We start from the raw sequence: 47,148 nt of genomic DNA on the forward strand, positions 1-47,148 counted from the left end.
GGCTCATGTCGCTCGGATAGGTCTTTTGGCGCATCCGCATAGTCTGCACTGATCAGGAAAGATCGTGAACAGGTTCTTAGACAAGACCCGTGAGGATGAAGCCCTTTCAGAGATCTCTGGAATGCGTGCCCTGCACGATCGCATCAGACACCAGGATCCGGAGATGTCAGATCGTCGGCTTGAGGGAGAGCTGCTCCAACGCTCTACAACCCGTTGCGTGGATAGAGATGCAAGCCCACCGCAGTTCGCCAATGGCATGACATATGAAGAGCTAACAACGCGTCCGTTCGCACGCAATGACGCACTGACCAAAACCGTGGAGCAGTGCTTTTACGACAGCAGAGGGACGCTAGGGCCGTATGGCGATTCAGACTATCGCAACTACTACGGTGTCAGCGCAATCAGCCACATTGCAAAGAACTACGAGCACCTTGCTCATGATCGGCAGCCTCCGGAGGTTCGCGTCGACCTGAAGTCGCTCGGCCTGGAACCGAAACAGCTAGAGCGCAATGGATTAGATCTAGGGTCGGCATCAACCTTCAACCTTGTCGATCTGGGCAAGGACGGCTATGGCATGGTCCAGCTCAAGGAAACCGGTGCACGCGGCAACAGCACGCCGAACCTTGCGACGCCCGCTGCACCGGCGCTCTCACTGACACCTGCAGACGCAGGCCATCCAGACCACGCGATGCATCAACAGATTCGCAGCAAAGTTGAACAACTGGATACCGCCAACGGCCGCACCTTCGATGCAACCAGTGAGCGGATGACGGCTAGCCTGCTGACGTTGGCCAAGGACAATGGCCTGACTCACGTAGATCACGTGTTACTCAGCGACAAAACCAGAGACTTGCCAGCAGCCCAGAACCTGTTCGTGGTGCAGGGCGAACTACATAACCCGGCCATGCTGCGTGCACACATGCCAACATCGGAAGCGGCTCAGCGGCCGGTGCAGGAGAGCTTCGCTCAGCTCGAGACGGTCAACCAGCGTTTGGCGCAGGAACAGTCGTTGGAACAGCAACGTTTACAAGAGCAGCAACAGCGCGGGCCAGTGCCGATGCTGTAGGTAGGCAAGCGCATAGGCCATTTCCTTGAACGTAAACCTTCTTAGTCATTGGGCACGATAAAAATCTGTTTTAATTCAAGGGGTGATTGTTAGAGCCAAATGATTGAACTGATCCCGCTACTTAGATTGAAAATCAGTAACGATAAACTTTTGCAAAATCAGCAGGAAAACCCTGCAGTCCGCGAGAAGTAAATGATTTAAAAAGTTTTTCAAGGCTTTCAAGATCACCGCCCCCAAAATTACACTTGTAATTCCTTCCCGGTTTAAAAATATGCCGGAGTTTCCACGGAATAAGATAGGGGTTGCCACCAAAGTAAATGTAGTCACTGCTGACCAAAACGTGATCTGCTGAAGTATCTCTGCGGAGATTTGCCTGGTTTAGGACGCCACTTTCCAGGCTGTGATGGGAATCCTCCTGCACCCAAGAATTACCTTCCCTATGATAAATATTATCACCGACGGCATGCTTCAAACTGCCAAAGAAATCGGGTTTTTTATTCAAAAATCTGGTATCTTTCCAATAATCGTCGAAACCCATTTTCTCATTTACTCTCATCGCAAATATAAGGTGATCTGGAAGTCGATTTGCGACCCCGATTCCAAATATTAAATCTCCCACCGCAGCACTCTTTCTGACGCCTGGCTTACAGGTAGCCAAAGTGCAGAATCCTCCGAATGGATTTGGCGCAAACCCATAATCTCTTTTTACCTTATATACGAATGCTCTCATTGACATTTGATCCTCCCTATTCTCCTAATCGCTTTACCTTCCCACACCTTTTCAACTAACGCTTTTAATATCTCAGGACTATTTATCCCAACAAGTGAATCTGCAATTGAGTCAAGGTCCTTACCAATTTCTTCCCCGACCTTGACTGCTACAACCCTTTTCCCAGCAATTGCCGCGTATTGCCCCAATCCGCCGAACATGTTGAGATCATTATCAGGAATCAAAAACATGACAACTTCAGCACCATCGATGCACTTTTTCACTCCTGGATCTGAGAAGTCTTCCAACTTTATGACTAAGGCGACTGCCTGAGTGATTTCGTGCATGCAAACTTGGTGTTGTTCCACCTCCAACTGAGCATGCAAATCATCCGCGCGGCCTTTCATTTCACCAGTAAAAATCAAGCAAGCCTTCATTTTTATCCCTTGATTTAATTAAAATAATTCTGACTGCGAAGATCTACATTTAGTACCATATTCGATTTCCATAGTTCTTCGAAATTCGTTCTGCCCGCCATAGCTAGGATGTCTTACGCACACCATTTCTATGTCGTATTTTCGAAAAACTCTAGCCGCATCATTTCCTAGGGAAAATACTTTTTTAAAATTAAAAATCCCGAGTAGGCGCTCAAGAATCCAGGCGCATTCTTTATATTCATCGCGGGTGTGACACCTATTGCCCATAGGATCTGCTGAATCAAATGGATGAAATGGAAAAATATTCCATAGGAAAGGGGCCTCGTCCAATCGAGAAATCACTCTCCAAATTTCAGCAGCTGTTCTTTCTACAACGAGATTAGTGCGTGTTGCCTTAGACAAATTAAGAGAAGGAAACACTTGCGCCAAGGCTGATAAGTGGGGCTCATCTGTTAGTGGTATGCCGGTTCTGCGTCCGCCTCTATATCCAAGGTCCCGACCAACCCAAAGGCACTCCGGATTTTTTTCAAAAGCGGAAACCAAGTAATTCTTAAGGTTTTCTCTGCGCAGTAACGCAGACTTACTATCATCGTGTACAGGACAAGAATCACGGTATGGATTAAATACGCGAGGCATTTCAAAGCTAGAAACACTATCGACAAAATTATTTATTTCGATTAATTTTGCCGCGCTTTGCGGGCTGAGATTTTTTTTCATGGTCAGTCTATTTAAGTGGCCTAGCAATTATACTCCTTTCGTTAAGATTGCACTCCACATACCCACCGCCCCAGTCGGTTAGTTTCCTGAAGACCTTCCATCCTTCTGAAATTACATTACTCCACTCGGCTGCTGAAACATCTTTAATATCCAGCCGCCGTGAAATAAGCATCAATGTCTGGGTGAATTCATAATCAACTCTAGATGCACTTTTCATCTGGTCGTGGTCCATACCATACTCAAATATCAATGCAGCTAACGCTTCTTCAATGACTATTGCTCTTCCACCGTCTTCGTTTTCATCAAGCACTACATTACTCTTGCGCTTAATTTTCATTAGCTTTCTAAGAACTGGAGACCAACCGAGCATAGCGACAAAGGTCAAGTGAAACGCGTCGTGAAATCTGTATCCATCTGGAACGTGTGCATTATCCGTTAACGGATCGCCAAGATGGCTTCCATCCTTCATCATAACTGCTTTTATTTTTCCGTCATATTCGACTTGTTTTACCTCAATTGTAAATGCCCGAGGAAACCTTTCAGCCTCATCATTTGACTCGTCTCTAGCAATGTCGCGCCGAACTGGCTCACCCCAGAATCCCTTAGTTTTCTTTAAGTTTTGATCAGCAATTTCAGCAAGCTTGAGATCAAACTTATTTGCCAAGATGGCTACATACCAAAGCAAGTCTCCCAGCTCTTCCGCGAGGTGCTGCTTATGGAGTTCGTATCCGGCCCCGTCACGTAAATGTTTTTTATAAGTAGTGGCTAAGGTCCCTAATTCTCCTGCTATCCCAAGAAGTGCTACAACGACATCTTTTCTAGGCTCATTATCGTAGTTGGCGCCAGTTTTATCGGTTTCACTGGCAGCCGCTTGGAATTCATTTAGGTCCACACTCGCTCCTTTAATAATTTAGTTGTGATGCACCAACGATCCATAGATCTCGCGCACGACGCTGTTGCCTACCTGCTGGCGTTTCCATTGCTTGGACTGCACCAGCGCGCGGCGCTCATCTTTGCGCTGGATCAGGTCGATGCCGCCGTCTGCTCCACCCGGGCCGGCTTTTGGCACAACGCAGCCTTGGCTGCGGAAGGCTTCGCCCGCTAGCAGTTTTAACTGGCACCAGCCGTTAGTGGCTAAGCTCGTTATTATTGTGTAGGTGTCCAGCAGCTTTCGGTGCTGATAGTTGTCGATGAACGAAACGAACGCGGCCGAGCAACACATCGCGAACCTTATACAGACGAGGGGTGCGAGCGCTGCGCTGATGCCTTGATTGAAACCTTGTGTGACTGAACTGCTTTGCTGCGACATTAGCTATGCCCCGCCGCCATGAATGGCGAAAAAATCACCACCCCCATAGCGAGCCCAAGCGGCCATAGTAATGACCGCACAGCGGTGAACCCGGTCTTCCCCGTCTGCTTTCGATGCATGAAACCCCCGTTCCAGTCTGGACACTACCGCTGTGTAGCAGTTTTGTCAGTGGGGTACCCGACATTTTGTCTCAGCGGTGTCATCCGCTGTGATTGCACGCATCAAATTGCATGGTGAGAGGCGCCCGCCTCAGTGCGAACGCCTCCATCGAGTTACTGCAGCGTTCGCTTATTTCTTCTTGTCCTTTTTATCCGGTGCTTGACTTAAAGCGGACGCGGCCGCTGTTTTTGAATCCTTGCCGGTGCTACCACTTTTCAAGACCTTGCTTGCGGCCTTGGCCGCTTTGGGGCCGGTTTTCTCGTTGGTCGCCATGCGTGTGACCTCCTCGCCACCCCAGTGGTGGCGAGGCGAAATTATGACGATTATGGTGGCCGTACAAGTCTGGTCGCAGCGCGCGAAGCGGCAGATACTGCAAGACCGCCGATGCGTTATCTGGGCTAGTTATCTGGCGATGTACGCGCTGCTGTGTGCCTGATGTTTCAGTGTCGTCGTGCAGCTGTACTGCGCCAAGCCATCACTGCTGCGACGGTTCGGCCAGCGGCTGCCGTGCCTCGCCCCAAGTGAGCATTGCATCCAGTGCGGGGCACAGCGCCTGGCCCCATGGCGTGAGGCGGTAATCCACCTGCGGCGGTACCTGTGGGTAGACGGTGCGTAGCACCAAGCCATCGCGTTCTAGCTGGCGTAGTTGTTGGGCCAGCATCTTTTGCGAGATGGCGGGAATCAGCCGTTCCAAGTCCGAGTAGCGCTGCACTTTGCCGTCGAACAGGTGGAACAGCAGTAGCAGTTTCCAGCGACCTTCGATGAGTTTGAGCAGGGCTTCGACATCGCATGCGGCGGTGTCTGGGGTGTGCGGCTTTCCCATGGGTGCGTGACTTACCTTTGCGTGCGTTCTTGCGGCAGGTGATGCCGCTGCCGATCATGGCATACCCCTTTACACCGGACATCGCTGCCATGTCGCTTGCCCTGCCTCACGCCATTGCCTGCTTCTTTGCCGCCAGCAACGCCGGCGATGCCACCGAGCTGTTGCCGCACCTTGCCATTGATGCGGTGGTGCACGATGAGCGACGCGAGCACCGTGGCGCTGCGGCCATTTCGGCGTGGCTGGCACAGACGCAGGCCACCACGCCGTATTGCGCGGTGCCGCTTGGCGTGCACACCCAGGGCGAGCAAGTGCGTGTCACTGCACAGGTGTCAGGCGATTTCCCGCAGAGCCCGTTGCAGCTGGAGCATGTGTTCCAGTTGGTGGACGGCAAGATTGCGGCGTTGCAGATTCATTGACTAGGCATGCCGGCGTGTTGCGCCGTTAGCACGTGCCAGGTGCTCTGCTGCCACAGCAGTCGGTACTACGTTTCGCCATGACGAGCGCTGCCGCAACGCGATCGATGCGCTGTCGCGTGCGTACTCACCGGCAGCGGCGATCACCGTTTACCACGTCTTCCCACTTTTGGAGCCAGCCAGCTGATGCATGCCCTTATCGTTGTTGCCCATCCCGAGCAGCGCTCGCACACACAGGCGGTGGCCGCGCAGATTGGCGAAGCGCTGCTGGCCTCAGGCGAGGCGCATACATTTGAAGTGGCCGACCTGGCGCAGGAAGGCTTCGACCCGCGCTTTACGCCGGCCGATGTTGCGCTGTTTTCGGGGCAGGCCGGAGCGCCGCCCGATGTGGCGGCCGAGCAGGCGCGGCTGGATCGCGCAGATGCGTTGGTGCTGGTGTTCCCGATTTACTGGTGGTCGTTTCCAGCGCTGCTCAAGGGCTGGATCGACCGCGTATTTACGCTGGGCTGGGCGTTCGATGAAGACGCTAACGGCAAGATCGTCAAGAAGCTGGGGCGTCTTGGCGTGCATGTGGTGGCGATCGGCGGTGCGGACGAGCGCACCTATGCGCGGCATGGCTACTTCGGCGCGATGAAGACTCAGATCAATCACGGCATCTTCGATTTTTGCGGTGCGCCGGTGCGCACCACGGAGTTGCTGACAGTGCCGGACCCTGCATTCCCGCAATCGCACTTTGCCACCGCGCGAGCGGTGGGTGAGCGGGTGTTTGCTGAGAGCGTGTAGCGAACGCTGCAGAGCGGCGTGCTGCGATCCTGCAGCCGTGGGTCAATAGCCGATGTGTCTGCCACCGCAGCAGATTATTCCAACGGCCGTGGCGACGGTTGCCGGTTCTTGGCGTAAGTCTGGTACAGCCCTGCGGCGCGCTCGTCTGCGACGACGTTTTCGATGCTGCTCAGCCCCTTCGCGGCGATGGCCGACGACGCCTTGCCATCGCCCAACAGGTAGGCCAGGCGCAGATACGCCGCGCTATCCACCAGGTTCTTGTGCTCGGTGTCGCTGGCGTAGACCTCGGCCAGGCCGTAATAGGCGTACAGGTTTCCGGTGGCTGCGGCCTTGCTCAAGATCGCCAGGCCTGGGTAGAAGCGGCCGCTCACTGCGGTCTTGGTGCCATAGAGCACCGTTGCGGCTTTGTTGCCCGCTTGCGATTCAGCCTTTAGCTGGGCCAGGTCCAGGCGGTCCAGTCGCGCGCGTTCGGCGTGCGAGGGGTAGCCGTGGGTCAGCAGCCACTGCGCTTCTGCCTGCGAGTTGGCCACCAACGGGTGGCTGATTGGGCACGCGTGTGCACCGCGCTCGCACAGGTACTGCGCTGTGTCGGCGCCGGTTGCAGCTGGATGGGAAACCGCTGCTGGTGTTGGGTTGTTTGATGCGGCAGTGCGGTTGGCCGTGGCTGCGTCGTGTCCGGGCGCACTGGCGGTTGATGCGGTATCGGCTTGGGTGTGTTGCTGTGCGCGTGCGCAGCCGGCCAAGGCCACTGCAATGATTGCGGCGAACAACATGCTGGTGGGTTTCATCTCACTCTCCTTGTGGATGCGGTGACGACGGCAGTTGCCCGTCATCGCCGCCATTGCGCATTGCTGACGAATGCGCACCTTGGCGTGCAGCGATTGCGTGGTCAAGACCGATGCAGCCACGCTGCCTGCGATCAGGCCGGTGCGCCACCGTCGCCATTGATCGCCCATTGCGCGGCAAACGCGCGTTGATACGCCGGCCGGCTTTCGCCACGGGCGACGTAGGCCTGCAGGTTGGGGAAGGCGTCCAGCAGGCCGGTGAGTTTGATGCGGATCAGCACGGAGATCATCAGCAGGTCGCCGGCGCTGAAGTCGCCTTCCAGCCAGGTGCTGTCGCGCAGATGGGCGCTCAGATGCTGCAGGCGGCGGTTGATGCGTTTTTGCAGCAGCGGCAAGCGCTCTGCCATCCACGGTTTGTCGGCTTCCAGCAGCAGGGCGTTGCCCAGTTCCAGCATCGGCGGCTCGACGGTGTTGAGCGCGGCAAACATCCAGGCGATGGCACGGGCACGGGCGTTGTCGTCGTGCGACAGCAAGCCAGCATGGTGCTGGGCGATGTGCAGCACGATGGCGCCGGTTTCGAACAAGGCCAAGCCATCCTGCTCGAAGGTGGGGATCTGGCCGAACGGGTGGATGGCCAGGTGCGCCGGTTCCTTGATCGCACGGAACGGCAGCAGGCGCACCGCGTAGGGTTGGCCCACTTCTTCCAACGCCCAACGCACACGGGTGTCGCGCACCAGCCCCTTGCCGCCGTCGGGCGAGCGCTCGAACGCGGTGATGGTGATCGTCATGGTCGAAAGACTCCGTGTGGCCGGCGGCTGAGGGCCTAGCGTACGCCGGAGAGACGCGCGGCCGCTGCGGGCAGTGACTCGCCTCGATGACGCGTGGATCGGTTGTCTGTCTCGCCTGCGCTGGCGCCGCACAGGTCGCGGCAAGCGCCGCATCCCTACGCATTGGTATGGCCGTGGCAGGTGCCCTCGGCCTGGCGGCGGCAGCAAGTGCCCGACCAGCCAACGCCCGCTGACAGCGCCGACCGCAGGCACGGCCCGCCCGAATCGTTTTTGCACTGCACAACGGTCGCGCCCGGTTGCCCGGTTGGCGGGGTGTTTTTAGGCGTAAAGCGCCTGCGCCTTTGCGTAATCAGGCCGATTGAGACGTTTTGCCATCCTCGTCTCACTTACCCGTTATACCGTGCTCAACATCACACACTTGTGTGACGGAACGCACATTTATAGCCGGAAAGGAGAGTCGTCATGATCGATCAGGGACTGGGTTTGCAGACGCAGCCTATGGGGACGCGAGGTGCTGCAGGGCATGCATGGGCCGGGTTTTTCCGCAGCGTGGCAACACCATTTGGCAATGCCCCGCCGGGTCGCCTGCCACCCGCGCCCCGGCCAGACAGCCTCACCCTCAAGCGCCTGTTGCGTAAAAGCGCGCGCCGCCTGGTGCGGACGCTGCCCTGGCGGCATCAGGACCGGCTGTATTTCTTGAACACGTTCGGGCGGCTGCCCAATCTGTACCACCCCACCTGCTTCAACGAAAAAGTGCTGTACCGCAAATGCGTGCACGGCGATTACCCGCTGTATCAGCGCCTGGCCGACAAGGTGGCAGTGCGGCCGTATGTGGCGGCGCGGATCGGCCAGGCGCATCTGATTCCGATGCTGCTGGACAGCGCCAACCCCGACGATCTGCTGCGCCTGCCGCGCTGGGAGCAGACGGTGATCAAGGCCAATCACGGCGCGAGCATGGTGGAAGTGGTGCGCGATGAGCCGGACGCGGCGCAGCGGCAGCGCATCGTGGCGCGCTGCAAGGACTGGCTGCGCACCGACTTCTCCGACATGGAGCGCGAGATCCATTACCACAACATCCCGCCGCGCATTCTGGTGGAGCAGTACATCGGCGACACGCAGCAGGTGCCGGTGGATTACAAGTTCCATATGTTCCGGCAGCCGGATGGCCGGTTTCAGTACGTGCTGCAGGTGATCTACGGCCGCTTCGACACACCCAAGCTGTCGATGACCTTCTTTGTCGACAACCTGCACACGCCGTTCCACCGCATCCGCGACGACGGCCGCTCGCCGCCATGCGCACCGGCGCTGCTGGAGCAGGCGCTGGAATTGAGCAAGGTGCTGGCGAGCGACTTCGATTACGTGCGCGTGGATTGGTATATCCAGCAGGGGCAGGTGTATTTCGGCGAACTCACCTTCACTCCCGGCGCCGGCATGGTCACCGGCCTGGACCGCGGGCTGGACCGGATGATGGGCGATATGTGGGTGCAACGGCGCGCACCGGTGGAAGCGCGATTGCCGGCATATGGCATGGGTATGCGGGTGCCGGTGCGGTGAGGCATGACCGCAGGCGCAGCACCGATGCGATGACGATGCAGCGCACCAGCGATGCCTGCAGCGTTTCGGTGCGCCATGCACAAGCGTTGCTGGTGGCGGTTAGTGATGTGCTGATGTGCACGTTGCGGCAGTACGCGCGGAACGCACGCGATGCCGAGGATTCGATCGATCACGCGATCGCCGCCGCGCTGTATCCGCAATACGGGGCACCGCAGGCGTGCCTACCCGGTCGGCTGGGCCACGCCTGCATGTTTGGCAAACTCGCCAGCGGCCCAGTCCAGAAACACACGCACCCGTGGCGACAGTTGGCGGGCGCGGGAATACAGCAGTGACACCGGGTTGGACGGTGGCGGTGTATCGCGCAGGATTTCCACCAGCGTGCCCTGTTGCAGGTCGTGGGCCACATGGAAGCGCGGCACCTGTGCAATCCCCAGGCCCAGGCGGATGCCGGCCAGATAACTCTCTGTGCCGGTGACGGTGAACAGGCTGGGCGGCGCAAACGTGCGCAGTCCTTGCGCGGTCTGAAACTCTAGCGGGGTGATCACGCCGGTGGTGATGGAGCGCAGGCCAACCATGCGGTGCGCGTGCAGCGCATCGAGCTGCGTAGGCATGCCGAAACGCTGCAGGTACTCCGGCGTGGCACAGGTCAGGCGTTCGAGCACGGCAACGCGACGCGCGACCAGTTCGCTATCGCGCAGCGGGCCGTAGCGCAGCACGCAGTCGATGCCTTCCTCCACCAAATCCACCCAGCGGTCGCTCTCGCTCATCGCCAGCTGGATCTGTGGGTATTGCGCAAAGAACGCCGGCATCCCGGGCAGCAAAAAGTGACGCGCCAGCGTGCCCTGCACCTCCACCCGCAGCAGCCCTTTGGGTGCCACTCCGCGGAAACCGCCTTCGGCATCGTCGACGTCGTCGAGAATGCGCACGCAGCGTTGATGGAAGAGCTCGCCATCGAGCGTTGGCCGCACCACCCGCGTGGTGCGTTGTAACAAGCGCACGCCCAGACGCGCTTCCATCTCGGCGATGACCTTGGTGGCGGTGGAGCGCGGAATGTCCATGTCGTTGGCGGCCGCGGTGAAGCTGCGCCGCTCCACGATGCGCACAAACAAGCGCATGGCAGCGAACCGATCCATTGCACCCTCTGCCCACTGTTCGGGCGCTGGAAACAGTGCTGTGCATTCTAGTGTGATTATCGCCGTGTCATTGCGTTGGATAGTTTCGCAACGCCGCAGCCCGCGGCTTTGACGGAAAACTTCCCATGACGCAGCAACACAAGGTCGCGTTGGTTACCGGTGCCTCACGCGGTATTGGCGCCGCCATTGCCCAGCGCCTGGCCGGCGATGGTTTCACGGTGGTAATCAACTATGCCGGCCACGCCGCCGATGCCGAACAACTGGCGCACAGCATCGAGGCGGCCGGCGGCCATGCCATCACCGCGCAGGCCGATGTCAGCGACGCGGCCGCGGTGGCGGGCTTATTCGATTCGGCCGAGTCCGCTTTTGGCGGTGTGGATGTGCTGGTCAACAACGCCGGCATCATGCAGCTGGCCACGCTGTCAGACAGCGATGACGCGTTGTTCGACAAGCACATCGCGATCAATTTGAAAGGCACTTTCAACACGCTACGCCAGGCCGCACGGCGGCTGCGCGATGGCGGCCGCATCATCAACCTATCCACCAGCGTGGTGGGGCTGAAGCTGGAAACCTACGGCGTGTATGCAGCCACCAAGGCGGCGGTAGAAACGCTGACAGCGATCTTGTCCAAGGAATTGCGCGGCCGCGCGATCACCGTCAACGCGGTGGCGCCGGGGCCCACAGCCACGGCGCTGTTCCTGGACGGCAAACCACCGGAGCTGATCGAACGCTTGTCCAAGGCCAACCCGCTGGAACGCCTTGGCAGTCCGGAAGATATCGCTGCGGCGGTGGCGTTTTTGGCTGGCCCCGATGGCGGCTGGATCAACGGGCAGGTGCTGCGCGCCAACGGCGGCATGGTCTGACCCGCTATGGCGCTCCGCATTGCGCACGCTGCTGGCTTTCCCATCAAGGAGCAATGACATGAGCAAACGCATTCTGGTCACTGGCGCGTCCAGTGGATTCGGACGACTGACTGCCGAAGCGCTGGCGGCCGCCGGCCACACCGTCTACGCCTCCATGCGCGATATCGCCGGCCGCAATGCCGGTGTTGCGCAGGAGATCACCGACTTGGCAGGTACGCGACAGCTGGCCTTGCATGCCGTCGAGCTGGACGTGCAATCGCAAGCGTCGGCCGACGCGGCGGTGGCTTCCATCGTGGCCAACGCAGGCGGGTTGGACGTGGTGGTGCACAATGCCGGGCACATGGTGTTCGGCCCGGCCGAAGCGTTCACTGCCGAGCAGCTGGCGCAGGTCTACGACATCAATGTGCTGGGGACGCAGCGAGTGAACCGCGCGGCGTTGCCGCAGTTGCGAGCACAGCAGCAAGGCCTGCTGGTGTGGGTGTCCAGCAGCAGCTCGGCAGGCGGCACGCCGCCGTATCTGGCGCCCTACTTCGCGGCGAAGGCGGCGATGGATGCGCTGGCGGTGCAGTACGCGCGCGAGCTGGCGCGCTGGGGCATCGAGACCTCGATCATCGTGCCCGGTGCCTTCACCAAGGGCACCAATCACTTTGCCCGTGCCGGTGCCCCGGAGGATGCCGCACGCGCAGCTGCGTACGAGGCAGGCCCGTATGCAGGGTTTGGCGAACAGGTGCAACAGGCGTTTGCGCGGATCGTGCCGGAGGATGCAGACGTGGCCGAGGTGGCTCAGGCCATCGTGCGTGTGGTGGATACGTCATTCGGCAAGCGCCCCTTCCGCGTGCATATCGACCCGGCCGGTGATGGCGCCGATGTGGGCTTTGGCGTACTCGATCGCCTGCGTGCAGAGATGCTGCACCGTGTGGGATTGGGCGATCTGTTGGCACCGCGCGTGGTGAGGTGATGGGATGCGGCAGGGGTTGGGAGCGCCTGCCGGCTGTGCGGTTGCGCTGACTGCGCAGATGCAACCGCGCGCGGCAGTGTTGCTGTTTGGGTGCCTGCGTGGTGGTGCTCGCACCACGCCGGCACCCTTGCTGCAGCGCTGCAGTGAGCTGGCGCTTGCGCGGACTGGCGTTTGGCCGTGCAGGCCTGACGTTGGATCGCGCCCGGGTGCGCTCCAATGCGCCAATCCAGACCTGGTGTGTTTCCTCAACGCTTACAAGGACGTCGCTGTTGTTGATCGGTTCGTTGCGCATCCTCTGGCCCGTGGCCCTGGTTGGCCTGATGGCTTCCTGCAGCGAACCCTTGCACTGGTCCCTGCGCCCTCTGATTGGAAGCCGACGTCGTAAGGCGATCGACAGATCCATGACATGTCGCTGCTATCGAGCAGGCAGGCAGACGCGACTGGTCGACGACAACGACAACGACAACGACAACGACAGCACGCTACACCCCACCCAACGGCCGCAGGCACAGCCAGATCGCATACCAATGCGACAACGCCCCGCCCAGCACGTGGGCGTGCCAGATGGCGCGGTTGTAGACCAGGGATTTGCGCACGTAGAACGTCACGCCCACGGTATAGAACGCGCCGCCGGCAACGATGAGCCAGAGCACGGCGCTGTCCAGGCCGGCGATCATCTGGTCGACCACCACGATTCCGGCCCAGCCCAGCAGCAGGTAGATCGCCACCCAGAAGCCCTTGGCGATGCCGGGCAGGCAGAGCTTGGCGAACACCCCGAACAAGGCCACGCTCCAGACCGTCAGGATCATCGCCCAGCGCCAGCTGCCATCGAGCGCGACCAGAAAGAACGGCGTGTACGAGCCGGCAATCATCACGAAGATGCCGGCGTGGTCGAACTTGCGCAGCATCGGTTGGCGCAGCGGCGGGGCGAAGTTGTACGCCGCCGAGCAGGCGAACATGGTCAGCAGGCCCAGCGCATACACGCAGGTGGCCAGCAACATGGTCTGGTTGGCGTGGGCGCGCCACACCATCCAGATGCCGCCGACGACGGACAGGAACAGGCCGGCGGCATGCACGATCACATCGGCACGGCGGGCAGCAGGGGTTTTGTAGTGCGGAGCGATGGCGCGGGGGGGCACGGGCACGGCGGGTCTTCGAGGGGGAGGGCGCCCAGCAGCGTGCAGCGTCGGCGTGACGCGGTGGGGGCAACAGGATACCCGCTTGCTGAATCCGCTCAGTGAGGCAGGCTGGGCGGTTGCGCGCTGGTTTGACGGACACACGCTTCTCTGCCCGGACGACCACGACGATGGACTTGATCAGGACGTGGAATCTCCCCATAGCCCTGTCGCGTTGACTGCTGGGCTATCTAAAGAACCTTTCCACAACGCGCCCGCTTATTAAGGCATCCTTTAATAGCCCGCACTGGTAGTAAAGGATCCTTGCATGACACGTGTCACCGGCACATATGCCGTCATCAAGACGCATGACGAGACCGTACGGGCATTCGTTCCGGCTCCGCTCCCACCAGCTGCCCCTGTGCTGGATTCGGCTGCGTATCTGGAGCGTAATCGCCTTGCAGAGGTCGCACTGGCACGGCTGACGGGGATGGCGGGCCTGGTGGCGTCGAGCGAGTGGTTGATCTACAGCGCTGTTCGGCAAGAAGCGCTGTTGACTTCGCAACTTGAAGGCACGCAGGCCACCCTGACCGATGTCTTCGACGATGAGGCGGGGCTGGCGGTGACCAATGCAGACGATGTGGAAGAGGTCACCAACTATCTGCAGGCGTTCAAGTTCGTCCGCGAGCAGTTGCATGCGCCAACAGGACTGCCAATCTCGCTGCGCTTGCTGACCGAGGCCCACAGGATTCTATTGGCCGGCGTGCGTGGCGCCCACAAACTGCCGGGCAGCATGCGCACCAGTCAGAATTGGATCGGCGGGACCCGGCCTGGGAATGCCGCATTCGTGCCACCGCCGGCCGATCGCCTGGCCGAGGTGTTCGGTGATTTGGAGCGTTTCATCCATGACACACAGCCCACGCTGCCACCGCTGGTACGGATTGCGTTGGTGCACGCGCAGTTCGAAACCATCCATCCTTTTCTGGACGGCAACGGCCGGATCGGGCGGTTGTTGATCGCGGCCCTATTGGAAGACTGGCAGTTGCTGCCAGAGCCGTTGCTGTATGTGTCCGGCTACCTCAAAGCAAAGCAAAACGACTACTACCGGCACCTGTCAGCCATCCGCACGCATGGCGATTGGGAAGCATGGGTCGCGTTCTTTCTGGAGGCTGTGGAGGCCTCGGCCGAACAGGCCCAGCGCAACATTGTGGCGATCGCCGCCTTGATCGCCGCCGATCGCAAGCGCGTGCTGAGTACCGGCAGCAGTACCTTGCAAGCGCTACGCCTCTACGAGTTGCTGCCCACCATGCCCAAGCTCACCGTCGACCGTGCCCAGCAAGCGCTGGAGGTTTCCTATCCCACCGCGCGCGCAGCCGTCACGACCTTGCAGGACATCGGTGTGCTGGTGGAAACGACCGGTCGCGCGCGCGGGCAGAGCTTCAGCTACCAAGCCTATGTGAACTTGTTGCGGGCTTAGAGCGACAGCGCACTGGCCCTCACGGCACCCGTTGCTGAATCCGCTCAGTGAGGCAGGCTGGGCGGTTGCGCGCTGGTCTCATACCCTGAGACACCTCCCCTGTCTCATGCCCCTCTTTGGGAGCTGCCGTATGCCTCCGTTTGCCCTCGCTCCCCGCACCGAAACCGCCGAACGCGCGCTGGCCACCACCGATGGCCGGCCCAGCCGCGATGGCGCGCTGCTCACCGAGCGCCTGGAACGGCGTTACCACGACCGCATCACCGGCAGCTTCACCCTGCCCGGGCGCGAAGGCCGTTACGCGCCGATCCCCGACGATGTGCCCAGCGCGCTGGCCGATGCCTTGCACGCGCGCGGCATCAGCCAGCTCTACAGCCATCAAGCCGAAGCCTGGGCGGCGACGCAGCGCGGCGAGCATGTGGCGATCGTGACGCCCACCGCGTCGGGCAAATCGCTGTGCTACACGCTGCCGGTGGTAAGTGCGGCAATGACCTCCGGCGCCAAGGCGCTGTATCTGTTCCCCACCAAAGCGCTGGCGCAGGACCAGGTGGCCGAGCTGCTGGAGTTGAACCGCGCCGGCGAACTGGGCGTCAAAGCCTTTACCTTCGACGGCGATACGCCCGGCGATGCACGCCAGGCGATCCGCCTGCATGGCGACATCGTGGTGAGCAACCCGGACATGCTGCATCAGGCGATCCTGCCGCATCACACCAAGTGGGCGCAGTTCTTCGAGAACCTGCGCTATGTGGTGATCGATGAGATCCACACCTATCGCGGTGTGTTCGGCAGCCATGTCACCAATGTGCTGCGCCGGCTCAAGCGCATCTGCGCGTTCTACGGCGCCAACCCGCAGTTCATTTTGTGCTCGGCCACCATCGGCAACCCGCATGCGCACGCGCAGGCCCTGATCGAAGAACAGGTGCATGCGATCACCGAATCCGGCGCGCCCACCGGCGACAAGCACGTGCTGTTGTGGAACCCGCCGGTGGTCAATGCCGATCTCGGCCTGCGCGCGTCGGCACGCTCGCAGAGCAACCGCATTGCGCGCATTGCGATCAAGAGCGGGCTGAAGACGCTGGTATTCGCGCAGACGCGCTTGATGGTGGAAGTGCTGACCAAATACCTCAAAGACATCTTCGACCATGACCCGCGCAAACCGGCGCGTATCCGCGCCTACCGCGGTGGGTATCTGCCCACCGAGCGGCGTGAGGTGGAGCGGGCAATGCGCGCGGGCAACATCGACGGCATCGTGTCTACCTCTGCGCTGGAACTGGGCGTGGATATCGGCGCGCTGGACGTGGTGATCCTCAATGGCTACCCCGGCAGCGTGGCGGCCACCTGGCAGCGTTTCGGCCGCGCCGGGCGGCGCCAGCAACCGGCGCTGGGCGTGCTGGTGGCCAGCTCGCAGCCGTTGGACCAGTACGTAGTGCGCCACCCGGATTTCTTTGCCGATGCCTCGCCCGAACATGCGCGTATCGCGCCGGATCAACCGCTGATCCTGTTCGATCACATCCGCTGCGCGGCGTTCGAATTGCCGTTCATTGCCAGCGAGCCGTTCGGGCCGATCGACCCGCTGGTGTTTCTGGAAGCCCTGGCCGAGAGCGAAGTGATCCACCAGGAAGGCGACCGCTGGGAATGGATCGCCGACAGCTACCCGGCCAATGCGGTGAGCCTGCGCTCGGTGGCCGACGGCAACTTCGTGGTGGTGGACAAGACCGACGGCAAGCAGCAGATCATCGCCGAGGTGGATTATTCCGCCGCTGCGCTCACCTTGTACGAAGGCGCCATCCACATGGTGCAGAGCACCCCGTACCAGGTGGAACGGCTGGATTGGGACGGCCGCAAGGCGTACGTGACGCGCACGCATGTGGACTACTACACCGACAGTATCGACTACACCAAGTTGAAGGTGCTGGACCGTTTTGACGGCGGCGTGGCCGGGCGCGGCGACTCGCATCATGGCGAAGTGCATGTGGTGCGGCGCGTGTCCGGCTATAAAAAGATCCGCTACTACACGCATGAAAACATCGGCTACGGCCCGGTCAATCTGCCCGACCAGGAGCTGCATACCACGGCGGTGTGGTGGCAGTTGCCGCAGGCCACCTTGGGCAAGGCGTTCGCGTCCAAGCAGGATGCGCTGGATGGATTTCTGGGTGCGGCGTATGCGCTGCATGTGGTGGCCACGGTGGCGGTGATGGCCGATGCGCGCGACCTGCAAAAGGCGGTGGGCAATGGCGACGGCGCGTGGTTTGCGGTGGCCGACCAGACCGGGCGCGGGCAATTGCGCGGTGTGGAAGAAGGCGAGCAAGGCGCGGTGGAACTGCAGCAGGCGTTCGTGCCCACGGTGTATCTGTATGACAACTTTCCCGGCGGCGTGGGCTTGAGCGAGCCGCTCTGGCTGCGTCAGGCCGAGCTGCTGCAGCGCGCGGACGAGCTGGTGCGCGGTTGCGATTGCACCGCCGGCTGCCCGGCCTGCGTAGGCCCGGTGCTGGCTGCGCATGAAGAAGGCAAGGGTGAATCGCCCAAGTCGCTGGCGCTGACGGTGCTGGCGCTGTTGTTCGATGCCAATGCGCCGTTGCGGCATGCCACCCAGGTGGACGACGACCTGGCGCTGGACGTGCTTGCATGAGGGTGAGTGCAGACCGGCTGCGGCTGCTGCGTCGGCAGGCCGGGCACGCGGATGTGCGCGAACCTGTGGCGGTTGCACATGGCGATGCAGCGCATGGCGCCGATGCCTTGCCTGCTGATGCCATGCCTGCGGTTGCTACGGCCGGCGATGGTGTCGGTGGAGGGGCGGAACTGCATTCCAGCGCAGTTGAACCGCTAACCAGTGATACGGCTGTTGCGGGTGATGTGCGCATGGAAGCCGCACCTGTTATGCATGCAGCGGCGGCGCCGACGCGTGCCCCGGCAGTGCCGGTGGCTGGCAGCGATGCAGGCGTCAGCGCAGACCGCCTGCGTTTGCTACGCCGTCAGGTCGGTGGGCTGACGCCTGCGCCGCGCACGCAGGATGCGCTGATGCCGACACGCGCGCAGCGCCAGTCCTCGGCCGGCATCGCGTCGCAAGAGGGGCGCACCTCGCCGCGCGCTGCGGCGCAGCGCGTGCAAGCAGCCAGCATCGACCCTGCCCATGACCGGCCCCAGCAAGCAGCCACACCAGCAATGGCACGCCGCGCGTTGCAGCAGCCGGTTGCAGCACCTGCGCGCGATAGCTCGGCGTTCGCCTGGGTGGACCACGATGTGCGTCACAAGCCGGCAGGCGCGGCGGCCGATACGGCCGCGCGCGTGCCGGCTGTGCGCGCAGCACCTGCGGTGCCTACATCCAACCCGGCACCGCAGCGACGCACCGATATTGCAGGCCTGCGCAAGATGATCGGCCTGCGCGAACGTGCGGTGTCGGCGCACACACCGCTGCGCACGCCGTCCACCGATCGGCACCTGCCCGGCGACGAGATCGCACCGGGATTGCATCTGATCGAAGCGTTCCTGCCGCAGCCGATTCCATGCGAACCGCTCTCGCTGGCCTTCGCCAAACGCGAGGATGCGCTGCAGCCGGAGCACGTGCTGTTCTTCGACACCGAAACCACCGGCCTGGCCGGCGGTACCGGCACGCGCGCCTTCATGATCGGGGTTGCGCAGTGGTGCACCGATGCCGCGCAAGGCAGCGGCCTGCGCGTGCGCCAGCTGATGATGTCCACCATGGCCGCAGAGAGCGCCATGCTGGAGTTGTTCTGCACCTGGCTCACGCCACAGACGGTGCTCTCCAGCTACAACGGCCGCTGCTACGACGCGCCGCTGTTGAAGACGCGGTACCGGCTGGCGCGGCGTGGCGACCCGATTTCTGCATTGGATCATGTGGATCTGTTGTTCCCTACCCGCCGCCGGTATCGCGGCACCTGGGAGAACTGCAAGCTGTCCACCATCGAGCGGCAGCTGCTGCGCGTGGTGCGCGAAGACGATCTGCCCGGCTCCGAAGCCCCGGCCGCGTGGCTGAGCTATCTGCGCGGCGGCAGCGCGCGCAACCTGCGCCGCGTGGCCGAGCACAACCACCAGGACGTGGTGACGTTGTCTTTGTTGATGCAGCGGCTGGTGGCGGTGGAGGCACAGGACAGAGAAGTGATTCCGTTGATGGAGTCGGTGTAGCGGTCTTCCGCGAGCGCCGGCGATGCTGGCGGATCAGAGCGCATCAGATCTGGATATCGGTGATGCGGTGCGCTGGTGATCACGATCCGGCGGCAAAAGTGCCCTGCCCCGCCACTTCTCATCGCGGTGCGGCTGCTTTCGCGTTGTTGCGGAGCGCAGCGAGCAGCATGCGCAGGTGTGCGACGAATCGTTGTGCGATGGCCGGCAGTCTGTCTCTCCGCAGCGTGTGTGCGATGGGCAAGATGCGGCGTTTCGGCATTCAAGCCACGCAAAAGTTGCGACCCGAACGCTTGGCCGTCTTTGCGAAGAAGGCCGCCTTTTCAATGCAAAAGATGGGGCGCTGTCATATTCGTTTTTTTCGGCGGTCTTACAGTGCAGTTGCCGTTCCGTCAGCTGCGCTGGTTTCCAGCGTTCTGCAGACCTAACCACTGACGCATGCGCAGCCTGCGAGTTCGCCGCCGTGCTGCGCTGTGCGCAGTTGTCGGTTCGTCAACTCGCCGCAGGAGCTGTCATCGACGCACACCAACGCACTGCGATGTGGCCGGAGTGATCGCGCACGTTGTGGGTTGACCCTGAATTTGAAGGATTGGCCGCATGGTTTCATTGTTGGATACACGGATCAGCCGACGTCGCCTGGTGGCAGCTGCCGCTGGCGCCTCGTTGCTGGGCTCGGCCCTGCCCGCACTGAGCGCCGCGCCACCGCCGGATGTGGGGCGCAAGTTCCTGCGCTCCCGTCAGCCGATGGCATTTGCCGGCAATACCTTCGTTGGCCACCTCGAACAACAGGGCGATGGCTACGACAGCTTCGATCGTGTGCTGGACATCTACCGCGAACTGCCCGGGCACCGCTTCGCGAACAAGTTCGCGCTGCTGCCGCCCAGCAGTTATCACGTGACCCTGCTGGGCGGGGTCAACGAAATCGACCGCGCACGCGGGCCCTGGCCAAGCGATCTGGCGCGCGATGTCGCGTTGAGCGAGATCAATGCCGATGTTCTTGCGCGACTGGCGCAACGCACTGCCGCGCCGTTGGGTGCGTGCCGCTTTGTGGTGAATCCGGCTGCGGCAAAGACCGGCAACAACGACAATCTGCTCATCCCGCTGCAACCTGCGGATGCGCAGACCGCACAGCGCCTGGAAACTGCGCGCCAGGCACTGATGACGCTGACCCGCTTGCAGCGCCCGGACTACATCAACTTCCAGTTTCACCTCTCGTTGGCCTACCTGTGCGAGACGCTCGATAGCGCAGACCAGGCTGCCTATCGCGTTGCAGTGGGCGACTGGCTCAAGCGACTTGCGGCAGCGGGCCAGATCACGATCCCGCGCTTTCACTTTTGCACGTTTGCCGATATGGAGGCGTTTCGGATAGTGCGGGAGGTGTGAGGGCTGGGATTCGGGAGTGGGGATTCGGGATTGAAATGAGGTGTGCGATCTCGCCAGTCCCCCGTGGGTGGTGCCTGAGAGCGGCTGATAAAACGTAGCGGGCAGCCGTGGGGTGTATTGGGGAAAAAGCGCTCAGAACCGGATATACGGGTGGTGCACCGCGCACCAGCCGCACTCAGCTGGCGGGGAGCGCAATGGTTTTTTGTCAGCAGCTCTACGGGGCGCAGTACAACGGCCAACTTTCTATACACCCGGCATTACACGTTTGCACTGACGGCAGTGGATCGGAAGATGCGATCGCGCAGCTGTGCCACGCATTCTCGCGCTCGGCCTGCTTCCACAACAAGTGCGTGTGGAAGCAGACGCGGCGTCCAGAGCGCATCCGCAATTGCACATGCCGATGACGCGATCGTGACTTACATGGAGATGTGCAGATCTGCACCGCCGCCGCACAGCGGCGTACTGTCGCTACGACTCACCGTGTGGCGTGCAACGGCACCCGCACTTACGGACGCGCTTCCACCACCTCTGTACGCATCTGCCAGGCGGCGAATTCCTGCTCGAAGTCGGCCAGGGTCAGCAGCCCCATGCAGGCATGAGCGCCGCTTGGCAGCACCTGCCCTTCTGCCAGTTTGCGCACCAGCAGGATCGCCGCGAAACAGGGGATTTCCGGGCCATGCAACATCGCTGCGGTGAGGTCCCAACGCACGGTGAGCGGCTGTCCATCGCGCTCGCCGATCAGCTCCACGCGCATGCCGCCCAGGTCGGTGCCGAAGCGGTCGAACCAGCGCCCTGCGCGTGCGAACGCTGGCGCCAGACGCGGTATCGGCACCGGCACGCCGCGCTGGCGTAACCAGGCCAGCGCGGCCAGGCAGCGCTGCAGAAACGGCACCTCCAGCGCAGCGCGAAATTGCACGCTGCGCACGCCGGGATAGCGCTGCGGCAGCAGGTCGTGATCGGGCACATCGCAGGGCGATGCCAGCCGCGGCGCCAGCTGTGCAAATTGAACCCGCTGCGGCGATGCCCAGCCCACTGCGGTCTGCCAGCGGCCCTCGCTCCACCACGTAAACGGCGTGCCGCAGTACGACAGCGCCGCACGCACGGTGGCCAGACCCAGCGGCGTGCCCTGCGCGGGTGCGATCACCATGCCAATGGCGTGCAGGGTCGACAAGCGCGGCAGCAGTGCGTCGATCACTGCACTGGACAATGCGGGCAAGGTGCTGGCACCACTGATCGCCACGCGGCCAGCGTGCTGTGCCAGGTCGTGCAACGCGGCCGGAAAATCGCGCACGAACGCGCGGCCGTCGGCCAGGTCGATGTAGTGCATGCCGGCCTGCAGACAGCTGCGCGCCACCGCATAGTCCTGGCCCTGGAATGGCCCGGCGGTGTGCACCACCACATCGGCCGCGGTAGCGGCCAGGCGCGTGGCGAAATCGGCGGCAGTACTATCCAGCCGGCATGCGGAAATACGGCCAGGCGCGGCGTCGGGCCAGGTCGCGGCGATCGCGCCGGGATGGCGCCCGGCGGCAATGACATGCAGGTGTGGCAAGGCGGCCAGCGCCCGCACGATGCGCGCACCGAAGTGCCCATAGCCGCCCAACACCACCACCCGGTACGTCATCGCCCGCTCGCCCTTTCGCCAATGCCCTGCAGTATCGGCGAACCGCGGCCGCCGCGATCAACGCGTCACAGGGCTTGCCAGGCCGTTGCGGATCGCCTCACGCATGGCGTGCCGCGCCTGGCCGTCTGCACGCGCGCTTGCCGCGGCCTGTTGCGTGGCCAGATCGGCCTGCTGCGCAGCGAGCGCTTGCTGTTGCGTGGCCAATGCCTCGATCTGCTGCTGCGTGCTGCGCTGCCTGGCGGCGTTGGCCTGCTGCGTCGTGGACGTGGCCGGCCGCGCCGCAGCGCTGTCGCGTGCAAGCGACGCACGCGCCTGCGCCACGGCTGCGGCCGCATCACGTGCCGCCACGGCAGCCATCTGCATTCCCAACGCCGCTTGCTGCTCGCCCAGCCGGCCCTGCCGCTCGCCCAACGCACCTTGGGCTTCGCCGAGCTGGCTGACCGGTGCGTACAGCACGCGGATGCGCTGCAGGGTGGCCGGATCGCGCACCACGTAGCTCTTGCCACCGTTACGAAACCACAGCAGTGCGCCCGTGCTGCCAGCCAGGCGACGCGCGCGGGCCAGATCCTCGGTAGAGCCGTGCATGAGCGCCTCGCCGTCTTGGATCAGCACGTACGCGTCCTGGTCGGCGTGATCCGACAGGGTGAGATGGCCATACGTGGTCACGTCGCTGGTCGGCGTGCGCATGGATGTCGCCGGCGGTGCCGGTGCGTGCGGCGCAGTGGGCATCGCGGTCGCGGCAACTGCAGCGACCGGGGCCGATGCAGTGACCGGTGTTGACGTACCGGATGCCGGCACAATTTCTGGCTGAACACCTGATTGCGCGGCCAGACATGGCGTCAGCGTGCTGCTGAGCGCAAGCGCCAAGAGGGTCATCAAGCCAGCGCGCGCCGATACGGGGGTGAGGTGCAGCATGGGAATGTCCTTGTGTGGATGAGGTTGGGCAAATCTTTCGTGTGATGCGCTGCTGCGCGTCGTATTGCGGTGCTTCCGATTGCAGAGCTGCAGAGGCGAAGCGAATGCAGGGTTGGCGTTGCTTGCACATGCCGTTGCTGGTGGCCCAACAAACACGTTTGCTCTTACCGGTGCCGCCCGTAATCAAGCATGGCGTTGCAGGCGTGATGCACTACCCGCAGCAGCACGCTGTACGTCGTCGAAGACCGCAGCTGTACGGCAAGCCTGCGTCCACGCCGGTTCGCAGTTGCTGCAGTTAGCCAGTCACCCGCGTTGCCCGGCCACTGGCAAGTGCTTCGCGCAGAATGCTCAGCGCCTGGCGGGTGGCGAGCCGCGTGGCGCCGGCCTGCTTTCTGGCCAGCACGGCCTGCTGCTGCGTCAACAGGCGCTGCTGCTCCGCCAGCGCCTGTGTATCGCCGGCAGCGCCCTGCACCGGTTGCGTCGCTGTTGCCATAGACCCAGGTGTGCCGGCAGCTGCGGCTGCGAGTTGCGCGGCAAGCGCTTGCTGACGCGCTTGCACACTGTCCTGGGCCGCGCGCAGTTGCAGGCTGCGTGCATAGCCGGTGCGCAGCCGATGCAGCAGGCCCGGGTCGCGCACGACGTATTGCACGCCGTTGGCCCGGAACCACAGCACCCAGCCATTGGCGTTGATATACCGATGTGCGGTCTGCAGATCGTCGGTGGTGCCGTGCATGAGATGGCGCTCGCCCTGCAGCAGCACATAGGCATCGCCATCGTCCTGGATGTCCTGCGCGCTGCTGCCGCAAGCGGCTTTGGTCGATCGCGCGCCGGATGCGACGTGCCTTGGGCGTGGCGTCGAAAGCACAGCCGTTGGTGTGGGCATCACTGCGGGAGAGATCGGCGCAGTGGGTGGAGCGAGAAGCGCGTGTGGATGCGCGGGCTGTGCAGGCGCGGCCGGTGCTTGCGGTGCCACGGACGTGGCGGAGGCCGATGGTGCCGAAGGGGCGACCGGCGCAGTACCGGATGCAAACATCGAAGTAGCGCGTAGCGCAGCGAGATGGGCCGGCGCAGGCGCTGCGGACGGTAACGGCATCGCGGCTGCGTTGGCTGCTACTGCCGGTAATGTTGCTCTGGCTGGTGCTGCTGTTGTTGCTGTTGTTGCTGTTGTTGCTGCCGGTGCTGCCGGTGCTGCCGGTGCTGCCATCAGCATGGGCGCAGCGAGCACGCCGAGAGCAAGCAGCAAGGCGCGGCGCAGACGCTGCTGGGGGAACGTAATCTGATGCATGTGCGATCTCCTTGGGGATGTGGGTGCCGCCCGCCGGTAGCGGTCAGGCGGATGGGGCAATAGCGAACACACGGCCACGGCGTTGCCGACGCTGGTTGCGTCGAGACGTGCTGAGTCGATGAGCGGGCGCGTGGCCTGACCCGCGTGAGTGGGGTGCGGCGTCTGGTGCTGTGCGCGATCACTGCAGTGGTCGCGCTGGATGAAACGGTCAATCGGAGGGAGCGGTGATGGAACGCCTGCACTGCCGGTGGACTGACCAACCGCTGGTACTGTCGTCAGGCACGGCTGGCAAGCTGTGCGGTGGTGACATGCCGGCCGCCGCCGCCGGCGCAGAGTAATCAGTAATCAACGATCACCAGCACCATGCATTCCAGGCACGGCGCCGCCCACCTGGCGACTGCAGGCCATGCCTCACGCTTGGGTCGTGCGCTACGCGTTGGATCTACTGCCGCGCACTGCCATGGCAATGCGCGCTGTGCTGCGCCGCAGGTCTCTAGTTGTCTTGGTCCGTGCCGGCCGCGGAGTGTTGGGCACGCGCGGCGTTAAGGCGGTCCTGGCGTGCGGCTTCCTTGTCCGCTTCGGCCTGATGGCGGCTCAACTCGGCTGCCTGGCGCGCGGCGGCAACATAGGCGTATTGCGCGTTGCGTTGTTGCAACGCCACCTCGCGGATCTGCTGCGCCGCTTCACGCACCTGCTGCTGCGCGTCCTGCTTGGCCTGCTCCAGCTCGGGGCCGAGCGACTCCAGTTGCTCGCGTGCTTCTACCAATGCGTCCTGCGCCGCCTGCAGCTCGTCCTGGCGCATCTGTGCATGCATATCGCTCGCTTCGATGGCCTGCTGTGCGGCGGCCCGTGCCTCCACCTCGGCAGCCTTCGCGCTGCGTGTGGCCTCATCGATGGCGTCGCGTACGCTTTGCTGTGCGTCGGCATCCCAGCCGGAGGTGTCCATCTGCCAAGTGTCTTGCGCGCCCGGCGCATCCAGCACACCCGCCAGCACGCCGTTTGCCGGTGCTGCAGGTGCGGCCGGTGCCGCAGGCGCTGCCTGCAGCTGCAGTGGCGCAGCGCCATTGGCACTGCGCGTGCCGTGCGACATTGCCGGCGATGCGCTGGCGGTGACCACGACCGGCTGCAGCGCAGGCGACGGCAGCGGCGTGGGCATGGCGACCAGACGCAGCGGTGCCACGCCCAGGACCGCCACCGCGACCAGCGCACGCGCGCCCCAGCCCGGTGTGGCGTTGGTGTTTTGCAACATGATCAAACGGCGCTTGAGGCTCAGAAAACTCGGCGACGCACTGGACACCCCAGCCACCGGCGCTGCAGAAACCCCAAGGCTGACCAGCAGGCGGCCGTAGTCGTGACGGCAGCGCACGTGACCGGCAACCACCGCCGCATCGCAGGCGGCTTCGCGGGCGATGGCGTATTCGCGCGCGGCCAGATGCAGCAGCGGATGGAAGAAGAACAGATGCTGCGCCAATGCCGGCAGCAGCCCCCACAACAAGTCATTCCGACGCAGATGCACCAGCTCGTGGGTCAGCGCCATGTCCAGCTCATCGTCGCTGATGCTGGCCAGGCGACGGGAGGGTAACAACAGCACCGGCCGCCACAGGCCGATGAGTTGCGGCGAATCGATGTGTGCGCTCAGGCGCAATGGCGGTGCGTGGCGCAAACCGTGCGCATCGGCAGCCAGTTGCAGGGCCGCCAGCAGTGCGCGATCGGTACACGGCTCGGTGGACTGCACCTGACGGCGGCTGGTCCACCATGCCATTGCGCTGCGCGCCAGCATCACCAGCACACCGGCCAACCAGGCTGCCATCACCCAGCGGACCCACAGCGACGGCGATGCATTGGGCAGGGTCGTGACCGCGCCCCCAACTGCCTGGGCCACCGGTGCGGCAGCCGGCAACACCGCCAGCTCGACCGGTGCCAGAAACAGGCCCAGCACCGCCTGCAGCCCCACCATCCACCACAGCCAGCATTGGGTGGACGCCGGCAATCGCGGCATGGCCTTGCACAGCAGCCACACCACCGCCACCAACGCGGCCGATTGCAGGCTGGTCATCGCCAGCCGCTGCACCACCAGTTCAAACAGGCTCTGCATGACTCAGCTCTCCTTGCGCTGCGATTGCAGCTTGGCGACCAATGCTTCGAGTTCGGCCAGCTCGGTATCGCTGACCTCGGCGCGCTGCGACATCCACGCCACGAACGGCGACACCGAGCCCTGCAAGGTGTTTTCCACGAACTGCCCCACCGCAGTGCGCACCACCGCGTCCTGCCCGCTGGTGGCGCTGTAGCGGTACATGCCGTCCACCTGCTTGCGCCGCAGAAAGCCTTTGGCGCGCAGCCGCTCCATCATGGTCAGCACGGTCGAGCGCGCCAGCCCACGTGGCTCGCCGAACGCGGCAGCGACCTCGCCCACACTGGCGTGCCGTTGTTCCTCGATGTGTTGCAGCAGGGCCAGCTCCTGGTCCCCGATGGTCTTAGCGCTCATCTCGTGCCCCATGACTACAGATGTCGCTAACGTAGGCCTGACTACAGCTGTCGTCAATAGGTCGGATGGCAGGGGGTCGTACGGATGATTACTTCAGAAGCAGAGGCCGCTTATCGCTTTGCTGCTGTCGCTAAGGCTGATGTGGAAACACCGCGATAGACGCCAAGTGCTCCGATTGGTCGATACGTACCGGGTATCGCAGTCGAAGCACTTGGGCTATCGCAGTGCCTTCAACACCCCATTGCTGTACGCGCTTCCGAAGCGGTAGTCAGGCCGCAGCGCCGCTCGTGACCCTTGGCACCCCAGTGGCGATGACCTGCCTGTGGTGAGGAGCGACGCGAGCAACCGACCAAGGAACGTTTGATCCAGGCGTTGTCGTTGAAGCGCCGACGACAGCGCCGCTTGAGCGGGTAGCGGCATCAACGGTTCGATGCGCCTGGCATGTATCAAAAAGCGGGAGTCGATGTCTGCAGAGTCTTTGCAGAACCAGGCATCAGCGTTGCTATACACAGCGTCATTGTGCGTCGGTGTCTGATGGGAAAGGATTACCCGACGCAGGGACAACCACCACACAGCATCGATTGAAGCCCGCGTCGGAAACGTGCCGATGCAGCTTCAAACAGTGACGCCTTTACTCATTGCCAGCAGTAAAGGCGCATCGTGCCGTATGCACTGAAGCATCGCGTTTACTTGAACACCGGCGTCGTGCCGGAAGCAGTCGTGCGGTCGCCTGCTGCCTGCATCTGTTTCCCCAGCGTGCGGATGCGCTCTTCACCGATGGCGAGCGCTTGTGCAGTGGTGTGCACCGAGTAATAGCCAAGGTGCAGTGGGTGCGGATGTGGAATGGCCGAGCCGAGCACGAAGACCGCATCGCTGTTGCCGCTCGCTTCGAGCACGATGGGCGCGCCGTTATCGGCAAAGACCACCATGTCGCCGCGTTGCAGCAGTTCACCGGCATCAAGAGTGCCACTGGCTACTGCCAACCAGCCGACCAAATGACCGGCGGGGGGGCGGTAGGTCCAGCGTTCGCCCGGTTTCAAGGTGACCAATAGGTAATTGATGCCGTCAGGCGCATCGACCGGACTCTGCGCACCATCGTAGCGACCGATCACCACATGCGCGGGGCCGGCCTTGGCCATGTGCTGCGCTTCGATGTAATGGCTTTGCGGCTCTGCCAGCTCCACGGCTTCAGGCAGTGCCAGCCATAGTTGAAATCCCTGGATGCAGGAGGCGTCGGCTGGCGGCACCATTTCCTTGCCATGCCATACGCCGATCCCGGCACGCATCCATTCCACTCCGCCATAGGCAATGGTGCCGCGACCGGTTGTCTGGTCGTGGTAATGCATGCTGCCTTCGGTAAAGACCGTGACCGTGGCGATGGCCGAATGCGGATGCAGCGGCATGCCCGACATCGTATGGATGACCGAACCCTGCGCATCGAAGATGTCGAGGAACACAAACGGCTTCAGCACCTGCCCAAGATCGGACGGGCTCATGAGCCGGGTGATGGGGCCGCCAGAATCGTTGCCGCGTCTGCGGTGGACGATGGCGCGCGGCGCGGCAGTGGGCGCTTCTGTGGCGGGGAACGAAGGCTGCGATGAGAGTGTGCGCATGACAGGCCTCGATCAAACCGAACGCGTTGCGCGCAGCACGGCGGCGATGCGGGCGCGATGCAACCAGGCGATTGTCGCGGTCATCACCATCAGGAAGATCGCCGGCACCGGGCTGCCGCCGATGACGAACAGATGCACACCGGTCGCCACCAACATCATGGCTGCAAGCAGTGCACCGCTGAGCGCAAACGTTGTCGGTAGCAGCAATGCGATTGCCCCGATGATTTCGATCGCACCAGTGACGATGCGGAACCACTGACCGAGGCCGATGTGATCGAACACCTCGACCATCATCGGAACGCCGGCCAGCTTGGCCGCACCCGCAGCGAAGAACGCCACGGCGGCGAAGATGCGCAGGGTCCAGGAAAGGCCGCGAATGAATCGCCCGGCGCTGGGCTGGTTGGGAATGGACGAGGTTTGCATGAGGTGTCTCTCTAGAAAGGATGTGGGCGAGGCGGGGTCGGTTGAGGGCCGGGGTGGGCGCGAATGGCGTTCCCGGTCAGAGCGTCTTGCCTGGCGCCCGTGAGCCCACTGTGGCGTTCCGAATGCAGCTAAGCTAGCCGCGTAAAGCGACATGCCGTGTCGCAGAAACAGGGACGCCATGGAATTCGAAGACCTGCGGACGTTCGTCGAGGTGGCAGACGCGGGCGGGGTCTCGCCAGCAGCCAGGCGCCTGGGCGTTGCCAAGTCCATCGTCAGCCGCCGTCTGATCCGCCTCGAGGACGCTTTGGGGATCCAACTGCTCGCGCGCACAACGCGGGGCGCTGCCGTCACCGAGGCAGGCGCGACGTTTCGCGAGCATGCCGCGCGGATGTGTGCCGAGATGGACGTGGCGCGCGAGACCATCTTGCCCGCGGGCGATCTGCGCGGCCGCCTGCGTATCGCTGCGCCGCTGACGTTTGGCCCCACCCACTTGGCGCCGGTGCTTGCGGAGCTGGCCAGCCGGCATCCGGCGTTGCAGGTCCATGCCTGCTACAGCGACCGCTTTATCGACATCGTCGCCGACGGTTTCGACTGTGCGATTCGGTTGGGATATCTCGCCGATTCGAATCTGGTCGCGCGCCGCATAGCGCCGATGCGCGGCAGCTTGATGGCCACTCCCGCGTACCTGCGCAAACATGGCGAACCTGACACGCCACAGGCGCTGCTGACGCACGAGGCGCTGCTGCAAGGCACCGAAAGCTGGCGTTTCATGGACGGCGACAAGCTGGTGACGATCCATCCCCGCGGGCGCTTCAAGGCCGACAACGGCACTGCGATCGCGGCAGCGGCGCTTGCCGGGCTCGGGATCGCGGCACTGCCGGATTTTCTCGTGGCCGAGCATCTTGCCTCCGGCGCGCTGGTTCGCGTCATGACCAGGTACCCGTCTCCCGAGGCCGGGCTTTACGTCGTGCGGGCGCCTGCCGCGCATCCTGCGCGCAAGATTCGTGTCCTGACCGATCTGTTGATCGAACGCTTCGGTGGTGGTGTTTGAAGCGCGGCGGCACCACCTTGGGGTGATGCCGCCCCTCTCGCCTGGCCGCGACGTCGGCTGGCCGGCGCGCACTGGCCGGCCCAGCCAGATGCGGCTGCCCTAGCCCTTCAGCACCAGCGATACATCGGGATATCTGTCGCAGATGAAGTCCACGAAGGCACGCACCTTCGGCGCCGCCAACCGTCTGGACGTGTGCAATACCCACAACGCCGGCTCCACGCCGGAGATGGTGCCCCACTGCACCAGCTCACCCCGGGCGAGTTGATTCCATGCGATCGACTGCGGAATCAACGCCACGCCACCGCCTGCAAGCGCCGCATCGCGGACCATCAGGAACGAGGAAAACCTCAGCCGTGGAATGGGCTCCAGGACCAGGCGCCCGTCATCCAGAGCCCATGTGGTCGGTTGGAAGCTCGACGTTACGACAGCGGCAATTGGCGCGACCGCGCTGCTGGTTGGCATGGCGATGCTCGGCGCTGCCACCACAACCAACCGATCCTTGGCAAAACAGCGACCGACCAGGCTGCTGTCCGGGCTGGGGTTGATGCGGATGGCCACATCGAACTGTTCTTCCACCAGGTCGACCGTGCGGTCCTCTGCCACCACCTCCAGCGTGATCTCCGGGTAAGCCGCACAGAACTCTGCGCCGATACGCCCCATCGCCAGTTGCGAGAACAGCACCGGAGATGCCACACGCAGGCGGCCGCGCGGCGTTGAAAGCCCTTCGCGCGCAGCCGCCATGGCCTCGGCCACCTCGCTCAGCGGGACCTCGGTGCGCTCCATCAGCAACTGTCCGGCCTCTGTGAGCCGGAGGCCACGGGCGCTGCGCTCGACCAAGCGCACCCCCAGTTGCTCCTCGAGCTCGGCGATGCGACGGGACAGGGTCGCCTTCGACCGACCACTCGCACGGCTGGCCTTTCCCAGGCCCTGGTTCGCGGCGACCAGCGCGAAATCGATCAATGCATTCAGATCCATGGTGTTCCATATTCGAAACCAGGCGTCTATATATTGGCGTCTTCGTATTACCTGCGCAACGCCATACAGTTTGCTCATCGCAACACCACACGAGCAACTGTCATGAGCACCACCCAACGCGCAGTCGTCATCCGGGCCTACGGCGGCGCCGATGCCGCCGAAGTGGCCACCATTGCAATGCCCCACGCCGGAGCCGGCCAGGTGCTGGTGCGCATCCGCGCCGCCGGCATCAACGGCATCGACTGGAAAGTCCGCGCAGGCTTGGTGCGGGAGGTCTTTACGCTGCCCTTGCCGGCGGTGCTGGGCGCCGAACTGGCCGGTGTGGTCGAGGCGGTCGGGCCCGGTGCCACGCGCTTTCAGGTCGGTGACCGGGTCATGGGCGCGATGGGCGCGCTCGGCGCGTTTGCCGAGTTCATTGCGGTAGACCAGACCAAACTCGCACGCACTCCCGATGGCCTGGACGACGTGCATGCCGCTGCCATGCCGGTTGCTGCGGTGGCCGCCTGGAAGAGCCTGCACCACGCAGGCCCGCTCGTGGCAGGCCAGCGGATCCTGATCCATGGCGCAGCAGGCGGGCTGGGCGGCTATGCGGTGCAATACGCCAAGCGTGCAGGGGCGCAGGTGTTCGCAAGCGCATCCACCGAGCACGTCGACTACGTGCGCAGCCTCGGCGCGGACCAGGTCATCGACTATCGATCGCAACGCTTTGAAGACCTCGTTGGCGACATCGACCTGGTGCTCGACTACGTCGGCGGCGATGTCCTGGACCGCTCGTGGCAAGTGCTCGCGCCGCACGGCGCGATCGTCGGCACCACCTCGCCGGACATCCTGGCCCGCACACCGCGTGGCCGCCGTGGCCTGTGGTTCATGAACACCCCGGACGTCGCACTGCTGGAAACCCTGGCCGCACAAGTGGCCAGCGGCGCGCTGACATCCAAGGTCGGCGAGATCGTCGGTTTCGCCGAGATCCCCTCAGCAATCGAACGCAATCGCACCGCTTCGCGAGCCGGCAAGGTCGTGGCGGACATGTCGCACTAACTCACCCATCTACCCATCCATCCACAGCAGGAGACTCACATGAGCATTCTCGTTAGCGGTGCCACCGGCACCATCGGTTCCCTCGTCGTCCAGGGCCTGGCCGATGCCGGCGCACAGGTCCACGCACTGGTGCGCCAGACCGGCAAGCGCGCCTTTCCAGCCGGCGTCACCGAGGTTGTGGCAGACCTCACCGACGTTGCATCGATGCGCGCGGCACTGTCGTCGGCACGCACCTTGTTCCTGTTGAATGCAGTGACACCGGACGAGGTGACGCAGGCGCTGATCGCATTGAATCTTGCCCAGGAAGCAGGCATCGAACGCATCGTTTACTTGTCGGTGATCCATGCCGACAAATTCACCAACGTGCCGCACTTCACTGGCAAGCACACGGTCGAGCGCATGATCGAAAGCCTGAATATTCCTGCGACGATTCTGCGTCCGGCGTACTTCATGCAGAACGAGGGCATGATCCAGAAGACCATCGAAGGCTACGGTGTCTATCCGATGCCGATCGGCGCGACCGGTGTTGCCATGATCGATGCGCGCGACATTGCAGACATCGCCGTTGTCGAGTTGCTGCGACGCGACCGTGCACCTGCAGCACTTGAGCGCGTCACGCTGGAGCTGGTCGGCCCGCATGCCGTGACCGGCGCTTCCGTCGCGAAGACCTGGAGTTCAGCACTCGGTCGCGAGATCGCCTACGCCGGCGACGACGTGGCGGCGTTCGAAGCACAGATGGCTGCGTATGGCCCCTCCTGGCTGGCATACGACATGCGCCTGATGATGGCCGGCATCCAGAAATTCGGCATGCAGGCAGCAGACGGCACGGTGGAAAAATTGCAGGCGATCCTGGGCCGCCCGCTGCGCACCTATGAAGACTTCGTGCGCGAGTCCACTGCGCGGGTTTAAACCCAAGTTGCCAGCAAGCGCGGATGTTCCGCGCTTGCTGCGTACAAGCCTCTGTTGGAAGCGTGTGTCGCGTCAAAGACCAACGCGGTGGACGACCGAACAGAGAAACGGACGTCCGCGGACACTTCTGCAGATCGAAAAACCTCAGGGTGTGCGGCCGAAGCGCTTGGCATGCCGATTGCTTAAGCCTGTGTACCTTTTCAAGTTCAGGTACCAAAACATGACCGTCACCATCGGTGGGCCATCGCGTACTCCCCAACGGCAACGTCGCGTTCAACGCGCAGTGCTAGCCAGCCTCTTATCGACAGCGTTGCTGGCCGCTGCGTCCTGCCTGGCCGCCGATCAAGCGTCGCTCACACCGCAAAAGCCCCTGCAAGGCTGGGCAGCGATGGCTGACAAAGACGTAGACTTTTCACTGCAATGGTTCAAGAACCAATCAATCCTGGCGGTGTATCCAGATCCTGCAGCATTTGAGGCCACGATGGCCAAGGCGCGTCAACAGGCCGATGCCGATATCCAACACGTCACCAACTTCGAAGGCTATCGTCAAACACTCGCGCATTTCTTTTCGACCTTCAACGACGCCCATGCCTATGTGTGGATGCAGCTGCAGGCAAAGACGTATCAATGGCCGGGCTTCCTTGCAAGGTACCAGGGTGGCCGCTTCCTGGTCGCCGGCTCGGACGGAAGCGTGGCAGATGGCTCGGAAATCACCGCCTGCGACGGACAGCCGATGCGCCAATGGTCAGAGCGCATTGCGCTCTACGAGCACATGATCCCGGAAAACATCATCCCCGGCTTGGAGTCGACGCATGCGCGCACTGCGCCGATCATGTTTCGGTATCGGAAAAGCCCATTCCTCAAACGTCCGGAACATTGCACCATCGATGGGCGCAGCGTCGTCCTCGATTGGAAATCCCTTCCGCAAAGCGACCTGACGAGGCTGATGTCGGCGATCAAGCCCGTCCTCGGCACGGATGTCGCTGTCACGCCATTCGGTGCGAACGGGGCATGGGTCCGGCTTGGCAATTTTTCGCCGGCGAACAGACAGCAATCGGATCAATTCCAGGCGTTGTACCGCACGGCTCCATCGCTACGCGACAAGTCGGTAATCGTCTTGGACGTCCGCGGCAACGAGGGCGGACCTTATGAGTGGTTCATGGGTGTGCTGCGAGCGCTCTATGGCAACGACTACACCAACTATTACGCAAGAGAGCGGCTGAAGATTTCGGCCGTCTATCGGCTCACCAAACAGTCGGTCGACACCTCGACGTTTTCCCCCGCCAGCCCTGGCGCCGACGCGCCAGCAGCTGCACCGCCGGACGGCATTACCTACGATGAAGACAACAAGCTCTCCCTGGCGGCAATGGCGCGTGGGGACCAGTTGCTGCATGCGCCGGCCAATGCAGAACGAATCGCCAAGCCAAAACGACGGCCGATCAACCCCGTGCACGCGCGCGTGCTGGTGCTCACCGACTACGACTGTGGCAGCGCCTGCATCGGATTTGTCGACGAGCTGAAGCAGTTTCCAGGCGTGCTGCAGGTGGGCACCGAAACCTTTGTCGATGCGCGGACCGGCTCGCCGATGACGGCCATGCTCCCAAGCGGCAATGGCGGTATCGCCGTGCCTTACATGACGCGCGACGGACGGCCACGCAACGACAACGTGCCACAGAAGCCGGATATCGCGTTCACCGGCAACATCGACGACACCGCAGCGGTGCAGGCATGGCTTGAGCAAATCCTGAGCACCCCCTGATACAGGCTGTGGCCGTTGGGTTTTCTGCGCTGAGTGCTCTGTTTCCAGACGCCGCCCCGGTGTAGAGAACGCCGCGCTTGCCTGCCTGGGCGTGCTACCGGGCTTTTTGCCGGTGCGCGCGCCGGCACCAGATCGAACACTTGCTCGGTTGCCGCGTCGACCGCTGCACGCGTGTAGAGCAACGGGAAATATTTGCCCTGCAGCCATAGTGGCGCCAGATCGCGGTAATGCGGGCTGGCCGGGTCGCCGGATTGGCCGGGGTAGTTCACCGCGCGCGAATTGTCCCAGTCGCCGAGGTCGATGATCAGACGTGCGGACGGGCCGATGGTCTGGCGGAAATCTTTGGGGTCGTAACTGGATTGATTGGGCGTGTACGGGCTGCCGCCCTTGGCGAATGGGCCGACATCCAACCGCGCGCGTTCGCTGCCGAGCGCTGCGCTCATCGCATGGGTAACGGTGTTGGTGTGCAGCTTGCCCCACTGCCATTGCGCCGGATCCGGCCCTTGCTGGTCGACCAATGACTGGTATGCGCTGCGCAGCGACTCCAGCAGCAACTGGTCGCGGCGTGCGGCGGGGGTTGGACCGAATGCGGCGCCCGGATGCTCCAGCGCGTCCATCAGCACTGCGGCGTCGGGCATGCCGAAGGTGGCCGCCTCCGCCGGGCGCAGGACCAGCGCTTTGTAAGCCGCGCCGAGATAACTGCTGAACCACACTTCTTCCAGCGCGGCAGCGGCAGAGGTTGCGCTGACCTCGCCGTTCCACGGTCGCAGCAGTGCCAATGCCGCGTTGGTCGCCGGGTCCTGCGCGTGCAGCGGTTGGAGCAAGGCCACCAGCCGCTGTGCCAGCAACGACACCTGGTCGTTCTGCAACTGCTGCGAATCCTGCAGGGTCACCTTGGGCAGCTGTGCCAGTACCTGGGTGATGCGCGCGTGCCGCGCGTCGTTAGCCCATTCGAAGCCGATCTTGCGCGCCAGGGATGGATCGCCGGCCGGCAGATTCATCTCGTTGGAGGTGGTGATGAAGCCGGAGGCGGGGTTCTTCGATGAGGGCAAGATATCGCTGTTCCAGAAGCCGCTCCACTCGTAGCGGCCATCGCCGGGAACCGGCAGCAACCCATCCGAATGTTCGCGGCGCGGGGTCATGCCAGCCGTCGCCCAACCGATGGTGCCGTGCACATCGGCATAGACCTGATTCACCGACGGCGCGCCCCAGTGCGCGAGCGCGTCCTTGAACTGCTCGAACGATGCGCTGCGCAGATAACGCAGCGACCCCAGATACGGCGCCGCACCGGGTTGGCTCCAGACCGAGCGAATGGCGTAGGCGATGTGCTTGTCCGCATCGACATAGATCACCGGCCCATGCCGGGTGAATTGCAGCTCCACCGGCACCGATGCAGCGTCGCGCACTGCAATGGACTCGCGCTGCGTGCGCATCGGTTCCCAATGGTCCTGATACCAATACGACGTGTGATTGGCCGGGTTCAAACGGTAGACGTAGAGATCTTCCTGATCGATGTTGAAGATGGTCAGGCCGAAGGCGCTGGTGCGGTTGTGGCCGATCGCGATGCCCGGCGCGGTGGGCTCGCCGGCGCCGATGATGTCCAGCCCCGGGCTGTTGAGATGCACGAAGTAACGCAGGCTGGGCACGGTGTACGCGCGGTGCGGATCGTCCGCCAGCACCGCATGACCGGTGGCCGATTTGTGCGGGGCAATCACCCAATTGTTGCTGCCTTCTGCAGCGGCTTCTTCTTCCGGACGTAGCGCTGCGATGTCTGCGATGGCGCTGCGCGGGTGGGTATCGGCGCTCAGCCTGGGGCTTTGCGTGGCCAGTTCGTAGACCTTCAACACCGCGTCCGGAAGGCAGGGATCCAATCCTTCGGGCACGTGAGTGGTCCAGGCCGGCTGCAGTTTCAGCCGGATCGCGTCGACGCTTAGCGCGGCCTTGCAAGCGACCTTGGCGCGTGCGACCTCGCTTTTGACGTTGCGGCTCAAACCGGTGGTGCGGATGCGCAACACGTCTTCCGGCGACCATGTCTGCGGCCGGTAGCCGAAGGTGCGGAATTCGTACGGCAGCGCCTGTGGGTGCGCATCCATCCAGGCGATGTAGGCATTGATGCCGGCAACGAATCGGCTGACGTCGCGCTGTGCATCGGGGCCGTAGCTGGCCCATTCGGCGTGCATGTCGCCGCGATATAGAAACAGCCGCGAGGCGCGGTCCTGTTCGACATAGGCCGGCCCGAACGCATCGGCAAGCTGGCCCAGCCCTTTGCGACGCAACAGGTCGAGCTGAAACAGGCGGTCGCGCGCGACGTTGAATCCCTGCACAAAGAACGCATCGTTATCGGTGCGGGCGTAGATGTGCGCCACGCCCCAACGATCGACGCGAATCTGCGCCGGCTGTTCCAACCCGGCCACGCTCATGGACGATTGCGATTGCGATGGCGCGGCATTGCCATGCAGGCTCAAACTGCTCAGCAGCAGGCACAGCACCCACCGGTGTGTTGTGTGGAGCATGGGTGACGCCTTGTGAACGCAGAAAGGAAGATGCCGCACGCCTGCACGATGACACAGGCAGCAAGCACAGCGTGCCGCATTGGCGGCGTGTGCTCACACCGATTGCAGAATGCCCGGCGCAGCAAGCGAATCATGCTGGTCGCTTCGCGCCTTCGATCCATCGTGGGTGCAGTCAATGCATCGCTCCAAGAGCAGCTAACAAAGTAACTGTGCGCACCGCCAGGCAGGCGCGGCCGGTGCTCGGTGCGGCATGGACCACGCGTACACGCCGGTTATGAGCGCGCCGTCCGCATCCACCTGACGACTGCTCGCTACGTTTTATTTGCCAATCTAAATGCACACGCACCCACAACTGTCGCGTTGGCTTGATCGCATGTTGCACGTGTGCATTCGACGATGCCATGCGCCGCATGCGCCGACATCGATCGCCGACGTCACGTGGCATCGCGCGTTGCACGTGCATCCCCCTTCACATGTCGCCTAACGCGAGCGCGCATGATCGTGGCTCTAGCGGCACTTATGCTGCACAGGCAATGTCTCCATGCCGCCAAAGCGGAAAGCGTCTGCGTTCTCTCTCTGGTGGCAATCGATTACCCAACCAGCACGATCACTACAAGCGCATCCGGTCCGTGATGCGGTCGCACCGGGCGTTGCCTTGCTCGGCGACGAGCAGATGGAAACGCTGGCGCGCGCGCTGGCAACCTCGCATGCGCTCTACACCGGGCCGGCACGCGAGCTGTTGTTGTCGGGGCTCAAGTTCAACCAACGCGCGCTCGACGGTGCGGCATCGCGCCTGACCGAGATGGCAGCCGATGGCGTGCGATTGCATCCTGCCGGCGAGTGGTTGCTGGACAACTATTATCTGATCGAAGAGCAAATGCGCCTGGCGCGGCTGCATCTTCCGCCCGGCTACAGCCGGCAACTGCCGCGTCTGCGCACCGCTACCGCAATCGGCCTGCCGCGCGTCTACGAGTTGGGCCTGCAGGTCGTCGCGCATGGCGACGGGCGTGTGGACGCGATCACGCTGAGCCGTTTCATCGCAGCCTATCAACAGGTGGCACCGCTCAAACTCGGCGAGCTGTGGGCGATTCCAATCGTGCTGCGGCTGGCATTGCTCGACAACGTGCGCCGCATTGCCGACGGCATCATGCACGACGGGCGCGACAACGCCCTCGCCGCAGACTGGGCGGCCTTGCTCAATGCTACTGCCGCGTCCCAGCCCAAGGATGTGGTGGTGGTGGTGGCCGATCTGGCGCGCTCGCAACCGCCGGCCACCGGCGCGTTCGTCGCTGAGTTGACGCGCGGCATCCAGGGCCGCGGCCCGGTGCTGTCGATGGCCAGTGCCTGGGTGGAGCAATGGCTGGCCAGCGAAGGCCAAAGCGTGGAGGGGCTGGTGCATGCCGAAAGCCAACGCCAGGCGGCCGAACAGGTGGCGATCAGCAACAGTATCGGCAGCCTGCGGTTTCTGGATGAAATGGATTGGCGCGAATTCGTCGAAAGCATGAGTGTGGTGGAGCAGCACCTGCGCAGCGACCCGGCCGATGTCTATGCGCGCATGGATTTTCAGACCCGCGATGCCTACCGGCATGTGGTGGAGCACCTGGCCCAGCGCATGCACTGCGACGAACCGGCGGTGGCGCAGACGGTGTTGCAGCTGGCCGCTCAGGCCAGCGCCGACGCGCCGGTGACCGCCCATGTGGGCTATTACCTGGTGGATGCGGGGCTGCCGACGTTGCGTGCCGCGCTGCGCGCGCCATCCATGTCCGCGCGCCCGACGCCATTGCCTCGCGGGCGGCGCGCACGCCGCGTTGCGCTGCCGGTGTATCTGTTGCCGATCGCATTGATCGCCCTGCTATGGACCGGCCTCTTGCTGCAGGGCGTGAGCGCACTGCCAGCGGCGCTGTGGTGGACCACCGCCGGTCTCGCACTCCTGGCCGCCAGCGAGTTGGGTATTGCCTTGGTCAATTGGGTGGCGACGCTATGGGTGCGCCCGCATCCGTTGCCGCGCATGGACCTCCGCCTGGGCATTCCACCGGATTGCCGCACGCTGGTGGTGATGCCGAGCATGCTGGCCAGTGCCGATGCCATCGATGAGCTGGTCGGCGCATTGGAGGTGCATTACCTGGCCAACCGCGACGAACAGCTGTACTTCGCGCTGCTCACCGATTTTCTCGATGCCACGCAGGCCTTGTTACCTGCCGACATGGCACTGGTGGCGCATGCGGCGCAACACATCGATCGGCTCAACGCGGCGTATGCCGACGCGCATGTCGATCGGTTCTTCCTGCTGCACCGCGCACGCGAATGGAACGCCCACGAGGGCTGCTGGATGGGCGCAGAGCGCAAGCGCGGCAAGCTGGAAGCACTCAACCGCCTGCTCTGCGCGGAAGATGCGCCGCTGCAGGCAGCCAACGACTTCCTGCAGGTGCAAGGCGATGTCGCCGCGCTGGTGCAGGTGCGTTATGTGATCACGCTCGATAGCGATACCCACCTGCCCCGGGATGCGGCACGCGCATTGGTCGGCGCGATGTCGCATCCGTTGAATGTGCCGCGCATGGATGCGTCCGGGCAGATCATCGAAGCCGGTTACGGCATCCTGCAGCCTGGCTTGGGCACCGGCATGAGCGAGGGCGGCGAATCGCGCTTTGCACGCATGTTCGGCATCGAGCCGGGCATCGACCCGTACACGCGCGTGGTGTCGGACGTGTATCAGGACCTGTTCGGCGAAGGCTCCTTCATCGGCAAGGGCATCTATGCCGTGGCCACCTTCGAGCAGGTGCTGGCCGGCCGCTTCCCCGACAACCGCGTGCTCAGCCACGACCTGCTGGAAGGCTGCTATGTACGCGCCGGTTTGCTCAGCGACGTGCGCCTGTACGAGCGCCATCCGCAGCGCTATGCCACCGATGCCAAGCGCCGCGCGCGCTGGGTGCGTGGCGACTGGCAGCTCTTGCCGTGGCTGCTGCCTTGGGTGCCCGACCGGGGTGGCCGGCGCGCGCGCAATCCGCTGTCGTGGTTGTCGCGCGGCAAGCTGCTGGACAACCTGCGCCGCAGCCTGGTGGCACCGGCCGCTTTCGGCTTGTTGCTGATCGGCTGGCTGTGCTCGCCCACACCGCTGCGTTGGACGCTCTGGCTGTTGGTGCTGTGGCTGCTGCCGGGGCTGTGTTCGACGCTGTATGCGTTGGCGCATCCGCCCGAGGGCCTGGGGCTGCGTCATCACGCGCGCCAGGTGGGGGTGGGGCTGCGCCAGCATCTGCTGCGCACCGGTGTGGTGCTGGCCTGCCTGCCGTTCGAGGCAGGGCTGCAGCTGGCGGCCATCGCCCGCACGCTACTGCGTATGACGATCACCCATCGCCATCTGTTGCAGTGGGCGCCATCCAGCGAAGTGGAACGCAGCGCGCGCAGCGGCAATGCCGAACACCCGCTGATGGCCAGCGCAGCCTGCAGTGCGGCGCTGGTGGTTGCGGCGGTGGCGTGGTGGTCGCCGTCGGCCTTGTGGGCGGCGCTGCCGCTGGGGCTGGCGTGGTTGGGCGCGCCCTGGCTGATGGCCTGGCTGGGCGAACAGCCCGCTGCGCCGGTGACGCAGTTGTCGCAGGAGCAGCGCGATTTCCTCGGCGGATTGTCGCGGCGCACCTGGGCGTTTTTCGAGAGCCATAGCACCGCGCAGCACCATTGGCTGCCGCCGGACAACGTGCAGGAATATCCGGTCACGGTGGTGGCCAACCGCACCTCGCCGACCAACATCGGGCTGGGGTTGCTGGCCAACCTGGCCGCCTACGATCTGGGCTACCTGACCGTGGCCGGCGTGATGACCCGCGTGGCCGACACGCTGACCACGCTGGAATCGCTACCGCGCCACCGCGGCCATTTCTACAACTGGTACGACACCGAAACGCTGGCGCCGCTACTACCGCGCTATGTCTCCACCGTCGATAGCGGCAACCTGGTCGGGCATCTGCTGACGCTGCGGCAAGGGCTGCTGGCGCTGGTGGATGCGCCGGCGGTGTCGATGGCGGTGTTCGACGGGCTTGCCGACACACTTGGCGTGCTGAGCATGCAAACGACGCCGCGCAGCGACGATGCCACCGCTGCACTGCGCGCGATGACGCAGCGCGTGCAGACGATCCGCAACCAGCCCACGCCAACCCTGCACCAGGCCGATGCCGCCCTGCGGCTGCTGTTGGCACAGAGCCAATCGCTCCTGGCGGCGATGCCGAGCATTGGCGATGACGAAGAACCCTGGCCGCAGCGCCTGGTGGACTGTTGCAAGGCGACGCTGGACGAGTTGAGCCAGTGCGCGCCGGCACTCGCCAGCCCCTCTCCGCACACAGCGGAAGAGCCCTCCCAGGCGATCGCCACGTTGCGGCAACTGGCCGACGGCGACCAGCCGCCGCAGGTGCAGACCTGGGCCGCCACGCGCGTACAGGAGCTGCAACGGCTTGCGCATATCGCCGGGCAACTGGCGCAGATGGACTACGGCTTTCTCTACAACCGTGCCCAGCAGTTGTTGTCGATCGGCTACAACGTCGACGACCGCCGCCTGGATAGCGGCCATTACGACCTGCTGGCCTCGGAGGCGCGCTTAGGGCTCTTCGTGGCGATCGCACAGGGCAAGCTGCCGCAGGACAGCTGGTTCGCGCTGGGACGCACGCTGACCGATACCGGCGCCGAGCCGACGCTGCTGTCGTGGAGCGGCTCGATGTTCGAGTACCTGATGCCCGACCTGGTGATGCCCAGCTACCCGCAGACGCTGCTGAGCCGCTCGATGCGCGGCGCGGTGCAGGCGCAGATCCGCTACGGCGCGGCGCGCGATGTGCCGTGGGGCGTGTCCGAATCGGGCTACAACACGGTCGATACGCGGCGCAATTATCAATACCGCGCGTTCGGCGTCCCCGGGCTGGGGCTCAAGCGCGGGCTGGGACAGGATCTGGTGATCGCGCCCTATGCCAGCGCGATGGCGTTGATGGTCGAACCGGATGCGGCCTGCCGCAATCTGCAGCAACTGCAGGCGCTGGGCTTCGGCGGCCGCTTCGGTCTGTACGAGGCAATCGATTACACGCCCTCGCGGGTGCCGCGTGGCGAACAACACGCCGTGGTGCGCTCGTTCATGTCGCATCACCAGGGCATGGCGCTGCTGGCGCTGGATCACGTGTTGCGCGATGCGCCGATGCAACAACGCTTTGTCGCCGATCCGCAATTCCAGGCCACGCTGTTGCTGTTGCAGGAGCGCGCACCGCGTGCCGGCGTCTACGTCAAAGGCCTGGTCGAAGCAGCCGAACGCCCGGTCGCCACCGAGGCGGGGATGGCGCTGCGTATCCATCGCGACCCCAACATGGCGCAGCCGGCGTTGCAACTGCTCTCCAACGGGCGTTACCACGGCATGTTGACCTCCGCCGGCGGTGGCTACAGCCGTGCACGCGACATGGCGGTCACCCGCTGGCGCGAGGATGGCACCCGCGATCACTGGGGCACGTTCTGCTATCTGCGCGATGTGGACAGCGGCGCGGTGTGGTCGGCCGCGCATCAACCGACCTGCGTGCCGGTAGAGCGCTACGAAGCGATCTTTTCCGATGCAAAGGCCGAGTTCAAGGGCAGCCACCAGCGGTACGACAGCCATCTGGAAATCGCCATTTCCGCCGAGGACGATGTGGAACTGCGCCGCTTGCGCATCCGCAACCGCTCGCGGCAGACGCGGGTCATCGAGATCACCACCTACGCCGAAGTGGTGCTGGCGCCGGCCGCCTCCGATGAGGCGCATCCGGCTTTCAGCAACCTGTTCGTGCAGACCGAGATCCTGGCCGACCGACAGGCCCTGCTGTGCACACGCCGACCGCGTGGGCACGACGAGGCGCAGCCGTGGATGCTGCATCTGGTGGCGGTGCACGATGCCGATGTGGCGACGATCTCCTACGAGACCGACCGCGCCGCGTTCATCGGGCGGGGGCGCAGCACCCGCAATCCGGCGGCCCTGAGCGAACAGACCGCGCTGTCGGGCGCGGCCGGCTCGGTGCTGGACCCGATCGTGGCGATCCGCTGCCGTATTTCGCTGGCGCCCGATCAGCAAGCGCAGGTCGACATGGTCTACGGCGTGGGCACCCAACGCACCGCCTGCACCGCGTTGATCGACAAGTACCGCGACCGCCGTCTGGCCGACCGGGTGTTCGATCTGGCACTGACCCAGAGCCAGGTCACGCGCCGGCAGATCAATGCTTCGTTGGCCGATGCGATGCTCTACGAGCGGCTGGCCGCACGCGTGCTGTTCGTCGACCCGCAACTGCGCGCCGACAACGAGGTACTGCTGCACAACCACCGCGGCCAGTCGGCGCTGTGGAGTCACGCCATCTCCGGCGATCTGCCGATCGTGCTGCTGCGCATCACCGACCCGGACAATCTCGAACTGGCGCGCCAGCTGGTGCAGGCGCACGCGTATTGGCGCTTGAAAGGCCTGCGTGCGGACCTGGTGATCTGGAACGAAAGCCAGGCCGGCTATCGCCAGCAGTTGCAGGACGCCATCCTGGGCCTGATCGCCGCCGACCCCGAAGCCAATGTGCTCGACCGCCCCGGCGGTATTTTCGTGCGCGCCATCGAACACATTTCGCAGGAAGACCGCGTGCTGTTGCAGACCGTGGCACGCGCGATCCTGAGCGATGCCAACGGCACCCTGGACGCGCAACTGCAGCGCCACCCCAGCGCACGTGCGCACCCGCCGCTGCTGGAGCCGATCCAGCAACTGGACAGCGCCGACGCGTTGGCCAGCACCCACGCCGCTTACCTGGACCACACCCTGCAGGCCGCAGCCGAAGAAGCGGTGCTGTTCGACAACGGCCTGGGCGCTTTCGCCGCCGACGGCCGCGAATACCGCATCACCCTGGACGAAGGCACCGCCACGCCGGCGCCGTGGTGCAACGTGATGGCCAATGCGCAGTTCGGCAGCGTGGTCAGCGACAGCAGCCCCGGTTACAGCTGGGCCGAGAACGCGCACGAATTCCGGCTCACGCCGTGGCACAACGACCCGGTCGGCGATGCCTCCAGCGAGGCGTTCTATCTGCGCGACGACGACACCGGCGAAGTGTGGTCGCCGATGGCACTGCCATGCCGCGGCAACGGTCGCTATACCGTGCGCCACGGCTTCGGCTATAGCGTCTACAGCCATATCGAACACGGTATCGGCAGCGAGCTGTGGGTGTTCGTCGATGTGGAGCGGCCGATCAAGTTCAGCCATCTACGGCTGAAAAATCTGTCCGGGCGCCCGCGCAGGCTCAGCGTCACCGGGTATGTGGAATGGGTGCTCGGCGACATCCGCGCACGCTCGCAACTGCATGTGGTCAGCGAGGTGGATCTGGGCAGCAGCGTGCTGACCGCGCGCAACCCGTACAACACCGAGTTCGACGGGCGCGTGGCGTTCTTCGATGCCGATGCGCCCAGCCGCAGCATCACCGCCGACCGCAGCGAATTCCTCGGGCGCAACGGCAGCCTGGCCGCCCCCGCCGCGCTCACTCGGCAGCGCTTGTCCGGTCGCGTCGGTGCCGGCCTGGACCCGTGCGCGGCGATCCAGATTCCGGTGACGCTGGCGGCCGAACAGACCTTCGAAACGGTGTTCCGTCTGGGTGCGGCCGCCGATCGCGCCAGCGCACTGACGCTGGCACGTCAAAGCCGTGGCGTGGCCACCGCGCACACTGCACTGCTGGCGGTGCGTGCGCACTGGCAGCAGATTCTGGGCACCGTGCAGGTGAGCACGCCCGATGCGGCGGTGGATCTGCTGGCCAATGGCTGGCTGCTCTACCAGACCATCGCCTGCCGCTTCCTGGCACGCAGCGGTTACTACCAGTCTGGTGGCGCGTTCGGCTTCCGCGACCAGTTGCAGGACAGCATGGCGATGGTGCATGCGCAGCCGGCCCTCACCCGCGCGCATCTGCTGCGCTGCGCCGCGCATCAGTTCGTACAGGGCGATGTGCAGCATTGGTGGCACCCGCCGCAGAACCGGGGTGTGCGCACGCAGTGTTCGGACGATTTTCTGTGGTTGCCACAGGCGCTGTGCCGCTATCTGGACACCACCGCCGATACCAGCGTGCTGGACGAGCGCGTGGGCTTCATCGATGGGCGCGCACTCAAGCCCGACGAAGAATCGTATTACGACCTGCCGCAGCTCACCGGCAACATGCAGTCGCTGTATGCGCATAGCGTGCTCGCCCTGCAACGTGGCATGACCCGGCTGGGCGAACGCGGCCTGCCGCTGATCGGCAGCGGCGATTGGAACGACGGCATGAACCGGGTCGGCAAGGACGGCAAGGGCGAGAGCGTGTGGCTGGGCTTTTTCCTCTACGACACGCTGCTGCGTTTCGCAGACGTGGCCGCGCAGCGTGACGATGCGGCATTCACGGCCACCTGTCGCACACATGCACAATCTTTGCGCGCATCGCTGGAGCAGCATGCCTGGGATGGTGGCTGGTACCGGCGCGCCTGGTTCGACGATGGCACCCCGCTGGGCGCAAGTGACTCGGACGAATGCCGTATCGATTCGTTGTCGCAGAGCTGGGCGGTGCTATCCGGCGCCATGGACCCGGCGTGCAGCGCACAGGCGATGGACGCGATGCACCAGCATCTGGTCGACACCGACGCCGGCATCGTCAAGCTGCTGATGCCGCCGTTCGATCGCACCGAACACGACCCCGGTTATATCCGTGGCTACGTCCCCGGCGTGCGCGAGAACGGCGGACAGTACACGCATGCGGCGGTGTGGGCGACGATGGCCTTCGCCCACCTCGGCGACAGCGCGCGGGCCTGGCAACTGGCCGGCATGATCAATCCGATCCACCATGCCCGCGATGCAGCGGCGGTGCAACGCTACATGGCCGAACCGTACGTGCTGGCCGCCGATGTCTACGCGGTGGCGCCGCACGCCGGCCGCGGTGGCTGGAGCTGGTACACCGGCGCGGCAGGCTGGATGTACCGGCTGCTGACCGAATCGCTGCTCGGCCTGCAACGGCATGGCGAACGCATGCACATCGTGCCGTGCATCCCGGCCGGCTGGCCGGGCTACCAGCTGCGGTATCGCTTCGGCGCCAGCACCTACGTCATCGATGTCACCCAACGCCCAGGTGGCGCGGCACGGCTGGAGCTAGATGGCGTGCTGCAGGCCGAGCTTGCTTTCACTCTCATCGACGACGGTGCGGTTCACGCTGTGGCTCTGGACTGGCCGGGAGACGCGACATGAGCCTGCACACACGCACCCACACCAATCATCAGCTCTCCGAGCTGGGCAAGATGCTGTCGGTCTGGCCGCAGCGGGTGCGCGACCCCAGCCAGTTCTGGCCGCAGTTCGATGCACTGGCGCAGGACATTCTGGACGAGGCAGCCGACGCTGACCTGCAGCGGGTGCAGGACCGCCTGCAACAGTTGTTGCACCGTCACGGGCTCACGCGTACGCAATAAGTGTCCCACAAGCGGCGAGAACGCCGCACCAGAATGTCAGTCGGTTGCCGGGTAAAAAACTGAGCGTCTCGCAAGTTGCATGGGCTCGGTGGTGCGGGCCGCAGAACGACACGATAGCTAACCAATCAGACGTAAGTCCTGCATTGCTTGCACTATGCACACCGACTATCTCGACTGGTCCTTGCCCGCTCACCGTCGCGGGCTCTTACGCGGCATGAATGCCGCAGAAGAACTTACATGGGCGTATTTGCAGCGTGTCCCGCGACGGTGAGCAGGCAAGTGCCCTGCAACCAAGCTGCAGATCACCCGCTCTGCATCTGATCTATCCGAAATATCTCATTCCATCGAGACACGCTGCAAAGGCAGCCAAGGATTGGAGTCGTAGAGGCGTTTGGATACCGTCAAACGCTGAGTGAGTCGAATGTGCGGTGCCCTCGCCGCTCGCGGGACACGCCGCAAGTACGTCCATGTAGCAACTGTGTTGGTCAGGACCTCAATCCGCGACCGTTGATCGGTTTCCTTC

At 63.6% G+C, this 47,148-nt stretch carries 34 protein-coding genes, 1 other RNA gene and 2 pseudogenes; 17 read left to right on the forward strand and 20 right to left on the reverse strand.

The window, feature by feature from the left end; genetic code table 11:
• Nucleotides 1–73: 73 nt before the first annotated feature.
• A pseudogene (locus tag VC212_RS22310) lies at nt 74–1,066 on the forward strand (XVIPCD domain-containing protein); the annotation flags it as partial.
• 133 nt (nt 1,067–1,199) lie between these two features.
• Here VC212_RS22310 and VC212_RS22315 read toward each other — a convergent pair.
• The 7 genes from VC212_RS22315 to VC212_RS22345 all read right to left on the reverse strand — a co-directional run bounded on the left by VC212_RS22315 (nt 1,200) and on the right by VC212_RS22345 (nt 5,220).
• Nucleotides 1,200–1,796 carry a hypothetical protein gene (locus VC212_RS22315; RefSeq protein ID WP_323526947.1) on the reverse strand — a complete coding sequence of 199 codons (597 nt, stop codon included), beginning with the start codon at nt 1,794–1,796 and terminating at the stop codon, nt 1,200–1,202.
• Complete coding sequence (locus VC212_RS22320) at nt 1,793–2,212, reverse strand: hypothetical protein (RefSeq protein ID WP_323526948.1); 420 nt, start codon at nt 2,210–2,212, stop codon at nt 1,793–1,795. Before VC212_RS22320 ends, VC212_RS22315 begins: the two co-directional genes overlap by 4 nt.
• Before the next feature lie 18 nt (nt 2,213–2,230).
• Entirely contained in the window at nt 2,231–2,929 is a 699-nt protein-coding gene (locus VC212_RS22325) for a uracil-DNA glycosylase (RefSeq protein ID WP_323526949.1), read from the reverse strand.
• A 7-nt stretch (nt 2,930–2,936) separates the two neighbouring features.
• Complete coding sequence (locus tag VC212_RS22330; protein WP_323526950.1) at nt 2,937–3,821, reverse strand: MazG nucleotide pyrophosphohydrolase domain-containing protein; 885 nt, start codon at nt 3,819–3,821, stop codon at nt 2,937–2,939.
• A gap of 18 nt (nt 3,822–3,839) precedes the next feature.
• Complete coding sequence (locus tag VC212_RS22335; protein WP_323526951.1) at nt 3,840–4,238, reverse strand: restriction endonuclease; 399 nt, start codon at nt 4,236–4,238, stop codon at nt 3,840–3,842.
• A gap of 288 nt (nt 4,239–4,526) precedes the next feature.
• Entirely contained in the window at nt 4,527–4,670 is a 144-nt protein-coding gene (locus tag VC212_RS22340) for a hypothetical protein (RefSeq protein ID WP_323526952.1), read from the reverse strand.
• A 202-nt stretch (nt 4,671–4,872) separates the two neighbouring features.
• Nucleotides 4,873–5,220: a helix-turn-helix domain-containing protein gene (locus tag VC212_RS22345; RefSeq protein WP_323526953.1), complete on the reverse strand. Its 348-nt coding sequence runs from the start codon at nt 5,218–5,220 to the stop codon at nt 4,873–4,875.
• An 89-nt stretch (nt 5,221–5,309) separates the two neighbouring features.
• On the opposite strand from VC212_RS22345, the gene VC212_RS22350 reads away from it, so the two are divergent.
• Together VC212_RS22350 and VC212_RS22355 are read left to right on the forward strand one after the other, a co-directional pair.
• The gene (locus VC212_RS22350; protein WP_323526954.1) at nt 5,310–5,636 is read left to right on the forward strand and encodes a nuclear transport factor 2 family protein; all 327 of its coding nucleotides are present in this window, start codon (nt 5,310–5,312) and stop codon (nt 5,634–5,636) included.
• A 183-nt stretch (nt 5,637–5,819) separates the two neighbouring features.
• Nucleotides 5,820–6,416, forward strand: coding sequence for an NAD(P)H-dependent oxidoreductase (locus VC212_RS22355; protein ID WP_323526955.1), 597 nt, complete (start codon nt 5,820–5,822; stop codon nt 6,414–6,416).
• 74 nt (nt 6,417–6,490) lie between these two features.
• Here VC212_RS22355 and VC212_RS22360 read toward each other — a convergent pair whose 3' ends face one another.
• Both VC212_RS22360 and VC212_RS22365 read right to left on the reverse strand, forming a co-directional pair.
• Nucleotides 6,491–7,204: a hypothetical protein gene (locus tag VC212_RS22360; protein ID WP_323526956.1), complete on the reverse strand. Its 714-nt coding sequence runs from the start codon at nt 7,202–7,204 to the stop codon at nt 6,491–6,493.
• A 131-nt stretch (nt 7,205–7,335) separates the two neighbouring features.
• A complete protein-coding gene (locus tag VC212_RS22365; protein WP_323520863.1) occupies nt 7,336–7,989 on the reverse strand; it encodes a glutathione S-transferase family protein in 654 nt (217 codons plus the stop codon).
• 462 nt (nt 7,990–8,451) lie between these two features.
• Here VC212_RS22365 and VC212_RS22370 point away from each other — a divergent pair, with 462 nt between their 5' ends.
• Nucleotides 8,452–9,543 carry an ATP-grasp fold amidoligase family protein gene (locus VC212_RS22370; RefSeq protein WP_323526957.1) on the forward strand — a complete coding sequence of 364 codons (1,092 nt, stop codon included), beginning with the start codon at nt 8,452–8,454 and terminating at the stop codon, nt 9,541–9,543.
• 221 nt (nt 9,544–9,764) lie between these two features.
• Here VC212_RS22370 and VC212_RS22375 read toward each other — a convergent pair whose 3' ends face one another.
• Nucleotides 9,765–10,676 carry a LysR family transcriptional regulator gene (locus tag VC212_RS22375; RefSeq protein ID WP_323526958.1) on the reverse strand — a complete coding sequence of 304 codons (912 nt, stop codon included), beginning with the start codon at nt 10,674–10,676 and terminating at the stop codon, nt 9,765–9,767.
• 125 nt (nt 10,677–10,801) lie between these two features.
• Between VC212_RS22375 and VC212_RS22380 the strand changes: the two genes are divergently transcribed.
• Both VC212_RS22380 and VC212_RS22385 read left to right on the forward strand, forming a co-directional pair.
• The gene (locus VC212_RS22380) at nt 10,802–11,539 is read left to right on the forward strand and encodes an SDR family oxidoreductase (protein WP_311238131.1); all 738 of its coding nucleotides are present in this window, start codon (nt 10,802–10,804) and stop codon (nt 11,537–11,539) included.
• A 58-nt stretch (nt 11,540–11,597) separates the two neighbouring features.
• Nucleotides 11,598–12,497, forward strand: coding sequence for an SDR family NAD(P)-dependent oxidoreductase (locus VC212_RS22385; protein WP_323526959.1), 900 nt, complete (start codon nt 11,598–11,600; stop codon nt 12,495–12,497).
• A 482-nt stretch (nt 12,498–12,979) separates the two neighbouring features.
• Here VC212_RS22385 and VC212_RS22390 read toward each other — a convergent pair whose 3' ends face one another.
• Complete coding sequence (locus VC212_RS22390) at nt 12,980–13,642, reverse strand: hemolysin III family protein (protein ID WP_323526960.1); 663 nt, start codon at nt 13,640–13,642, stop codon at nt 12,980–12,982.
• A gap of 298 nt (nt 13,643–13,940) precedes the next feature.
• On the opposite strand from VC212_RS22390, the gene VC212_RS22395 reads away from it, so the two are divergent.
• From VC212_RS22395 to VC212_RS22410, 4 genes are all read left to right on the forward strand, one after another.
• Nucleotides 13,941–15,089 (forward strand): Fic family protein, encoded by a 1,149-nt coding sequence (locus VC212_RS22395; protein WP_115552426.1) that lies wholly within the window; start codon nt 13,941–13,943, stop codon nt 15,087–15,089.
• 130 nt (nt 15,090–15,219) lie between these two features.
• Nucleotides 15,220–17,715: a DEAD/DEAH box helicase gene (locus tag VC212_RS22400; protein ID WP_323526961.1), complete on the forward strand. Its 2,496-nt coding sequence runs from the start codon at nt 15,220–15,222 to the stop codon at nt 17,713–17,715.
• Nucleotides 17,712–19,229: a ribonuclease H-like domain-containing protein gene (locus VC212_RS22405; protein ID WP_323526962.1), complete on the forward strand. Its 1,518-nt coding sequence runs from the start codon at nt 17,712–17,714 to the stop codon at nt 19,227–19,229. Before VC212_RS22400 ends, VC212_RS22405 begins: the two co-directional genes overlap by 4 nt.
• A 594-nt stretch (nt 19,230–19,823) precedes the next feature.
• Nucleotides 19,824–20,609 carry a DUF1868 domain-containing protein gene (locus tag VC212_RS22410; protein WP_323526963.1) on the forward strand — a complete coding sequence of 262 codons (786 nt, stop codon included), beginning with the start codon at nt 19,824–19,826 and terminating at the stop codon, nt 20,607–20,609.
• A gap of 505 nt (nt 20,610–21,114) precedes the next feature.
• Here the strand turns inward: VC212_RS22410 and VC212_RS22415 are convergent.
• From VC212_RS22415 to VC212_RS22445, 7 genes are all read right to left on the reverse strand, one after another.
• Complete coding sequence (locus VC212_RS22415; RefSeq protein ID WP_323526964.1) at nt 21,115–22,230, reverse strand: saccharopine dehydrogenase NADP-binding domain-containing protein; 1,116 nt, start codon at nt 22,228–22,230, stop codon at nt 21,115–21,117.
• Between the two features lie 57 nt (nt 22,231–22,287).
• Nucleotides 22,288–22,917: a hypothetical protein gene (locus VC212_RS22420; RefSeq protein ID WP_323526965.1), complete on the reverse strand. Its 630-nt coding sequence runs from the start codon at nt 22,915–22,917 to the stop codon at nt 22,288–22,290.
• Nucleotides 22,918–23,440: 523 nt separating this feature from the next.
• Nucleotides 23,441–24,010, reverse strand: a complete 570-nt coding sequence (locus tag VC212_RS22425) for a hypothetical protein (RefSeq protein ID WP_323526966.1) — start codon at nt 24,008–24,010, stop codon at nt 23,441–23,443.
• Nucleotides 24,011–24,923: 913 nt separating this feature from the next.
• Nucleotides 24,924–26,525 carry a M56 family metallopeptidase gene (locus VC212_RS22430; protein ID WP_323526967.1) on the reverse strand — a complete coding sequence of 534 codons (1,602 nt, stop codon included), beginning with the start codon at nt 26,523–26,525 and terminating at the stop codon, nt 24,924–24,926.
• 3 nt (nt 26,526–26,528) lie between these two features.
• Entirely contained in the window at nt 26,529–26,915 is a 387-nt protein-coding gene (locus VC212_RS22435; RefSeq protein ID WP_055852713.1) for a BlaI/MecI/CopY family transcriptional regulator, read from the reverse strand.
• A 686-nt stretch (nt 26,916–27,601) separates the two neighbouring features.
• A complete protein-coding gene (locus tag VC212_RS22440; RefSeq protein WP_323526968.1) occupies nt 27,602–28,411 on the reverse strand; it encodes a pirin family protein in 810 nt (269 codons plus the stop codon).
• 129 nt (nt 28,412–28,540) lie between these two features.
• Nucleotides 28,541–28,951 carry a DoxX family protein gene (locus tag VC212_RS22445; RefSeq protein ID WP_323526969.1) on the reverse strand — a complete coding sequence of 137 codons (411 nt, stop codon included), beginning with the start codon at nt 28,949–28,951 and terminating at the stop codon, nt 28,541–28,543.
• Nucleotides 28,952–29,129: 178 nt separating this feature from the next.
• Here VC212_RS22445 and VC212_RS22450 point away from each other — a divergent pair, with 178 nt between their 5' ends.
• Nucleotides 29,130–30,002 carry a LysR family transcriptional regulator gene (locus VC212_RS22450; protein ID WP_055852705.1) on the forward strand — a complete coding sequence of 291 codons (873 nt, stop codon included), beginning with the start codon at nt 29,130–29,132 and terminating at the stop codon, nt 30,000–30,002.
• 99 nt (nt 30,003–30,101) lie between these two features.
• On the opposite strand, the gene VC212_RS22455 is transcribed toward VC212_RS22450, so the two are convergent.
• Entirely contained in the window at nt 30,102–30,977 is an 876-nt protein-coding gene (locus VC212_RS22455; RefSeq protein ID WP_104617137.1) for a LysR family transcriptional regulator, read from the reverse strand.
• A 102-nt stretch (nt 30,978–31,079) separates the two neighbouring features.
• Here VC212_RS22455 and VC212_RS22460 point away from each other — a divergent pair, with 102 nt between their 5' ends.
• The 3 genes and pseudogenes from VC212_RS22460 to VC212_RS22470 all read left to right on the forward strand — a co-directional run.
• Nucleotides 31,080–32,015: an NADP-dependent oxidoreductase gene (locus VC212_RS22460; RefSeq protein ID WP_323526970.1), complete on the forward strand. Its 936-nt coding sequence runs from the start codon at nt 31,080–31,082 to the stop codon at nt 32,013–32,015.
• A gap of 39 nt (nt 32,016–32,054) precedes the next feature.
• Nucleotides 32,055–32,924 (forward strand): NmrA/HSCARG family protein, encoded by an 870-nt coding sequence (locus VC212_RS22465; protein ID WP_323526971.1) that lies wholly within the window; start codon nt 32,055–32,057, stop codon nt 32,922–32,924.
• A 946-nt stretch (nt 32,925–33,870) separates the two neighbouring features.
• Nucleotides 33,871–34,515, forward strand: a pseudogene (locus VC212_RS22470) (S41 family peptidase); the annotation flags it as partial.
• A gap of 38 nt (nt 34,516–34,553) precedes the next feature.
• On the opposite strand, the gene VC212_RS22475 reads toward VC212_RS22470, so the two are convergent.
• On the reverse strand, nt 34,554–37,196 hold the full coding sequence (locus VC212_RS22475) for a penicillin acylase family protein (protein ID WP_323526972.1): 2,643 nt from the start codon (nt 37,194–37,196) through the stop codon (nt 34,554–34,556).
• 250 nt (nt 37,197–37,446) lie between these two features.
• On the opposite strand from VC212_RS22475, the gene VC212_RS22480 reads away from it, so the two are divergent.
• The 3 genes from VC212_RS22480 to VC212_RS22490 all read left to right on the forward strand — a co-directional run bounded on the left by VC212_RS22480 (nt 37,447) and on the right by VC212_RS22490 (nt 46,625).
• Nucleotides 37,447–37,523, forward strand: a non-coding RNA gene (locus VC212_RS22480) — sX9 sRNA.
• Between the two features lie 346 nt (nt 37,524–37,869).
• Nucleotides 37,870–46,407: a glucoamylase family protein gene (locus tag VC212_RS22485; protein ID WP_323526973.1), complete on the forward strand. Its 8,538-nt coding sequence runs from the start codon at nt 37,870–37,872 to the stop codon at nt 46,405–46,407.
• Nucleotides 46,404–46,625 (forward strand): hypothetical protein, encoded by a 222-nt coding sequence (locus VC212_RS22490; protein WP_115526570.1) that lies wholly within the window; start codon nt 46,404–46,406, stop codon nt 46,623–46,625. The genes VC212_RS22485 and VC212_RS22490 overlap by 4 nt, the downstream gene beginning before the upstream one ends.
• Nucleotides 46,626–47,148 lie beyond the last annotated feature (523 nt).

This window comes from Xanthomonas sp. WHRI 8932A (genome assembly GCF_035012785.1).
GTDB lineage: Bacteria > Pseudomonadota > Gammaproteobacteria > Xanthomonadales > Xanthomonadaceae > Xanthomonas.

Excerpts from the sequence above, each read along its gene's own strand:
- VC212_RS22340 (WP_323526952.1), bottom strand. The coding sequence starts at position 4,670 with ATGGCGACCAACGAGAAAACCGGCCCCAAAGCGGCCAAGGCCGCAAGC.
- VC212_RS22405 (WP_323526962.1), top strand. The coding sequence starts at position 17,712 with ATGAGGGTGAGTGCAGACCGGCTGCGGCTGCTGCGTCGGCAGGCCGGG.
- VC212_RS22370 (WP_323526957.1), top strand. The coding sequence starts at position 8,452 with ATGATCGATCAGGGACTGGGTTTGCAGACGCAGCCTATGGGGACGCGA.
- VC212_RS22360 (WP_323526956.1), bottom strand. The coding sequence starts at position 7,204 with ATGAAACCCACCAGCATGTTGTTCGCCGCAATCATTGCAGTGGCCTTG.
- VC212_RS22420 (WP_323526965.1), bottom strand. The coding sequence starts at position 22,917 with ATGCGCACGCCGACCAGCGACGTGACCACGTATGGCCATCTCACCCTG.
- VC212_RS22455 (WP_104617137.1), bottom strand. The coding sequence starts at position 30,977 with ATGGATCTGAATGCATTGATCGATTTCGCGCTGGTCGCCGCGAACCAG.
- VC212_RS22400 (WP_323526961.1), top strand. The coding sequence starts at position 15,220 with ATGCCTCCGTTTGCCCTCGCTCCCCGCACCGAAACCGCCGAACGCGCG.
- VC212_RS22365 (WP_323520863.1), bottom strand. The coding sequence starts at position 7,989 with ATGACGATCACCATCACCGCGTTCGAGCGCTCGCCCGACGGCGGCAAG.
- VC212_RS22415 (WP_323526964.1), bottom strand. The coding sequence starts at position 22,230 with ATGACGTACCGGGTGGTGGTGTTGGGCGGCTATGGGCACTTCGGTGCG.
- VC212_RS22450 (WP_055852705.1), top strand. The coding sequence starts at position 29,130 with ATGGAATTCGAAGACCTGCGGACGTTCGTCGAGGTGGCAGACGCGGGC.
- VC212_RS22430 (WP_323526967.1), bottom strand. The coding sequence starts at position 26,525 with ATGCAGAGCCTGTTTGAACTGGTGGTGCAGCGGCTGGCGATGACCAGC.
- VC212_RS22350 (WP_323526954.1), top strand. The coding sequence starts at position 5,310 with ATGTCGCTTGCCCTGCCTCACGCCATTGCCTGCTTCTTTGCCGCCAGC.
- VC212_RS22355 (WP_323526955.1), top strand. The coding sequence starts at position 5,820 with ATGCATGCCCTTATCGTTGTTGCCCATCCCGAGCAGCGCTCGCACACA.
- VC212_RS22475 (WP_323526972.1), bottom strand. The coding sequence starts at position 37,196 with ATGCTCCACACAACACACCGGTGGGTGCTGTGCCTGCTGCTGAGCAGT.
- VC212_RS22440 (WP_323526968.1), bottom strand. The coding sequence starts at position 28,411 with ATGAGCCCGTCCGATCTTGGGCAGGTGCTGAAGCCGTTTGTGTTCCTC.
- VC212_RS22335 (WP_323526951.1), bottom strand. The coding sequence starts at position 4,238 with ATGTCGCAGCAAAGCAGTTCAGTCACACAAGGTTTCAATCAAGGCATC.
- VC212_RS22490 (WP_115526570.1), top strand. The coding sequence starts at position 46,404 with ATGAGCCTGCACACACGCACCCACACCAATCATCAGCTCTCCGAGCTG.
- VC212_RS22380 (WP_311238131.1), top strand. The coding sequence starts at position 10,802 with ATGACGCAGCAACACAAGGTCGCGTTGGTTACCGGTGCCTCACGCGGT.
- VC212_RS22325 (WP_323526949.1), bottom strand. The coding sequence starts at position 2,929 with ATGAAAAAAAATCTCAGCCCGCAAAGCGCGGCAAAATTAATCGAAATA.
- VC212_RS22485 (WP_323526973.1), top strand. The coding sequence starts at position 37,870 with ATGGAAACGCTGGCGCGCGCGCTGGCAACCTCGCATGCGCTCTACACC.
- VC212_RS22410 (WP_323526963.1), top strand. The coding sequence starts at position 19,824 with ATGGTTTCATTGTTGGATACACGGATCAGCCGACGTCGCCTGGTGGCA.
- VC212_RS22460 (WP_323526970.1), top strand. The coding sequence starts at position 31,080 with ATGAGCACCACCCAACGCGCAGTCGTCATCCGGGCCTACGGCGGCGCC.
- VC212_RS22445 (WP_323526969.1), bottom strand. The coding sequence starts at position 28,951 with ATGCAAACCTCGTCCATTCCCAACCAGCCCAGCGCCGGGCGATTCATT.
- VC212_RS22345 (WP_323526953.1), bottom strand. The coding sequence starts at position 5,220 with ATGGGAAAGCCGCACACCCCAGACACCGCCGCATGCGATGTCGAAGCC.
- VC212_RS22435 (WP_055852713.1), bottom strand. The coding sequence starts at position 26,915 with ATGAGCGCTAAGACCATCGGGGACCAGGAGCTGGCCCTGCTGCAACAC.
- VC212_RS22320 (WP_323526948.1), bottom strand. The coding sequence starts at position 2,212 with ATGAAGGCTTGCTTGATTTTTACTGGTGAAATGAAAGGCCGCGCGGAT.
- VC212_RS22315 (WP_323526947.1), bottom strand. The coding sequence starts at position 1,796 with ATGAGAGCATTCGTATATAAGGTAAAAAGAGATTATGGGTTTGCGCCA.
- VC212_RS22385 (WP_323526959.1), top strand. The coding sequence starts at position 11,598 with ATGAGCAAACGCATTCTGGTCACTGGCGCGTCCAGTGGATTCGGACGA.
- VC212_RS22375 (WP_323526958.1), bottom strand. The coding sequence starts at position 10,676 with ATGGATCGGTTCGCTGCCATGCGCTTGTTTGTGCGCATCGTGGAGCGG.
- VC212_RS22395 (WP_115552426.1), top strand. The coding sequence starts at position 13,941 with ATGACACGTGTCACCGGCACATATGCCGTCATCAAGACGCATGACGAG.
- VC212_RS22465 (WP_323526971.1), top strand. The coding sequence starts at position 32,055 with ATGAGCATTCTCGTTAGCGGTGCCACCGGCACCATCGGTTCCCTCGTC.